The sequence below is a fragment of the Promicromonospora sukumoe 327MFSha3.1 genome, from assembly GCF_000385135.1.
GTDB classification, from domain to species: Bacteria; Actinomycetota; Actinomycetes; order Actinomycetales; family Cellulomonadaceae; genus Promicromonospora; species Promicromonospora sukumoe_B.
On sequence record NZ_ARQM01000017.1, the window covers coordinates 170,462 to 227,296 of the forward strand.

A 56,835-nucleotide genomic window follows, 5' to 3' on the forward strand; every position below is an offset into this window, starting at 1 on the left:
TCCAGGCCGCGCTGAACACCGCGGACCTCAACGCGCTGACCACCCAGGCCCGTGAGTCGGTCTCCGCGTCGACCATGATCTCCGTCGCTGCCGACGCCGAGCTGAAGGTCGAGAAGTCGGCGGTCACCGTGGTCTCCGCCAAGGAGAACGCCGAGTACCAGGCGAAGATCGAGGCGGAGCAGGCCGAGCAGGCCTCCATCCAGCGCGGCGCGTCCGTCGTCTCCATCGCGATGCGCTACCTCGGCGTCCCCTACGTGTGGGGCGGCACCACCCCCAGCGGGTTCGACTGCTCCGGGTTCACGTCCTACGTGTTCGCCCAGGTGGGCATCGACCTGCCGCGCACCTCGTCCCAGCAGCTCTACGCCGGCACGCCGGTGTCGGGGGCGGAGGCCCGGGCGGGCGACCTGATCTGGACCCCCGGCCACATCGCGATCTACGCGGGCAACGGCATGCAGATCGAGGCGCCGGTCCCCGGCAAGAGCGTGCGGTACACCAGCATCTGGCAGTCCAACCCCACCTTCCTGCGGGTCGGCTGACCACAGCCGGAAGATCGGGCGGTGTCGCGGAGAGTGCAGGATGCTGGCTCTCAGCGACACCGCCCGATCCGTCTTCCACGACCGGTGAGCGAGGCACCATGGTGAGACCACCCAGCCAGGACCGGATCCGCCGGCACTGGGACCGGCAGTCCGTGGGCTACGACCGCAAGATGGACAGCGCCGAGCGGATGTTCGGCGACACCCGCGACTGGGTGTGCCGGCAGGCGGTCGGCCAGGTGCTGGAGGTCGCCGTCGGCACCGGCCTCAACCTGGACCGGTACCCCGCGCACGCGACCCTGACCGCCATGGACCTGAGCCCGGCCATGCTCGACCACGCCCGCCGGCACGCCGCCGAGCTCGGCCGCGCGGTGGACCTGCGCGTCGGCGACGCCCAGCACCTGGAGTTCGACGACGCCTCGTTCGACACCGTGGTCTGCACGTTCGGGCTGTGCGCCGTGCCCGACGACGAGGGCGCCGTCGGCGAGATGGTCCGGGTGCTGCGGCCCGGCGGCCTGCTGCTGCTCGCCGACCACGTGGTCAGCACGTCGGCGCCGCTCCGGATGCTCCAGGCCGTCGCCGAGGTGTACAGCGTGCGGTTCCAGAGCGAGCACTTCCGCCGCCGTCCGCTGCTGCACGTCGAGGCGGCCGGGCTGACCGTCGAGCGGCACGACCGGTTCAACCGGGGCATCATCGAGCGGCTCGCGGCGCGCAAGCCCGTCACGCCGCCGTAAGACCCGCCAGCGCGCGGGCCATCGCGGCGTCGAACTCCTCCGGGGTCAGCGGGAGCCGGGCCTTGATGTCCCGGCTCCACTGGTCGGCCAGCACCTCGGCGGACCCGGCCTCGACGCCGTCGAGCGCGGCGTCGGCCAGGTCGGACGGCGAGATCTTGGCCACCTGCCAACCCGCGGACATGTCGGTGTCGGCCAGGCCGAGGTGGACGGCGGTCACGAGCGTGCCCTGGTCGGCCAGCTCCAGGCGCACGCCGTTGGTCATGGCCCACGCGGCGGCCTTGGACAGGTGGTAGGCGTTGCCGCCCTTGACCCCGAACCACGACATGGCGGACAGGACGTTCACGACCGCTCCCCCGCCGTGCGCGGCGAGGGCCGGCGCCAGCTCGCGGATCATCGTGAGACCGCCGAGCACGTTGGTCTCCAGCTCGCGCCGCACGACGTCGAGCGAGCCGGTCACGAGGTCGGTCCCGGTCGAGATGCCGGCGTTGTTGACGAGCAGCGAGACGTCGGACGCCGCCCGCGCCGCGGCCCGCACGGACGCCGGGTCGGTGACGTCGAGGGCGAGCACCTCGACGCCGGGCAGGTCCACGGTCTCGGGACGGCGGGCAGTGGCGTAGACCTTGCGCGCGCCCCGGTCGAGGAGCCGCTGGGCGAAGGCGCGGCCGAGCCCGCGGTTGGCTCCGGTGACGAGGGCGACTGAGTTGTTGATCTCCATGTCGGGTACGCTAAAACCTGACGTTGACGTCAGGGTCAAGTCCTGATTCGAACCGCAGCAGCGAGAGGGGGCGCCATGAGCGTCACGACGGCGGACGCCGAGCGGCTGGTCCGCATCGGCGAGGTGGCGCGCGACGCCGGGGTCTCGGTGCGCGCGGTGCGGTACTACGAGCAGCAGGGGCTGCTCACCGCGGAGCGCAGCCCGTCGGGCCAGCGGCTCTACCCGCGCGAGGCGGGGGCCCGCGTGCGGTTCTTCCAGCAGATGTACGCCGCCGGGCTGACCAGCCGGAACATCGCGGAGCTGCTGCCGTGCATCGAGTCCGGGCACACCGACGCCGAGCAGCGGGCCATGCTGCACACCGAGCGCGACCGGATCCGCGCCAAGATCGACGACCTGCAGGCGGCCCTGGACCGCCTGGACGAGGTCATCGAGGTGACGGCGAGCCACCCGTAGCCGGCGTCACGGCCCGCGGCGCGCCGCCCGCAGCACCTGCAGCCGTTCGCGGTACTCCTGGTCGTCGATCTGCCCGTGCGCGAACCGGTCCGCGAGCACCTGCTCGGCGTCCTCCGGGCCGGCCGACCCCTCGCGCCGGCCCGGCCCGCGCAGGACGGCGACCAGGCCCCAGACCACCGCGCCGATGACCACGAGCCAGACGACGGCCATGAACGCCATCATCAGCAGGCCCCAGCCCCAGCCGAACCCACCCCAGTCCCACATCATCGTCGCGTCCCCTTCCGGGCGACGGCGGCCCGCCGCCTCCACCTTCACGCTAGGCGCGTGCGCGGGGCGTGGTCCCGGGACCTTCGTCCCCGCGCGCAGGGTCTCCGGTCACGGGGCCCCGGGCCGCGATCCGGCCGGCCACCACGGGCAGCACCATCACGGAGAGCACCCCGGCGCCGACGAGCGCCGCGCCCGTCGCCGTCGACATGAGGTCGCGCTGGACCGCGATCCCGGTCAGCGCGACCAGCAGCGGGAGGGCGGTCGCGGAGTAGAGCGCGGCCTGGACCCGTTCCGCGGCGGGCAGCTCGCGGCGGAGCCACAGCAGCACGGGGCCGCCACGGACCACGACCATCAGAGCGAACATCAACAGGGGCAGGCCGGGCGCGGCGAGGATGGAGGCGACGTCCAGCGCCATCCCCGAGTTGACGAAGAACACGGGGATGAACACGCCGAACGCCACGGCGTCGAGCTTCTTCTCCAGGCTGCTGACGTCGCCGGGCGCCCACCGGCGCAGCACCATGCCGCCGACGAACGCGCCGAGCACCGCGTCGAAGCCGAAGGCCGACGCGACGGAGAGCAGCCCCACCAGCAGCAGCACCGTCAGCCGCAGGGTGCTCTGCCCGGTGCCGTGCTCCGCGCCCAGGACGAGGCGCCCGGCCCTCGGCGCGGGGAAGCTCGGCACCAGCGCCACCCCTACCGCCAGGACCGCGAACACCACCAGGAGCAGGGCGGCGGCGCCCGAGCCGCGGGTCCCGAGCAGCAGCGCCATCGCGACGATGGGACCGAGCTCGCCGTATGCGCCGACCACCATCACGGCCCGCCCGAACCGGGACTCGAGCCGGCCGCCGTCCCGCAGGATCGGGAGCAGGACGCCGAGGGTGGTGGTTGTCAGCGCGATCGCCCCGGCCGCGAGCACCTCCTCCTCGTCGGGCCGGATCAGCACCATGACGACGACGGCGGCGAGCAGCAGCGACGTGCACCACGCCGCGCCGGCGAGGCGACCGACCCGCTCGCGGAACAGGCTCGGCTCCAGCTCGTAGCCCGCCAGGAGGAAGAGGAAGCCCATCCCGAGGTCGGAGAGCAGCGTGACGTCGTCCGGCGCGGCGAGCCCGAGCGCCGACGGCCCGATGAGCACGCCGCCCAGCAGGAGCAGCACCACCTGCGGCAGCCGCGACCGCGTCGGCATCAGCGCCGTGAGCAGCGGCGCGAGCAGGGCCACCACGAACACGGGGACGAGCGGCGCGTAGACGTTCATGACTCGACCGTGGCGGGCCGCCGGGCGTTCAGCAGCCCCTTGAGCAGCGTGCCGACGAGCGCCCCGAGTATGGCCGGGACGGTGACGGCGGACCCCGCGCTCACGCAGAGCAGCAGGGCCAGGACGAGGGCGGTGACCGGCATCCCGGCGGCGGCCGCCACCCCGGCGGCGATGCCGCAGGCCACCAGGGGCGCGAGCGCCGTCCCGGGGACCAGGAGGGCGGCCGCGGCGCCGGCGGCCGCGCCGATGAACACCGACGGGAAGATCGTCCCGCCGTGGAACCCCGTGCCCAGGCTCACGGAGTAGGCCGCGGACTTCACGACGGCGACCACGACCAGCGTGCCCGCGGCCGTCGTCGTCGTCACCGTGGACAGCGACTGCTGCCCGGAGAACAGCACGGTGTTCACGTCGGCGCCCGTCGTCGCCCGGACCAGCACCGCGAGGAGACCGACCGTCAGGCCGCCGGCCAGGAGCGCCACGAACGGGCTGCGGGCCGCCGGCTTCCGGACGACGCCGCCGAGCCGCATGGCCCCGAGCACGAGGCCCCCGGCCACCACGGCCACCACGGCTCCGGCGAGGAGGTCGACCACGTGGAGGGCCGGGTACGAGCCGAGGTCGCCCATGGACAGCTCGGGGACGTGGACGCCCGGCCAGTCGGCGATTCCGATGCGCACCACGTAGCCGGCGCCGAGCGCCGCGAGGATCGGGACCACCTGGAGCACCGGCTGCTCGGGGCGCGGCCGCGCGGAGAGGAACATCGCCTCCAGCACGAGCAGCATGGTGACGACGGGGTTGCCCAGGACGACGCCGAGCGCCGCCGCGGCGGAGGCCATGACGAGCACCTTGGACGCGTCGGTGCCGAGGCGGTGGTGCACGGCGAAGCCGATGCTCGTGCCGATCGCGATCAGCGGCGCCTCTGGTCCGAGCACCGCGCCGAACACCAGGGACGACGCCGCCGCCAGCAGCGTCGAGGGCAGCTCGCGCCCCGTGATGTCGAAGGCGAACCCGTCCAGCGGGTGGTGGCCGCCGTGCCCCGGCAGCCGCGACGCCAGGTACACACCGACCCCGCCGAGCAGCAGGAGCAGCAGCACCCACCACCACGGAACGCCGTCGAGCCCCAGGGCGCCGGGGAGCCAGGTCCAGAACAGCCACTCGCCGCCGTGCACGAGCGAGGTGAAGAGCGTGGCGCAGAGCGCCGCCCCGACGCCGACCACGGCCGGAAGCCCGACGAGCGTGGCCAGCGGCCTCTTGCCGTGTGCGTCCATGGCGCACTCCCGGTCGGACCACCGCTGAACACCCCGATCGTCGCACCGCGTCGCGGGGTTCGCGCGCTAGACAGCGCTGGCGGCGAGCGGGATCAGCGGGACGTCCGGGTGGGCCCGCTCGAAGGCCCGCGCGTGCCAGATGTCGCGCAGCAGCACGAGCGGGGTGCCGTCGCCGCGGCGCACCATCTCGACGCCCGGGTAGGCGGCGATCGTGTCGATGTGCTCCGGCGCGGCCTCGCGGGCCAGCGACAGGCCGAGCTGCTCGGTCCGGATGGGCGCCGAGAACTCGTGCTCCATGCGGAACGTCGCGACCTCGAACTGCAGCGGGCCGACCGCCGCGAGGATCGGGTTGCCGTCGCCGCGCGCCTCGGACACCAGGACCTGGACCACGCCCTCCTGCTCGAGCTGCGAGATGCCCTTGCGGAACTGCTTGGAGCGGCCCGGGTCGACCGACCGGGCGGCCGCGAAGTGCTCGGGTGCGAACACCGGCATCGGCGGGAACCGCACCTTCGGGCCGGCGGCGTCGTACACGGTGTCGCCGACGGCGAGGGTGCTGGCGTTGACCAGGCCCACGACGTCGCCGGGGTACGCGTCCTCGACCGTCTGGCGTTCCCGGCCGAAGACCGACAGCGCGTACTTCGTGGCGAACGGCCGGCCGGTGCGCTCGTGCGTCACGACCATGCCGCGCTCGAAGCGGCCGGAGCACACGCGGATGAAGGCCACGTGGTCGCGGTGGTGCGGGTCCATGCCCGCCTGCATCTTGAACACGAACCCGCTGAAGGCCTGGTCCACGTCGCGCGGGGTGCCGTCGACGGCGGGCCGCGAGCCCGGCGCGGGGGCGAGCTCCACGACGGCGTCCAGGAGCTGCTTGACGCCGATGTTGGCCAGCGCCGCGCCGAACAGCAGCGGCGTCGTCGTACCGGCGAGGAACGACTCCCGGTCGAGCTCGTCGAGGAGCTGCACGCTCTCCACGGCCTCGGTGTGGTCGTCGCCCAGCGTGTCGGCCGCGGCCTGCGGCGTCAGGAGGTGCTCCTCGGCGATCGACGCGCCGCCCGGCGCGCGGCGGTAGGTGCGCACCTCGCCGCTCGCGCGGTCGAGCAGCCCGAGGAACCGGCCGGCCTCGCCGATGGGCCAGCTGAGCGGCGTCGGGCGCAGGTCGATGCGCTCCTGCAGCTCGTCGCACAGCTCCAGCGCCTCGCGGCCGGGGCGGTCCCACTTGTTGACGAACGTGATGACCGGCACCCCGCGGCGGCGGCACACCTCGAAGAGCTTGAGCGTCTGCGGCTCCAGGCCCTTCGCGGAGTCGAGCAGCATGACGGCGGCGTCGACCGCCGTCAGCACGCGGTAGGTGTCCTCGGAGAAGTCGGCGTGGCCCGGGGTGTCCAGCAGGTTGATCACCACGTCGCCGTAGGCGAACTGGAGGGCCGCGGACGTGATCGAGATGCCGCGCTTCTGCTCCATCTCGAGCCAGTCGGACACGACGCCGGCGCGGTTGCCCTTGCCGTGCACCGCCCCGGCCTCCTCGATCGCGTGGGCGTGCAGGGCCAGGGCCTCGGTCAGGGTCGACTTGCCGGCGTCGGGGTGCGAGATCACCGCGATGCTGCGGCGGCGCGCCGCCTCGGCCCCGACCGGACGGGCGTCGGAGGTCAGGACGGTCACCGGGCTCCACCATTCAGTTCGTGCTGCACCAACGCCATCCCATCTCCCGCGCCTACCGCTTCCGGACAGCCCGCAACTCTACCTTCTCGGGGCGGCGGAGCCGCGCGAACCGGGGTCTTCACCCGAGGTATACACCGTGTGTATAGTGCGGTGGCATGACCGTTGGACACGCACTGCTGGGGCTGCTCGAGGGCGGGCCCGCGCACGGGTACGACCTCAAGCGCTCCTACGACGAGCGCTTCGGGCAGGACCGTCCGCTGGCCTACGGCCAGGTCTACTCGACGCTCGCCCGGCTGCTGAAGAACGGGCTGGTCGAGGTCGAGGCCGAGCCGGGCGCCGGCCCCGAGCGCAAGAAGTACGCGATCACGCAGGCCGGCGTCTCCGACGTCGCCGCGTGGCTCGCCCAGCCCGAGAAGCCCGAGCCCTACCTGCAGAGCACCCTCTACACCAAGGTCGTGCTCGCCCTGCTCACGGGGCACGACGCCGACGATCTGCTCGACACCCAGCGCGCCGAGCACCTGCGCCTCATGCGCGACCTCACGCGCCGGCGGGACACCGGGGACCTGGCCGACCAGCTCATCTGCGACCACGCCCTGTTCCACCTGGAGGCCGACCTGCGCTGGCTGGAGGTCACGGCGGCGCGCGTCCAGCAGCTCGCCGCGCAGGTGCGCGGCTAGCCCCGCCCCACCCTTCCCGCCCGCTCCCCCACACCTGGAGGCACGATGGCCGACGAACCCCTGCTCATCGCCGAGAACCTGCAGCTCAGCTTCGGCTCCACCACGGCGCTGGAACACGCGACCGCCGAGGTGCACGCCGGAGAGGTGCTGGCCCTGATGGGCCCATCCGGCTCGGGCAAGTCCACCCTGCTGCACTGCATGGCCGGCATCCTCCTGCCCGACGCGGGCCGCGTGACCTACGCCGGACGCGACCTGACCGCCATGCACGACGACGAGCGCAGTGCGCTGCGGCGCACCGAGTTCGGGTTCGTCTTCCAGTTCGGGCAGCTCGTCCCGGAGCTCACCTGCCTGGAGAACGTGGCGCTGCCCCTGCGGCTGGGCGGGGCGAGCCGCCGCGCGGCCCTGCGCAGCGCGGAGGCCTGGCTGGAGCGGCTGGAGGTGTCCGACGTCGCCGGCAAGCGCCCGGGCCAGGCGTCCGGCGGGCAGGGCCAGCGCGTGGCCGTGGCCCGCGCGCTGGTGACCCGGCCCAAGGTGGTGTTCGCCGACGAGCCGACCGGGGCGCTGGACACCGTCAACGGCGACCGCGTGATGCAGCTCTTCGTCGCGGCCGCGCGCGACACCGGCGCCGCCGTCGTCCTGGTGACGCACGAGCCGCGCGTCGCGGCGCACTCCGACCGGGAGGCCGTGGTGCGCGACGGCCGCGTGCGGCAGCAGGAGCTCGTGCGATGAGGCGGTGGCTCACCGACCTCTCCCTCGGCGTTCGGCTGAGCGTGGGCGGCGGCCGGTCCGGCTGGGCGCGACTCGCCCTGATCGCCGACGGCGTGGGGCTGGGCGTGACCATGCTGCTGGTCGCGGCCAGCATCCCGCCCGTGCTCGACGCCCGCACCGACCGTGCGGCCGCCCGGTCGGTCGAGTCGGGCCAGACGCTGACGCCGGGCGCGCCCACGCTGCTGACGGCCGAGGTCCGGTCCGTGTTCCACGACGCGGCGATCAACGGCCGGCTGCTCCAGCCCGAGTCCGACGACGCCCCGCTGCCGCCGGGCGTGACCCGGCAGCTCGCCCCCGGCGACGTCGTCCTCTCCCCCGCCCTGGAGCGCCTGCTCGCCTCCGACGACGGCGCCGCGTTGCGGGGCCGCTGGGGCGACCGCGTGGTCGGCACCATCGGCGCCGAGGGGCTGGCCGGCGCCGGGGAGCTCACGTTCTACCTGGGCACCGACCGGCTCACGGACGAGACGGCCAACCGGATCCAGTCCTTCGGCGGAGCCACGACCCCCGAGGAGGGCCTCAGCCCGGTGCTGATGCTGCTCGCCCTGGTCGGCATCGTCGTGCTGCTGCTGCCCGTCGCGATCTTCGTCAGCACCGCCGTGCGGTTCGGCAGCGAGAGCCGCGACCGCCGGCTCGCCGCGGTGCGCCTGGTCGGGGCCGACGTCGGCGCGACGCGGCGGATCGCCGCCGGCGAGACCCTCGCGGCCGCGGTGCTGGGGCTGGCCGTCGGCGGCCTGCTCTACCTCGCGGTGCGGCAGACGGCCGGGTACCTGGTGCCGGGCAACCTGAGCTTCTACCCCGCCGACTTCCGGCCCGTGCCCGCGCTCGCCGCCCTGGTCGTGGTGCTGGTGCCGGTGACGACGGTGCTGGTCACCCTCTCGGCGCTGCGCCAGGTGCTGGTCGAGCCGCTGGGCGTGGTGCGGCGCGGCAGCGAGCGCCGCCGCCGGTTGTGGTGGCGCCTGGTGTTCCCGGTGCTGGGGCTGGTGCTGCTGCACCCGCTGGTCACGGGCCTGGACGACGCGCTGGGGACGCAGGTCATGATCGTGGCCGGGCTGGTGCTGCTGCTGACCGGGGTGGCCCTGGTCCTGCCGTGGCTCGTGGAGGCGACGGTGCGCCGGCTGGGTCCGGGCGGTGTCGCGTGGGATCTCGCGGTGCGCCGGCTGCAGCTCGACAGCGACACGGCGGTGCGCGCCGTGTCGGGCATCGCGGTCTCCGTCGCGGGACTGATCGCGCTGCAGGGGCTGGTCGGTGCGATCGGTGCGCTGACGGCCGGGTCGCAGGCCGACACGAGCACGTACCAGGCGTCCGTGCTGGACATCAGCGGCGGGGCCGGGGCCGACGAGGTCTGGGCGCGCGAGCTGGCGCAGGCGCGGGGCGTGACGGCGGTCGGGACGCTGACGTCGGTGTGGGCGGCGCCGGACGGGCCGTCCGGGGGCTCGGGCGGGGCCGACGACGAGGGCCTGCTCATCGACTCCGGCACGTGCGAGGTGCTGGCCCAGGAGGCGCAGCTCGACTCGTGCGCGGACGGCGACGTCTTCGTGGTGCTGCCCGACGGCGCCACGGCGCCCGCTCCCGGGAGCGAGTTCCTGCTGGGCGGTTCACGGCAGGGCGGTTCGGACGACGGCGGGGACGGCGCCGGTGCCGGCGCCCTGGCCCCGTGGACCCTCCCGGCGTCGGCCAAGGAGGTGGCGCCGCCGGAGGGCGGGGTGACCGCCCTGAACGGCGGCGGCCCGCCGCGCATCCTGGTGACGCCGGGCGCGCTGGACGGCGCGAGCCTGGAGCCGATGTCGGTGACCACGTACGTGGCGCTCGATCCCGCCGAACCGGACGCCCTGGACCACTTGCGGACGGCGGCGGCGCAGGTCGACCCGGTCGCCTACGCGTCGCCGATCGAGCAGCGCGGCATCTCCGCGGCCCTGGGCGGCATCCGGCAGGTGCTGCTGGTCGGCACGGTCGCGCTGCTGGTGATGATCGGCGCCAGCATGCTGGTCAACGTCGTCGAGCAGCTCCGGGAGCGGCGTCGGCTGCTGGCGGTGCTGGTCGCGTTCGGCACGCGGCAGCGCACCCTGAGCGGTTCGGTGCTGTTCCAGGTGGCCATCCCGGTGGTGCTCGGCCTGGCCCTGGCGGTGGTGACCGGCTCGGTGCTGGCGCTGGCGCTCCAGGTGGCCGTCCAGGCGCCGCTCCGGTTCGACTGGGTCGGCGTCGGTACGACGTCGGGCGCGGCCGCCCTGGTGGTGCTGCTCACGACGGCGGCCGGGCTGCCACTGCTGTGGCGGCTGACCCGGCCGGAGGGCCTGCGCAGCGAGTGAGCGGGCCGCGGCCCTGACCCGGGTACGCCGGGTCAGGGCCGTGGTGCGTGTTCCTACACCGCCGTCCATCCCTTGCAGCCGGGAGCCGGCTTGATCCTGGCGCCCCGCTCGGACACCGCCGTCCCCGGCAGCGCCCCGGGTCGCGTCGCGGTCACCTGGACGGACATCCGGTGCCCGACGTCGGCGGTGGTGAGCCGGTACGTGCGGCCCTCCGCGCCGGCCACGGGTGCGCCGTCCCGCAGCCACCGGTAGCCGAAGGTGACGTCGCGCCGGTCCCAGCGGCCGGGCGCGGCCGTGAGGGTGGACCCGGCCGCGGGCCGGCCGTCGACCGTCGGCGGCTTCAGGGCCCGCGGCCGCACGCCGTCGTAGGCGAGCGGGTCGACGCTCGTGAGCGTGGGCGTGACCGTCCGCATGAGGCCGTCGGCGCCGAAGGTCAGCCGGTCGATCGTGGTCTCGCGGTGGGTCCCGTCGCCGCCGGGGATCGCGAACCGGTGGTAGGCGATGTACCACTCGTCGGTGCCGGGGACCTGGACGATCGAGCTGTGCCCGGTCGCGAGGATGCCCTGGCTCGTGTCCTTGGACAGGATGACGCCGCGGTAGGTCCACGGTCCGTCGACGCTGGTGGCCGTGGCGTACCCGACGCGGTAGTCGGCGGAGCCGGTGTCGTCGATGGAGTAGGTCAGGTGGTAGAGCCCGTCGCGGTAGTTGAGGAAGGTGCCCTCGCGGAAGTTCGTGAGCCCGCCGATCCGCGCCAGGGTGTCCTGCTTGATCGAGAGCATGTCGTCGCTCAGCTCGGCGTACACCGGGCCGTTCGACGGGCCGCCGTTGCCCCAGAACAGGTAGTACCGGCCGGTCTCCGGGTCCTGGAACGCCGCGGGGTCGATCGCCTGCCCCGAGGCGATCGGCTCGTCGTTCAGGATCATCGCCGTGGGCTGCGCGGTGAACGGCCCCTCGGGGTGGTCGGCCACGGCCACGCCGAGCGTCTTGCGGTTGTACGCCGGGTTGTGGCCCGAGAAGTAGAAGTAGTACTTCCCGTCCCGCTCGATGATGGTGGGCGCCCAGGCGTTGCCGCTGGCCCACGGGACGTTGCCCGCAGCGCCGTCCAGGGTCAGGATCGGCTCGGCCGAACGCTCCCAGTCCACCAGGTCCTTCGACGTCCAGACGTAGAAGTCCTTGCCGCCCCAGCCCGCCACGCCGTCCGACGTCGCGTAGAGGTAGTAGGTGTCGCCGAAGTGCGCGATGTTCGGGTCCGCGTACAGGCCCGGCAGCACGGGCGAGCGCATCTCGACGGCGCGCACGGTCCAGTCGCGGCGGGCGCCGTCCTGGGCCGTGACCGTGAAGGTCCGCGGCGCCGACAGGTCGACCGGACCCGTGACCTGGGGCGAGACCGTGGAGGTGGAGACCACCTCGAAGGCCGGCTCCAGCGCCGTCACGTCGGTGCCGGGGGCCACCGGCAGTGTCACGGTCGACGTCGCGCCGTCGATGACGGCGGGCACCTTGAGGGCGTCCAGCTCGACGCCCGTGATGGCGGTCGGGTCCGCGCCGAGCTCCCGCACCTCGCCGGCCGTCAGGGCACGGTTGTAGAGGCGGAAGTCGCGCACCTTGCCCTTGAGATACCGGTCGGCGGTGTAGGTGGAGCGGCCGATGTAGTTGGCCGTGGTCCAGCCGTCGCCGATGTCGCCCGGCTCGATCGTGACGCCGGTCTTCTCGCCCACCCGGACGCCGTCCAGGTAGAGCGTGGCGGTGCCGTCCTGGAGCGTGTAGGTCAGCGTCTTCCAGGCGCCGCGGGGCAGCGCCGAGCCCGAGGCGACCGTCTGCTCGGTGGACCAGTTGCCGGTCGCGATCGAGGAGCGGTAGTTGTTCCCCGTGGTGAACAGGTAGCCGCTGCCGGCGCCGCCGCCGTCGGTGTTGCCCAGGCCCCAGATGAAGTAGGGCGTGGCCTGCGCCGGGTCCAGCCAGACCTTCGTCGACACCGTGATGGCGTCGAGTCCGGCCATCATGTCGTCGGGCAGCCGCACGTGGCCGTTCGTCCCGCCGAGGTTCAGCGCGCCGTCGGCCCAGGTGGCATCGCCGCTGACGACGCCGTCGTACCCGTGGCCGGTGCCGTCCGCCGCGACCGTGCCGCTGGTCTCGTCGAGCGCGTAGTGCGCGACCAGGCCGTTCTCGTCGGCGACGACCGGCGTCGGCGGGTCGGGGACGACGATGCCCTCGCGCAGCGCCGCGAGCTCGGCCGCCGTCACGGGGATCACGGTGCCGTGGCGCGGGCTGGCGGGCAGGTCGTAGTCCGCGGGGACCTGCCAGTCGGGGTTCTCGAGGTCGTCGGTGCCGAGCGGGATGTAGCCGCGGCCGCCGTACTCGTCCACGAACAGGTAGAACGGCGAGCCGGACGTGTCGCCCGGGTTCGCCTTGAAGACTGTCGGCCCCTCGACGGCGGACGTGCCGGCCTCCCGGCCGATGCAGCCCGCCATGAACTCCCAGGACGGGTCGCCGGGCAGGTCGACGGCCGTGAGCGACGCCGACTTCTCCTGGATGATGTCCGAGCAGCCGGTCCCGCCGCCGCCCTCGTCCTTGGTGAAGCGGTAGTAGACGTCGTTCTCGCGGATCACCGTCGAGTCGATCCGCGACTCGCCGCGGTCCTGCCAGACCTGCGCCTCGCTGAACGTCACGAAGTCGCGCGTGGTGGCGTACAGCATCCGGTTGTAGGCGCTGCCGGTGTGGTCCGGGTCGTCGTCCGCGTAGAGCTTCGACGCCCAGAACACGACGTACTGCCCCAGCGACTCGTCCCAGTACGCCTCGGGCGCCCAGGTGTTGCCCGCGTTGTCGGGCGAGACCTTGACGTGCCGCTGCTCGGACCAGGTGACGAGGTCCGTGGACTCCCAGACCTCCAGGTACTGGCTGCCGTGCCGCTGCGCCGCGTCCCAGTCACCGTTGCGCCCGATCGACAGGTCGGTGGCGATCAGGAAGAACCTGTCGCCCTCGGGCGAGCGGATCAGGAACGGGTCGCGCAGGCCGAGGGTGCCCTCGCCCGACTCCAGCACCGGCTGCCCGCTGTTGGTCTCGTCCCAGGTCAGGGCGTCGTTGCCGCGGCTGGCCGCGAAGTAGATCTTCTCGCCGGCGACCGAGTTGCCGGTGAAGTAGCTGAACGCGTAGCCCTCGTAGGCCGCGGCGGCCGGCTGCTCGCGGACCGTGAGCGGGATCTCGCGGGCCGACGTCGCGTCGCCGACCTCGGCGGTCGCCGTCAGGGTGACCTCCGTGTCGCCGGCGCCGTTGGCCGGGCGGTGGACGACGCCGTCGGCCGCGACGACGTCGGGGTCGGAGGACGCCCAGGTGACCGTGGCGCCGTCCGGGCCCGACGTCGGCAGGGTGAGGTGGCCGCGCACGTCGTCGGCGTGCACGACGCCGAGGGCGGCGGCCGCGGCGTCGGCCTGGTCCTGGGCGGCGGTCCGGGTCGGGGCGGTCGCGACCGCCGTGGCGCTTGCGGGGATCAGGGGCAGCAGGCTGCCGAGCAGTGCGACGACGGCGCCCGTGGCGACGGTGCGCAGGGGCAGGCGGGAAGGACGAGTGCTTCTTTGCACGTTGACCTCGCGAGAATGTGAGCGTTAACAGTCGCGTCATCCGACCATCGACGAATGACCGTGTCAAGGGACCGGGGCGAAAAAGCATGGCGGCCCGCGGAGGCCGGCCCGTAGGGTCGGCCGCGATATGAACGCAATGATCAGGCAGCGTTCCGCCCGCTAGCGGCGCGGAACGCACACCACCCCAAGCGCGTGCTCCGCGCCGCCGGCTCCCGCCGGGCGGCGCGTTCGTGCTGCCCGGATTCTTTGTCAGCCGACGAATCCTGGAGCACACCCATGTCGCGCAACCGCACTTCCCGTCCCGCGGACCTCCGCCTCCCGCCGGGCAACGATCCCGGCGGCGCCCACGAGCTGGGCCAGAACCTGCTGGTCGACACGCAGGTGATCGACCGGACGGTCGCCCTGGTCCCCCGCGCCGACCGGCCGCTGGTCGAGTGGGCCGCCGGACGCGGCGCGCTGACCCTGCCCCTGGCCAGGCTCGGCCGGCCGGTCGAGGCCGTCGAGATCGACCCGCGCTCGGTCGCGCGGCTGGGGCGGATCGCCCCGGGCAACGTCACGGTCACGCGGGGCGACATCCTGCGCCACGCGCCGCCGGCCGAGGCCTACGACCTCGTGTGCAACGTGCCGTTCCACCTGACCACCCCGGTGCTGCGGCGCCTGTTCACGCTGACCGGCTGGCAGCGCGCCGTGCTGATCACGCAGTGGGAGGTCGCGCGCAAGCGCGCCGCCGTCGGCGGCACCACACTGCTGACGGCCCAGTGGTGGCCGTGGTTCACCTTCGGCCTGGACCGTCGGGTGCCCGCCTCGGCCTTCCGGCCGCGGCCGAGCGTCGACGCCGGCCTGCTCGTGATCGACCGGCGTCCGGAGCCGCTGGTGCCGGTGGCCGACCTGGACCGCTACCAGCGGTTCGCCGCCGCCGTCTTCAACGGTCCCGGCCGGGGCGTCCACGAGGTGCTGGTCCGCACCGGCGTGGGGCGGGGCGACGTCCGGCGGTGGGCGCGTGCGAACGGCGTCGGGCCGGCCGCCCTGCCCCGCGACCTGGACGCCCGGGCCTGGGTCGACGCGTACGCGACGAGCGTGCGACGGCGGCCGAGATGAGACCCATCACGTGATGCCCCGCGGTTCGCCATGAGTCCGGCATGACGATGCTGTCGAATAGGGCACATGTCGTCGAACGCCGCCGCGCCGCCGAGCGCTCCCCGCCGTCCCCGCCGTCGCTGGATCGTCGTCCTGGTCTCGGTGGTCGCCGTGCTGGTGGCGCTCGGCGTGGCGGCCGAGGTGCTGCTGCGCGGTGTGATCGACGACCGGATCGCGGCCGCGGAGGCGGACCTGCCGGCGGGCGTCACGGTGGAGCGTGACGACACGCCCGCTCTCGTGCAGCTGGCGACCGGGCGGGCCACCGTGCGGGCGGAGGTCTCCCCGGAGGCCCTCACCGACATGGCCCGCACGGCCACCGAGCTGCCGGAGCTGCAGGTCGCGCCGCAGTCCGGCGGCCTGGTGGCACAGGTGCCGCTGTCCATCGCGGGCAGCGAGCAGAACGTGGACGTCTCGCTCTCCGTCACCGCCGAGAACGGCCGGGCGGTGCTGCGCGCGGAGTCCGTCGAGTTCGCGGGCATCTCGCTCCCCCTGGCCGCCGTGGCCGACCAGCTCGGCAACGACCAGCTCAACCAGCTCGTCGAGGGCGTGGCGTTCCCGGAGGACGAGACCGAGGTGACCATCTCGTCGGCCCGGGCCACGCAGAACGGCCTGGAGCTGGGCGCGGAGGTCGCGATCTGGTGAACGTGCCCGGTAGGTACCCGGTGCTCTTGGGGAAGAGCAGCCCGTGCGGCGGTCCCGGCCGATAGCGTCCCGCGGGACACCGACCGTCGCACGAAGGGGATCCGATGAAGGCCGACCACTACGACGAGTTCGCGGCGAGCTACGACACCGAGAACTCCGGGAGCCTGCTCAACGCCTGGTACGAACGACCGGCCATGATCCGCCTCGCGGGCGACGTGCGCGGCCGCAAGATCCTGGACGCGGGCTGCGGCTCCGGACCGCTGTCGGCCGAGCTGCGCGACCGCGGCGCCGAGATGAGCGGGTTCGACGGCAGCCCGGAGATGATCGAGATCGCGCGCCGCCGGCTCGGCGACGACGTCCCGCTGACCGTCGCGGACCTCGCCCAGCCGCTCCCCTACGCGGACGACGCATTCGACGACGTCGTCTCCTCCCTCGTGCTGCACTACCTCGAGGACTGGGAGCCGCCGCTGGCCGAGCTGCACCGGGTCCTCAAGCCGGGCGGCCGGCTCATCCTCTCCGTGAACCACCCGCTCACCCGCCCCTTCCTCTTCCCGGACGAGGGCTACTTCGGCACCCGGCAGCACACGGACGAGTTCGAGTTCGCGGGCCAGCCCGGGACGCTGACGTTCTGGCACCGCCCGCTGCACGCGATGTCCGACGCCTTCGCCGCCGCCGGGTTCAGCATCACGTCCATGGCCGAGCCCGCGCCGTCCCCGGACACGCCGCCCGAGCTCCTCCCGCCCCGCATCGCCAGCGGCGAGCGGTCGGCGTTCGTGTGCTTCCTCTTCTTCGTCCTGGAGGCCCGCTGAGGACACCGTCCCTCCTGTGAACGGGCGCGGGCACCAGCCGCCTGGCCGGCCGGAAAGACGTCGCCACGCGCCCGTTCTGCGTCCCATCCTCCGGGACATGTCCACGACGATCGCCTACCCACCCAGCCGGACGGCGTACGCCGAGCAGGTCCGAGGCACTTCGTGAACCGGCTCTCAGGCCACACCTGGCGCACCACGGTCTCGACCACAACCCTCGACGGACGGCCCTACCGAGTGGTGCGCCCAGCGCGACCGGTCGCGAACGCCTCCCTGCGCGAGGGCTATTGCGGTCCGCAGCTGAGCGTCCACCAGGACGTAGCGTGCGACCTCGTCGCCGCGTGGTGGCTGGCGGCACGTTCACCGCGCTCCGTCATCCACCTCCCGCTGCGCGGCTCAGGCCATGTCGACGGGGGGGGGACGACGCGCGTCCGCTCGACCTCGTCCTGGTGCACCACAGCCTGAGGCTTCGTCCGGCCGACTGGAAGACGATCCGCACGCGCGCCGGGACCGGCGGATCCACGCACACCGTCGAGCTGCCGGAGCGCCTGTTCCCGACCTTCACGCGGGACGACTACTGGGCGACGCACCACCGAGAGCACCTCGACGACCTGCACTGGACGATCCTCGCGGACACCGTGTTCCTGACCGGGAGCCGGACCGCCTTCGAGCTGCAGGGGCCCGAGCTGCGAGACCTCGTCGAGGAGAGCCCAGCGATCCTCGCGTCCCGGCCCGACGGACATTGCTGCGCCGAGCTCACTCTCGGCACGCAGCGCTCCCAACCGCGCAGCCGAAGCCCCTACGCCTACCTGCACGTGCAGCTCTGCGAGTCGCACCGCTGACGGTCGGGCTCAGCCCGCCCAGCATGCCCGTCGCCTTGCCAGGCGGGTCACCGCCACGACGTCTGCGCCTTCCACCACGTGTCGTCAACGGGCGTCTTCTGGAGCACCTCCATCCTCGCCTGGACATGCTCGACGACGGCCGCCGGCAGCCGCACGGAGTGCTCTTCCACGTAGTGCGCCAGCCCTTCGGGCCACACGTACACCCCGTCGGTGTACTCGAGGGAACCGACCCGCTCACCGCACAACCGGCACTCCGACAGTCCCATGAAGGCCACTCGCACGGTCCCCGTGGACAGGTAGAAGTGGACCTCGTCGCGCTCGTCCTCGTCCCAGTCAGGATCGACGAAATCGCGAGGTTCCGGCCATCCGGAGCTCGTGTGCGGACCGTTCCAGTAGCCGAGCCTGATCAACGCCGGTCGTTCTGCCCCGCTGCTCACGACCGGGATCGTTCCACACCTCCGCTCTGGGCAACCTGCCCCGCAGGGTCTGTTGCTCTGAGTCGACAATGTCTACCGCGAGCAACACACCGCGTGCAGACGTGTTCTCCCCCGGGCCGGGGCCCCACCATCAGACGGGTGCGGGCACCGCACCAGTAGCCTGGCCGGCATGGCTTCCGACGACGTCGCGCACGAGTTCTGCCAGGTCATGACCACCTGCTCCGCGCGGGCCGACGCCGAGACACTGGGCCGCTCGGTGGTCGAGGCCCGGCTGGCGCCGTGCGCGCAGGTGGAGGGTCCGATCACGAGCACCTTCTGGTGGGACGGCGCGGTGCAGGTCGAGGAGGAGTGGCGGGTCGTGTTCAAGACCCCGACCGACCGGTACGCGGCCCTGGCCCAGCACATCCTGGACCACCACGCCTACGACGTGCCGGAGATCATCAGCCTGCCGATCCTGGCCGGCACCCCGGACTACCTCGGCTGGATGCGCACAGAGACGCGCGCGGGCTGAGAAACGCGCCTGCAGAGACGCGTCAGCTCAGCACGAGACTCGCTACCTTGCCGCCACGCAGGTCGAACTTGAACGGCCCGGTCCCGTTGAACCTGTTGCTCGTCACCTTGATGGTCACGGTGTAGGCGTCCGGCCCGTCGGCCGGCTCCACGGACACCAGGTCGAAGTGGCTCTTCATCCCGATGTTGTCGGTCTCGTTCCAGCTCCGGACGCCGTCCGGTCCGTGGAACTCGCGCCCCCAGTCGTTCAGGTACGCGTCGTCGGTGAACGTGGCGACGAAGCGCTCGGTGTCACCGGCGTTGGTCGCGTCGATGAACTCCTGGATCGCGGCGGGCAGGTCGGTAGCGGTCATGGGATGCCTCCTGGTCGTTCGGCTGCCCCGACCATAGGCAGGTCGCGCCGCCCCGCGCAGGGCCGCAGGGCCGCAGAGGGAAGGACATGCGCAGGATCGCACCATCGATGAGTGCGGCAAGCGGTCGCAAAGTATCGACATGATCGATACCTGAGACAGATCTTGTCTCACAGTGCGCGCCCGCGTAGCCTGCACGAGTCGAGCCAACCACTCGGCACGGAACACGCAGCCGTGCGGCCCTTCGGCCGCCACACGCAGGGAGGACGTCTTGAGCACCGTGCGCTCCGCACTCCCCACCCGTCTTTTCCCGGTCGCCGCGCCCTCGATGTGCGTGACCGGCTGCTGCCACCGAGGCTGTCTGTAGAGCGTCCGCACGCACCTGACCGCGCCGGCACCGCCCGCGTGGCCGGGTCACCAGCGGGACGCTCCGGCCCCGACACCTGCCCCAGACGCTCGACGCCGGCTCCTCGGCGCGCACCCGCACGACCGGGGCGCCGACGTCGGGCAACGCACGAACCAAGCCAGACCCCGCCACCCAGCGAAGGAAGAACAATGGCCCGCATCTACGACGACGCGACCAAGCTCATCGGAAACACCCCGCTCGTCAAGCTCAATCGGCTGACCGAAGGACTCGAGGCGACGGTTCTCGGCAAGCTCGAGTTCTACAACCCCGCCAACTCCGTGAAGGACCGCATCGGCGTGTCCATCATCAATGCCGCCGAGGAGTCGGGCGAGCTCAAGGAGGGCGGCACGATCGTCGAGGGCACCTCGGGCAACACGGGCATCGCCCTGGCCTGGGTGGGCGCGGCCCGTGGTTACAAGGTGGTCCTGGCGATGCCGGAGACCATGTCCAAGGAGCGGCGTGCGCTGCTGCGCGCGTACGGCGCCGAGCTGGTGCTCACGCCGGGTGCCGAGGGCATGAAGGGCGCCGTCGCGGCGGCCGAGAGGATCGCGCAGGAGCGTCCGGGCGCCGTGCTGGCCCGCCAGTTCGCCAATGCCGCCAACCCGGCGATCCACCGCGCGACGACCGCCGAGGAGATCTGGGCGGACACCGACGGCGGCGTCGACATCCTGGTGTCGGGCATCGGCACGGGCGGCACCATCACCGGCGTCGGCCAGGTGCTCAAGGAGCGCAAGCCCGAGGTGCAGGTCATCGCGGTGGAGCCCGAGGAGTCGCCGATCCTGAACGGCGGCCAGCCCGGCCCGCACAAGATCCAGGGCCTCGGCGCCAACTTCGTGCCGGACATCCTGGACCGTGAGGTCTACGACGAGGTCATCGACATCAACCTCGCCACCGCGATCGACGCCGCGCGTCGCTCGGCCAAGGAGGAGGGCCTGCTCGTCGGCACCTCGTCCGGCGCCGCCATCGCCGCGGCCCTGCAGGTCGCCAAGCGCCCGGAGAACGCCGGCAAGACGATCGTCGTGGTCATCCCCGACTTCGGCGAGCGGTACCTGTCCACGCCGCTGTTCGAGGGCCTGGTCGACTGATGACCCGGGGGCGCGGGCTGCTCGGGGTTCTTTCCGACGACCTCGACGCCGCGCGCGCCCACGACCCGGCCGCGCGGTCCCGCCTGGAGGTCGCGCTCGCCTACCCGGGCGTGCACGCCCTCTGGGCATACCGCGCGGCGCACCGCCTGTGGCGGTTCCCGGCGATGCGCCTGCCCGCGCGGCTGCTCTCGCAGATCGCGCGGGCGGCGACCGGGATCGAGATCCACCCGGGCGCCCGGCTGGGGCAGCGGATGTTCATCGACCACGGCATGGGCGTGGTGATCGGCGAGACCGCCGTGGTGGGCGACGACGTGATGCTCTACCACGGCGTCACCCTCGGCGGCCGGTCGCTCAGCCGCGGCAAGCGCCACCCCACGCTCGGCGACCGCGTGACCGTGGGCGCCGGCGCCAAGGTGCTGGGCCCCGTCTGGATCGGTGACGACGCGCAGATCGGCGCCAACGCCGTCGTCGTCAAGGACGTGCCCGCGGGCGCCGTCGCGGTGGGCATCCCCGCGCGGGTCCGGGTGCCGAAGGCGCCGGTCGCGGAGCGGTCCCGCAACGAGGACCCGTCGGAGCTCATCGAGTACTCGATCTGAGCCCGCGCGCTGCCGCGGCGCAGAGCGGGTGGTCGGCAGAATGTCAGGTGGTCGGCAGCTCGGGTTGCCGACCACCTGACATTCTGCCGACCACCCAGCGGGGTGCCGCACCAGGCCGCGCCGGCCCGCGCGCTCAGCGCAGCCGGTCCGCGTGCTCCTGCGCCAGCTTCGGGGGCGCGGCGGCGAGCCACGCGTCGACCAGGGCCGCCTGGAGCCCGGCGTCGGTGATAACGCCCAGCTGGATCAGCATCCCGGCGAAGCCGTCGAAGTGCGCGATGGTGAAGAACCCCGGCCGGCCCTCGGCCAGGATCGCCTCCTTCTCCTCCAGGTCCTCGACCCGGACGCCGAGGATCGGGCCCTCCGGCACCGGGTCGTCGCCGAAGCGCTTGAGGTCGGCCTTCGTGAAGGGGCGCTCCCAGGCGAACGCCTTGGTGCCCACGGACCAGGCACGGTGGCGGTAGCTCAGGCCCTCGGAGGTCTCGGGGAGCGCGAGGGCGAGCCGGGCGACGTCGTCGTAGGTGGCCACGGGACCACCGTAACCACAACGGCCGCCGCGGGACCGGTAGGGTGTGGGCAGTACCTGGGACGCGCCGTCCCAGGTAAGCCGTTCCCACGATGAGGTGAACCCCATGCGCATCGGATTCCAGACCGGTTACTGGTCCCGCAGGCCCCCGAAGGGCATCCAGCAGTTCATCGTGGCCGCCGACAAGCTCGGCCTCGACTCGGTGTGGACCGCCGAGGCCTACGGTTCCGACGCCTTCTCGCCCCTGGCCTGGTGGGGCTCCCGCACCCGGAACGTGCGGCTGGGCACGGGCATCGCCCAGATCTCCGCCCGAACGCCGACGGCGACCGCCATGCAGGCCCTGACGATGGACCATCTGTCCAGGGGCCGGTTCGTGCTCGGGCTCGGCGCCTCCGGCCCGCAGGTGGTCGAGGGCTGGTACGGGCAGCCCTACAAGCGCCCGCTGGCCCGGACCCGCGAGTACGTGGACATCGTGCGGCAGGTCATGCGCCGCGAGGCGCCCGTGACCCACGACGGCTCGTTCTACCAGCTCCCGCTGTCCGCCGACGCCGAGGGTGCGACCGGGCTGGGCAAGGCCCTCAAGCCGACCGTGCACCCGTTCCGCCCCGAGATCCCGATCGTGCTGGCCGCGCAGGGGCCCAAGAACGTGGCGCTGGCCGCCGAGATCGCGGACGGCTGGATGGCCGGTTTCTACGCGCCCCGCATGGACGACGAGTTCCGCGCGCTGCTGGCCGAGGGCTTCGACGTCCGCTCCGAGAAACGTTCGGCGGCCGACCGGTTCGAGGTGTGCGCCACGGTCCCCGTCGTGGTGCGGGACGACGTCGAGGCCGCCGCCGACGTCATCCGGCCGCACATCGCGCTCTACGCGGGCGGGATGGGCGCCAAGGAGGCGAACTTCCACAAGCAGTCGCTCGACCGGCTCGGCTACAAGGAGCCGCTCGACAAGGTGCAGGAGCTGTACCTCGCCGGGCGCAAGGAGGAGGCGGCCGCGGCCGTGCCGACGCAGCTCGTCGAGGAGATCGCGCTCGTCGGGCCGGCCGACAAGATCCGCCGCGAGCTGCCCACCTGGGAGAAGACCGCGATCACGACGCTGCTCGTCCAGGGCGACCCAGCCTCGATGCTCGCGCTGCTGGCCGCGACGCAGGACAGCTCGCTGGCCGGGCGCGCCCGGTCGACGGCGGGGTCGCTCCTCGCGAAGGTCGCTCCGTCCAAGGTCTGACCGGACGCCTGGTTACCGGAGGGCCGTCGGCTCGGCGTCCTCCGGGAACCAGACAGCGCGCCGGAGGTTCACGCGGCGGCCGTCCTTGGACAGCGGGCAGCCCTCGGCGCGCAGCGCGTCCAGGGCCTCGGTCAGGTGCTGCTGCGGCGGGGAGCCCGCGGCGTTCACCACGCGCCACCAGGGCACGCGGTCGCCGTCGTCCCCGCCCGGCCCGCCGTCGTCGTCCGGGACGAGGTGTGCGTAGCGACTGCCTGAACCCGCCAGGACGCTCCCGACCTGGCGCGGGCCGCCGCGGCCGAGCTCCTCGCCGACGATCTCCGCGATGAGCCCGTAGGTCATGGCGCGGCCGGACGGGATGCTGCGGACGACGTCGAGCACGGCGGCGGCGTACTCCTCGACGTCGGTGAGCGGGGGTCCGGACGGCGGCTGGTTCACGGATGCGATCGTAGACGCGACCACCGACATCGCCCGGCGCGGGCCCACGTGCGCCCGACGGTTTTCCGCTTGCCCGCGGGTGCGACGATCGGCTCATGGCACTTCCCCAGATCGCCCTGCCGGCGGGGTACCGCTGGCGCACGCTGACCCCCGACGACCAGCGCCTCGTGACCGAGCTGGACACCTGGGCCTTCCCCACGGGCCACTCGCACGACGACCTCGACGCCGCCCCGTCCCCGCTCACCTGGGAACGCGCGGTGGGCATCGAGGCGGACGGCTCCGACGGCCTCGTGGCGATGCACGCCTCCTACCCGTTCGCGCAGTTCCCGGTGCCCGGTGCCGAGCTGCCGACGGCGGGCCTGACCTGGGTGGGCGTGCACCCGCAGCACCGCCGGCGCGGCCTGCTGACCTCGATGATCGACCTGCACCTGGCGCGCTCCGTCGAGCGCGGCGAGCCGCTGAGCGCCCTGTTCGCCGCCGAGGCCGCGATCTACGGCCGGTTCGGCTACGGCCATGCCGCCGACGACCTGCGTCTCGACGTCCCGCGCGGTGCGGCCCTGCGCGACGTGCCCGGCGCCGAGCGGCACACGGTCCGGGTCGAGGTCGCCTCCCGCGAGCGCCACGGCGCGCTGGTGGACCGGCTGCACCGCGCCGCGGGCGCCGCCCCGGCCGGCGTCCCCGGTCTGAACCGGCCCGGCTGGGTCACGCGCGAGACCGAGGAGCTGCAGGCCGTCCTGTGGGACGACGCCCCGGTCCATCGCGGCGGGCGCGAGTCGCGGCGCATCATCGTCGTCGAGCTCGACGGCGAGCCGCGCGGCTACGTGACGTTCCGCCGGAACCTCAGCTGGGAGCCGACCGGCCCGCGCGGGCAGGTCAGCGCCGGGGAGGTCGTGGCGCTCGACGCCGCGGCGGCCCGCGCGCTGTGGGGCGCGCTGCTCGACCTCGACCTGACGAACGAGGTGAGCCCGTTCATCCTGCCGGTGGACGACGTGGTGACGCAGCTCCTGGTGAACCTGCGCGCTGCCGCGCCGCGCACGCCGGACAACCTGTGGGTGCGGGTGGTCGACGTGCCCGCGGCCCTCGCGGGTCGGCAGTACGCCGCCGACGTCGACGTCACGCTCGCCGTGACCGACACGCGGCTGCCCGCGAACGCCGGGGTGTACCGGCTGCGCGCCGAGGCGTTCGGGCCGGCGACGGTGGAGCGGGTGGACCCGGAGGTTCAGGCGCCCGAGCTGTCGCTCGACGTCCGCGAGCTGGGCGCGGCCTACCTGGGCGGGAAGTCGCTCGCGACGCTCGCCGCGGTCGGGCTGGTCACCGTGCACCCCGGGCGGGGGCAGGGGGCGCTGGCGCGGGCGAGCGCCGCGTTCGGCTGGCCGGTCGCGCCGGGGGCGTCCTGGGTGTTCTGACCCCCCTCAGGTCTGGCAGGTGCCGCACCAGAACAGGTTGCGGCCCGCCAGCTCCTTGACCAGCACCGGCGACCCGCACACGCGGCACGGCAGCCCGTCCCGGTGGTACACGTAGAAGGCCTGGTCGGAGGGCACGGCACCGGGGGCGCCGTCGGTGTTCTGCCGGGTCCGGGCGGGGGTGGCGTGCGCCCCCTCGGCGTCCGCCCGCCCCGCGTCCCGGTCCTCCGGCCGCGTGGTGACGATCGCGCCGTGGTCCGCGCCGTCGCGCATGAGCACGACCAGGTCGTCCCAGATCGCCCGAACGGACGACGCCGGCACGTCGCGCCCGGGCCGCAGCGGGTCCACGCCGGCGCGGAAGAGCGCCTCGGCGCGGTAGATGTTGCCCACGCCCGCGACGACGGCCTGGTCCATGAGCTGCTGCCCGATCGTCACCCGGGACCGGCCGACCCGGGCCACGAAGGCCTCCGGGTCGCCGTCGTCCCGGATGGGGTCGGGGCCCAGGCGCGCCTCGACGGCCTGCTTCTCGTCGGCCGTGATCACCTCGCACGCCGTCGGACCGGTGAGGTCGGCGACGGCGTGCTCGCCGAGCAGGCGCACCCGCACCTGCCCGCGCGGCTCCGGCACGTCCCACGTGTCAGAGGTAACGGACGAGGACGGGGCCGACGGCGGCACCGAGTCCCGCTCCCCGATCCGCCGCCGTGGCGCGCCGATCGCGTGCGCGACCTCGGGTGCGTCCGGGGCGCCCGCGAACGTCCACGCGCCGTACAGGCCGAGGTGGGTACGCAGCCACACCGTGTCGGACGCCGTCGGCCGGGGATCCGGCACACCAGCAGGAACGAACCCGAGGAAGAGCTGCTTGCCCCACGCCTCGCTCGCCACGAGACGACGGCCGTCCAGCACGCCGGCGCCGTCGGCGAACCGCCCCTGCGGGCTGCTCACCCGGAGCACCTGCCCGGCGTACAGCGTGTCGAACGTCCGCGCGAGGCGGTGGACGGTGTGTCCCTCAGGCACGCTTGCTCTCGTACTCGGCGAGCTGGTCGATGCGGCGCTGGTGCCGCTCGTCGCCGCTGAACGGCTCGGCCACGAAGGCCTCGACGAACGACGTCGCCTCCTCCACGCTGTGCATGCGCCCGCCGACGGCGATCACGTTCGCGTCGTTGTGCTGACGGCCGAGCTTCGCCGTCTCCAGCGACCAGGCGAGCACGGCGCGGACGCCGGTCACCTTGTTCGCGGCGATCTGCTCGCCGTTGCCCGAACCACCGATCACGATGCCGAGCGAGCCCGGCTCGGCGACGACGGCCTCACCGGCGGAGAGGCAGAAGGACGGGTAGTCGTCCAGGGGGTCGAGCTCGTGGGCACCGTGGTCGGTGACGTCGTGCCCGGCGGCGGTGAGGTGCTGCACCAGGTGCTGCTTGAGGTCGTACCCGGCGTGGTCGGCGGCGATGTGGAGACGCATGGCCCCATCTTCCCTCATCGACGATCAGTCGACCGCCGCACGCCACGAACCGGTACGCGGGCGGGAGATCAGGAAGCGGCGAGCGTGAACGTGCTGCTCACGTCCGCGCCGTCGGGGTGCACCGTGAGCGACCCGCTCTCGGCGTCGACGGCGAGGACCCCCGCCTCGTTGCTGATGGAGACCTGCTCGGGGCGGTCGAGCGTCGTCACGCCGAACACCTGGCTCGCGTCAGCGGGGTCGCACGTGGCGAGCGCGGGGTCGCCGCCGTCCGACAGCGTGAGGCACGACGGCTCGCCGTCGGTGAGCGCGACGGTGGTGAGCTGGAAGTCGTCCCCGCCGGCCTCCACGGGACCGATGATCCACTGCGCGGGCACCTCGTTGGCCGCGGGGTCCTCGACCAGGGCCAGCCCGCCCTCGACGGTGGGTGCGAGGAAGGTGCCGGCGTACGACTCGATCTCCAGCTCCTGGCTGCCGTCGGTCAGCGAGCCGTCCGCGGCGCCCTCGGTGGGCTCGGGAGCCGAGTCCTCCGGCGTCGGCTCCGACGTGGGCGTCGTTGCCTCCGACGTCGGCGAGGACGACGACGCGGGGTCGTCGCCGGCCGCGTCCGCCGAACAGCCCGCGAGAGCCAGGGCCACGCCGCAGAGAGAGATGGTCAGGAGGGCTCGGGGAGTTGAACGCATCGGGTGAGTACATCACAGCGCCCGCGACCGTTCGGGCAGGTCACCGGTGTGCGCCCGGCGCGTTGCGTACGCTGGCGCAATGACGAGCGATGCCACAGGAACCACGTCGGGAATCGACCTCGACGCACTCGACCCCGCCACCCGCCCGCAGGACGACCTGTACCGACACGTCAACGGGCGGTGGATCGACACCCACGAGATCCCCGCCGACCGTGCGATGGACGGCGCCTTCCGCGACCTCTACGACCAGGCCGAGGTGCACGTCCGCGAGATCATCCAGGACGCGCCCACCGGGTCCCAGATCGGTGACCTGTACGCGAGCTTCATGGACACCGAGCGCATCGCCGCGCTCGGGACCACGCCCCTGGACGAGGACTTCGCGCTCATCCGTGAGGCCGCCGACGCCGCGGCCCTGACCCGCGCGCTCGGCACGCTGCAGCGCACGGGCGGCACGGCCGGCGTCCGCTTCTGGGTGGACAACGACGCGACCGACCCCGAGAAGTACGTCGTCTACCTGCGGCAGTCCGGGCTGGGCCTGCCCGACGAGGCGTACTACCGCGAGGAGCAGTACGCGGCGCTGCGCAAGAAGTACGTGCCGCACGTGGCCCGGATGCTGCGCTTCACGCCGGTCCACGAGACCTGGGGCATCACGGCCGACGACGCCGCCCAGCGCGTGTACGAGGTCGAGAAGAAGCTGGCCGGCCACCACTGGGACGTGGTGCGCGACCGCGACGCGACCCTGACCTACAACCCGATGACGCTGTCCGCCCTGGTCGAGTCCGCGCCGGGCTTCGACTGGGTGGCCTGGGCCGAGGCGCTGGGCGTGCCGGCCGGCGCGTTCGACGACATCGTGGTCCGCGAGCCCGACTTCGCGACCGGCTTCGCCGCCCTGTGGAGCGAGCTGTCGCTGCTCGACTGGCAGCTCTGGATGACGTACCACGTGGTCAGCGCCCGGGCGCCGTACCTCACCGACGAGATCGTCGAGGCCAACTTCGACTTCTACGGCCGCACCCTGACCGGCGCCCAGGAGGTGCGCGAGCGCTGGAAGCGCGGCGTGGCCCTCGTGGAGGGCGCCCTCGGCGAGGTCGTGGGCTCGGAGTACGTCGCGCGACACTTCCCGCCGGCGAACAAGGCGAAGATGGACCGCCTCGTCGCCGCGCTGGTCGACGCGTACCGCGAGTCGATCCAGGGCCTCGACTGGATGACCGACGAGACCAAGGCGAAGGCGCTGACCAAGCTGGAGAAGTTCACGCCCAAGGTCGGCTACCCGGTGCGCTGGCGTGACTACTCCGGCCTGGAGGTCGACGCCGCCGACGTGGTCGGCAACGTGCGCCGGTCCAACGCGTTCGACCAGGACTTCGAGCTCGCCAAGATCGGCAAGCCGCTGGACCGCGACGAATGGTTCATGACGCCGCAGACCGTCAACGCCTACTACAACCCAGGCATGAACGAGATCGTGTTCCCCGCGGCGATCCTGCAGCCCCCGTTCTTCGACCCCGAGGCCGACGACGCCGTGAACTTCGGCGGCATCGGCGGCGTCATCGGGCACGAGATCGGGCACGGGTTCGACGACCAGGGCTCCAAGTACGACGGCGACGGCCGCCTCGAGGACTGGTGGACCGACACCGACCGCGCCGAGTTCGAGAAGCGCACGAGCGCGCTGATCGCGCAGTACGACGCGTTCCGGCCTGCGCAGCTCGCGGGGTCGGCCGTCGAGGTGTCCGAGGCGTCCGAGGCGTCCGAGGGCTCCGAGGAGGGCGAGGGCGGCGGCGAGAGCGCCGCCGAGGCGCACGTGAACGGCAGCCTGACGATCGGCGAGAACATCGGCGACCTAGGCGGGCTCTCGATCGCGATCAAGGCCTACCGGATCGCGCTCGGCAAGCCGCTGGACGAGGCGCCGGTCGTGGACGGGCTGACGGCCCTGGAGCGGATCTTCCTCGGCTGGGCCCAGGTGTGGCAGTCCAAGGGCCGCGACGAGGAGGTGCTGCGCCGTCTGGCGACCGACCCGCACTCCCCCAACGAGTTCCGCTGCAACGGCGTGGTGAGCAACGTGGACGAGTTCTACGCGACCTACGACGTCCAGCCGGGCGACGCGCTGTACCTCGAGCCGGAGGCCCGGGTCCGCATCTGGTAGTCGCCCCTCACCTTTGAGGCCTAAGTTTCTTCGCTTTGGAGCAGTCCAAAGCGAAGAAACTTAGGCCTCAAAGGTGAGCAGGCGAGGCGGCCCGGCCAGTGAGGCCTGGCCGGGCCGCCCCGGGCGTCAGGCGTCCTTGGCCTGGGCCTTCAGGGCGCGGTCCGTGCCCGCCAGCGCCTCGACGACCAGCCGGCGCAGCGCCGGGGCGGCGTCCGCGTTCGCCTCCAGCCAGGCCTTCGTCGCGTCGCGCAGCTCCGCCGACGCCAGCGGGGCCGGGTAGAAGCCCTCGATGATCTCCTCGGCGATGTGGTAGCTGCGCTCGTCCCACACCTTGAGCACGGCGTCCAGGTACGGCTGCACGACGTCGGCCAGCGGGGCCGGGTCGTTGACGTGCAGGAACCCGAGCCCGGTGTTCCGGATGATCGCGTTCGGCACGTCGGCGGCGTCGACCACCGAGGACAGGGCGGCGAGCTTGCCCTCGACCGTCGGCTTGGCGGCCCGGGCCCGGGCCGCGGACTGCCGGCCCGTCGCGGTGTCGTCGGCGGCCAGCGTGGTGTCGATCTCCGCGTCGCCGGCGGCGCCGTTGAGCACGAGGCCCTCCAGCAGCTCCCACCGCAGGTCGGTGTCGATCTCCAGGCCGTCGAGCGCGACGGACCCGTCCAGCAGGCCGGAGAGCGTCGCGACGTGCGCGGGCGTCGAGGCCACGTGCGCGAAGAACTTCACGAGCTGGAACTGCGTGTCCGACCCGGCGGCCGCGTCGCCCACGAGCGACCACAGCGTGTCGCCCACCTGGGCGAGCGTCGCCGCGCGGGCCGACGGCGCCACGAACTGCTTGGCGGCCAGCACCATCTGGTTCAGCGTGGTGCGCAGCGTCGTGGACTCGGTCTCGCCGGCGATGCCGCCCAGCACGAGCTGCACGTACTCCGACGCCGGCACCTCGCCGTCGCGCACCGCGTCCCAGACCGAGCCCCAGACAAGGGACCGCGCCAGCGGGTCGGTGATGTCAGCCAGGTGCTCCAGCGCGACGCGGAGCGAGTCGGCGTCGAGGCGGATCTTCGCGTAGGCGAGGTCCTGGTCGTTGAGCAGCACGAGCGCCGGGCGGTCGAGCTCCACGAGCTCCTTGACGTCGGTCCGCGGCCCGTCGACGTCGACCTCGACGAAGCGCGTGCGCGCCAGCTCTCCGCCGTCGGACAGGCTGTAGAAGCCGATGCCGAGGCGGTGCGGGCGGATGGTGGGCCACTCGGCGGGCGCCGTCTGCTCCACGACGAACGACATGATGCGGCCGTGGCTGTCCGTCTCGATGACCGGGCGCAGCGTGTTGACGCCGGCCGTCTCGAGCCACAGCTTGGACCATGCCTTGAGGTCGCGGCCGCTGGTGGCCTCGAGCTCGGTGAGCAGGTCGGGCAGCTCGGTGTTGCCCCACGCGTGCTTGCCGAAGTAGGCGGACACGCCCGCGATGAACGCGTCCCGGCCCACCCAGGCCACGAGCTGCTTGAGCACCGAGGCGCCCTTGGCGTACGTGATGCCGTCGAAGTTGACCTGGACGTCCTCCAGGTCCTTGATCTCGGCGACGATCGGGTGCGTGGACGGGAGCTGGTCCTGCTTGTACGCCCACGACTTCTCCATCGCGGAGAACGTGGTCCAGGCCGCCTCGAACTCGGTGGCCTCGGCCGTGGCGAGCGTGGAGGCGTACTCGGCGAACGACTCGTTCAGCCAGAGGTCGTTCCACCACTTCATGGTGACCAGGTCGCCGAACCACATGTGCGCCAGCTCGTGCAGGATCGTCACGACGCGGCGCTCACGCACGGCCTCGGTCACCTTGGAGCGGAAGACGTACGACTCCGTGAAGGTGACGCAGCCCGCGTTCTCCATGGCGCCCATGTTGTACTCGGGCACGAACAGCTGGTCGTACTTGGTGAACGGGTACGGCACGCCGAACGTGGACTCGTAGAACTCGAAGCCCTGGCGGGTCTTCTCGAAGATGTAGTCGGCGTCGAAGTGCGCGGAGAGCGACTTGCGGCAGAACGCGCCGAGCGGGATCTCACGGCCGTCCGACGACGTCAGGGACGAGCGGACCACCGCGTACGGGCCCGCGACGAGCGCCGTGATGTAGGTCGAGATGCGACCGGTGGGCTCGAACGTCCAGGTCGCGGCCTCGACGTCGTCCCCGCCGGTCGAGCCGCCCCCGCTGGTCGAGCCTGTCGGGACCGCGACCGGCTCCGGCGTCGGCTCGTTGCTCACGACCTCCCACGCGGCGGGCGCGGTCACGGTGAACTGGAACGTGGCCTTGAGGTCGGGCTGCTCGAAGCAGGCGAACACGCGGCGCGCGTCCGGCACCTCGAACTGGGTATAGAGGTACACCTCGCCGTCGACGGGGTCGACGAAGCGGTGCAGGCCCTCGCCGGTGTTCGTGTAGCCGCAGTCGGCGACGACCACGAGCTCGTTGTCCGCGGCCAGCCCGTCCAGGGCGATCCGCGAGTCGGCGAACACGACGGCGGGGTCCAGCTCGCGGCCGTTCAGCGTCACGGACCGCACGGCCGGTGCGACCAGGTCGACGAAGGTCGAGGCTCCCTCGGTCGCGGTGAAGCGCAGCGTCGTGGCGGACGCGAAAGTGTCCGGACCGGTGGTCAGGTCCAGCGCGATCTCGTACGACTCGACCGCTACGACGCCGGCGCGTTCGACCGCCTCGGCGCGGGTCAGGTTCTCTCCGGGCACGGGCCCTCCACGTCTGTCTGCTCATGGGCGCCGAACGGCGCCCCGCGCGTCGGAAAAACGCGCTTTATCGGTTGGCTTCTCGTCCGGTGTGTGAACTACCTGCGACGACTCGTCGATCATGCCACGCAGGAGTAACAGCGAGTAACGCCTTTGTGTACGATCAACCGCGGTCGCCCAGACCGACCGATTTGAGCTGAGGAGTTGCCCGATGTCCGGCACTGTGCCGCCCCCGCCACCGCCACCGGGCGGCAGCCCTGATGAGGAGCCCACGGCTCCCCTCCAGGAGCAGCACCCCGCCACCATGCCCACGCCTGTCCAGCAGGCGCCGGTGCAGCGTGTCTCGGCGGCGACGCGCAAGCCGCCCGCCATCTCGCCGACCAACCAGTTCGCCCAGGCCGTCACCCCCGCCCCGGCCGCACCGGGCGCGCCCCGGGTGCAGTCCGTGCAGCGCGGCGGCGACCCGACGATGCAGCAGCAGTACTACCCCGAGCAGTACCAGCAGCAGGGGTACGCGCAGCAGGGCGGCTACCAGCAGCAGCAGCAGCCCGGCCAGTACCAGCCGCAGGGGCAGTACCAGCAGCAGGGCCAGTACCAGCAGCAGCCCGCGCAGTACCAGCCGCAGGGCTACGACCAGTACGGCCAGCCGGTCTACGCCGGCCAGCCCGGCGGCTACCAGCAGGAGCCCGAGCGCAAGAAGCTCAGCCCCGGCTGGATCGCGTTCATCGCCCTGGACGTGTTGCTCGTGGTCGCCGCGATCGTGTTCGCCGTGAACCTGCTCGGCTCCCCCGACACCTCCGCCTCGGGCGGAGGCGAGTCCTCGGCCGCCGAGCAGTCGACCGAGCCGGAGGCCGAGGAGGGCCTGGAGACCGACGGCGGCGCCGGGGTCGAGACCTTCGCCGCGCCGTCGCTCAACATCACCTGCACGATCTCCGCCGACGCCGCGACCTGCGGCATCGCGGAGCTCAACCAGAAGCCCGCCCCCGACGCCTCCTGCGGCGGTGCCTCCGGCTACGTCGCGAAGGTCGACCCGACCGGCAACGTGACCCAGCCGTGCGTGGCCAAGAACGACCAGCCCAAGGCCGCCGGCGGCGACGTCCCGATCCTGAAGTACGACGCCACGAAGAAGGCCCACGGCTTCACGTGCACCAGCGCCAAGACCGGCGTGACCTGCGTGGCGGACGAGACCGGCAGCGGCTTCTCGATCGCCCGCGCGGGCATCGGGCAGGCCTGACCCTTACCCAGCGCTGGTCGAGCTTGTCGAGACCCGGGTCTCGACAAGCTCGACCAGCACTGTCGTCACGGCGGGTTATGCCGGCGGCTCCTCGTTCATCACCGTGACGAGGGAGCGCAGGCGGGCGTTGCTGAACAGGTCCTCCAGCATCACCACCGTGCCCGCCGAGTCCGCCAGCGGCACCCGCCAGTTCGGGTACTCGGAGTCGGTGCCGGGCTGGTTCTGCGCCCGGCGCTCGCCCACGGCGTCGGCCAGCGACACCCCCACCAGCGCCGCCGGCGTGTCCTTGAGGTAGCGGTGCAGGCCCTCGACCAGCTCGCGCTCCGACGGGTCGAACGTCGTCAGGCCGCGCCGCGAGAGCGCCTCCACCAGCGACTCGCGCTCCTGCCGGGCGCGCCCGCGCAGGACCTGCGCGTCCTCCGTGAGCAGCCCGAGGCGTTCGCGCAGGTCCACGTGCTCGCCCGCGAGGTAGCCCGCGGTGGGCGGCAGGTCGTGCGTCGTGACGGTGGCCAGGGCCTGGGCGCGGTACGCCTCCGGCTCGACCGGCACCCCGTCGGCGTCCCGCTCGAAGAGCAGCACGGACGTGCCGAGGATGCCGCGCTCGGCGAGGTAGTCGCGGATCCACGGCTCGAACGTGCCGAGGTCCTCGCCGACGACGGCGACCCCGGCGCGGTGCGCCTCCAGGCACAGGATGCCGATGAGCGCCTCGTGGTCGTAGGTGACGTACGCGCCGGCCGACGCGCGCGCCCCGCCCGGGATCCACCAGAGCCGGAAGAGCCCGAGGATGTGGTCCACGCGCAGGCCGCCGCAGTGCCGCAGCACGGTGCGCAGCATCTCGCGGTAGGGCGCGTAGCCCACCTTCGCCAGCGCGCGCGGGTGCCACGGCGGCTGGGACCAGTTCTGGCCCTGCTGGTTGTACATGTCCGGCGGGGCGCCCACGGACACGCCGCGGGCGAGGACGGCGGCGTCCGCCCAGGCGTCGGCGCCCTCCGGGTTCGAGCCGACGGCGAGGTCCTTGAACACACCCATCCGCATGCCCGCGTCGAGGCCGGCGCGGTGCGCGGCGCGCAGCTGCTCGTCGGCCACCCACTGCAGCCAGCAGTAGAACTGCACGCGGTCGGACAGCGCGTTGCGCAGCGTCTGGACGCCGGACGAGCCCGGGTCGGCGAGCTCGACGGGCCAGTCACGGCCGTCGAGGTGCTCCTTGATGGCGCACCAGGTGGCGAAGTCCACCAGGCCCCGGCCCTGGGCCAGCACGAACTCGTCGAAGGCGGTCTGGCGGGCCGCCGAGCGGGGCGCGGTGTACACGACCTCCAGCGCGGCCTTCTTGGCCTCCCAGATCGCGTCGCGGTCGATCGGGCCGGAGTCCTCGGACAGCTCCCTGACGGGCTCGGCGGCCCACTCGACGAGCGAGCGGTCCGCGGCCGAGAGGTACGCCGTCTCACGGATGTCCTCGACCCGGATGTACAGGGGCGACATGAACCGGCGGGAGGTGGGCAGGTACGGGCTCGGGGTCACCGGCAGCACCGGCTCGGTGGCGTGCAGCGGGTTGACCGCAACGAAGTCGGCCCCGCCGTTGTGCGCCGTCTGCCATGCCAGGTCGGCCAGGTCGGCGAGGTCGCCCATGCCCCAGGAGTCGCGGGAGCGCACCGAGTAGAGCTGGACCATGAAGCCCCAGGCCTGCTTGCGCGCGATCTTCTTGCGCAGCTCCAGCTTCGCTGGGGTCACGACGAGCGTGGCCTGCGCCGTCTGCCCGCCCGACTCGGCACGCAGCGTGTGCCAGCCGAGCGGCAGGGTGTCCGGGAGCGTGAACGTCGCCCGGCCCACCTTGCGGCTGTCCACGGTGCGCGGCTCGGTGTAGACGTCGGCCTGGCGTAGCTGCACGCGCGTGCCCCGCACCGTGGCGAACGAGCCCGTCGCGGTCGTGGCGCCGGGTGCCGCCACCCGCCAGGGCGTGGCGCTGACCGGCACGGCGGGCGTCTCGGTCTGCTCCAGCTCGACCCACGCGGTCACGTCCGCGCCGTCGGCCACGTGCACCGCGACCTGTACCTCGGTGCCCTCCCGCGTGACGACCGTGGGCGGGAGCATCGTGCGCCACTCGTCGTCGCGGGCCCGCTCCAGGCTGGCCGTGACGGCCCCCGGGGTCGACGCCTGGACGCCGAGCGCCTCCAGCACCGCGACGAGCGTCGAGGAGCTGACCTGCTGCTCGACGCCGTCGTGGTCGGTGTACTCGCACTGCACGCCGTGGGCGGTCGCCAGCTCGGTCAGCTCCGCGGGCACGGCGGATCCGTCTCCGGTGGCCCCGGGCATCGGTTCGTCGGTCACAAGGAAAGATCCTGCCATCTACCGACGCGTACCGGGCGCAACCAGGCCCGAAAACCTCACCCGGCCCTGCGCCGTCAGCTGACGCCGGGGGTGTCTCCCGCGACCGCCTCGTCGAACGGGGTGGGCGCCGAGCGCGCGACGATCCCGGCGTCGAGCAGCGCCGCGTGGGCCGCGACGCGCAGCGAGCGGGCGACGGCCCACTGCTGGGCGGGGCGCACCTGGGCGTGCAGCGTGAAGGTCAGGCCGCCCTGGTCGACGTCGTCCACGCCGCGCACCGACGGCGTCTCCAGGAGGCTGTCGGCCAGCTCGGGGTCGTTCTTGACCCGGTCGACGGCGCGGCCGAGGGCGGCGCGCACCGCGTCGATGTCGGCGCCGAGCGGCACCTGCACGGGGGCGACCGCGCGGCTCCACTCCTGGGTGCGGTTGCCCGCGCGCAGGATCTCGCCGTTGCGGACGTACCAGAGGGTGCCGTCGAAGGCCCGCACCTGGGTGAGCCGCAGGCCCATGGTCTCGACCGTGCCGACCACGCCGGCGCCGAGGTCCACGTTGTCGCCCACGCCGAACTGGTCCTCGATGAGCAGGAACACGCCGGAGATGAAGTCCTTGACCAGGCTCTGCGCGCCGAAACCGAGCGCGACGCCCACGACGCCGGCGGAGGCCAGGAGCGGGGCGACGGGCCAGCCGACCGTCTGCATGATCGAGAGCACCATGACGGTGCCGATCACGATGTTCACGGCGGAGTTCAGCACCGAGCCGACGGTCCGCGCCCGCTGGGCGCGCCGCTCGGCCGCGCGCGGGTTGACCGCGCCGAAGACGTCGGCCAGCGCCTGGGGCGTCATCAGCGCGTTCTTGCGCTTGCGCTTGGTGGTGGCTCCCGAGACGGCGCCGGGCGTGGTCACCGGGATGGTGCCCGTGGTGGTGCCCACCGGCGGCGCGGCGGTCTCGACGACCGCGCGGGGCTTCTGGCCGATGGCGATGCGCTCGGTGAGGGCCGTGACCACACGGCGCAGGACGGCGATGGCGACGGTACCGCCGACCAGGATCAGGATGACGGTCAGGGGCTTGTCGCCGAACCAGACCCAGAAGTCCTCGGCGCTGTCGAACACGGAGGCAGCAAGAGACTCGAACACGACACGAACGCTACTCGGGTCGGCGCCCGCGATCAGGCATCTCGGCCCGGGTCCGAGGGACCACTGCGCGATTTTCACAGCCCGTTCGCGTCGCGGTTGCACGCCGTCGGGCCGTCGTGAAGCAGATCACGGGCCCGGGACGAGTCCCGGGCCCGTGCACGTCACACTCTCTGGCTCACGCCCTCGTGATCACACCCTGAGCGTGTCGAGCTCGGCCGCGAGGTTGTCCGCCTCGGGACCGACGATCACCTGAACCACCCTGCCTGACCGCACCACGCCGAACGCGCCCGACGACTTGAGTCCGGGCTCGTCCACCAGGGACGGATCGCTCACCTCGACACGGAGCCGGGTGATGCACGGTTCCAGCTCGACGACGTTCGAGGTTCCCCCGAGTGCCGCAAGGATCTGGTCAGCCTTGGTCATGTCTCAACTCCCACCGTGCGTCGCTGCAGGTATTGGTACCACCCTATCTGTGCTGGCAAGCCCTTCGCCCGGGCAATTGTCGACTCGCTCACACGAGACCGAGTTTCACCGGACCGTCATACACGGGTGGCAGGATGACAGGCGTGACCCAGGAACCCTCCTTCTTCGACGCCGTCGGCGGCCACGACACGTTCGTGCGCCTCGTCGACGCGTTCTACGACGGCGTCGCCGACGACCCCGTGCTGCGCCCCATGTACCCCGAGGAGGACCTCGGGCCGGCGAAGGAGCGGCTCACGCTGTTCCTCGAGCAGTACTGGGGCGGGCCCGGCACCTACTCCGCGCAGCGCGGCCACCCGCGGCTGCGGATGCGGCACGCGCCGTTCAAGGTGAACCCGGACGCCCGCGACCGCTGGCTCGCGCACATGCGGACCGCCGTCGACTCCCTGGGGCTGGCGCCGATCCACGAGTCGCAGCTGTGGGACTACCTGGAGCGCGCCGCCTTCAGCATGATCAACACGTTCGAAGACTGACCCGGCACCGACCGACCGAAGCACTGAAGGAGACGCCCCGCGTGGACGCCACCACCCCTGACCCGACCGCCGGCGGACCGGTGGAACGTACGCCCGACGCCCTCGACCGCCTCCTGGAGGTGCTCGACCTGCGGCACCTCGAGGGCTGGGGGCCGCGGGGCGAGGAGGACGTGCTGCGCGGCACCAGCATGCCCGGCCCGGCCAACCGGGCCTACGGGGGTCAGGTGCTCGCGCAGGCCATCCTGGCCGCGGACCGCACGGTGCCCGACGGCCGGCAGATCCACTCGCTGCACGGCTACTTCCTGCGGGAGGGCCGCGTGGAGGAGCCCATCGACTTCGCGGTGGAGCGGCTGCGCGACGGGCGCTCGTTCAGCGCGCGGCGCACGCACGCGATCCAGTTCGGCAAGCCGATCCTGTCGATGATCGCCTCCTTCCAGGAGGACCAGCCCGGTTACGAGCACGCCATGCCGATGCCGCGGGACGTGCCCCCGCCGGACGAGGTCGGCTCCGCCTTCGACGAGCTCGCCGTGCTGCCCCCGGGTGCCGCCGTCCGAGCCCAGTTCTGGACGGACTCGGCGTTCGAGCTGCGCCACGTGGGCGGCTCCCTGTACCTGCACCCGGACGCCGCGGTGGCCGACGGCGGCCGCCCGCCCGCCACCCAGATGGTCTGGATGCGCACCCGCCGGCCGCTGGGCATCAAGGACCAGGCCCTGCACCGCGCCCTGCTCGCGTTCGCCTGCGACCAGCTCATGCTGGAGCCCGCCCTGCGCGCCGCGGGCAAGTCCTGGCAGGAGGTGGGCGCTTCCGTGCCCATGGCCAGCCTCGACCACGGCATGTGGTGGCACCGCGACGTCTGGGTCGACGAGTGGATGCTGTTCGTCCAGACCTCGCCGACGGCGCAGGGCGGCCGCGCCCTGGGCACCGCGGCGGTCTACACGCAGGACGGCGCCCTGGTCGCCACGGCGGGCCAGGAGGGCATGATCCGCCTGCCGGGCTGACCGGTCTAGGCCCCGAGCTCCGCCAGCCGGTCGCGGGCCGCCCGCTCCGCCAGGCGGACGGTCGCGACCTCCGCCGGCGTCGCGGCGACGTCGACGCGCTGCTCCAGGGCGCGCACGAACAGGGCCAGCGCCTCCCCGAGGTAGGGGCGGGCCTGGTCGGCGTGCACCTCCAGCGCCTGGTCGTAGCGGCACCGGCCCCAGTCCTGCAGGGCGCGGAACTCCAGCTTGCGCGCGTGCTCGATGCTCGCGGCGTGCTCGCCGTAGTAGTGCGCGGCCTCCAGGGCCAGGCCGAACAGCAGGTCGGCCTCCGAGAACCGGTGCCGCCACTGCAGCACGTGGGCCAGCCGCAGCAGCGGCGCGACGGCGCCCAGGGGCACGTCGGCGGCGTGCGAGTGCGCGGCCGCGGCGTCGTCCGCTGGGCCGCCCGCCAGGCCGACGGCGAGCCAGCCGAGGCGCTCGGCCTCGGCCAGCTCGGCCTCGGGCTCGTCCGCCTCGGCGGCGAGCGCCCTGGTCAGGGGCACGCGGACGGCGAGCGCGGCCGGCTCGTCGCGGGCAGGGTCCCGCGCCAGCTCGGCGAGGTACGCCTGAGCCGCCGGGACGTCGTCGAACACCTCGTGCAGGGTGACCGGGTCAAGGTAGTGCGTGGGCAGATCCACTGTTCCTCCGTGGCCGAAACCAAGGGGGATGAATTTACCAATTCGGACACGCTGAGGGCCAGTCAGCCGCGGTGGCGGAACGTGATCGGCTCCTCCTCGAACGCCTTCCAGGCCAGGCGCTCCCCCTCGGTGAGGCGGCGGGGCCGGTCGGTGGCGGCGTCGACGAACACGAGCGTGGTCGTCGCCCGCGCGTAGGGCTTGCCGCCCGACGTCGGGCCGGTCTTCGGCATGCTCGCCGCGCCGTCGTGCACCTCGTAGCAGACCTCGGCGCTGGCGCCGCCGATCCGGCCGAGCCACATCTCCACGCGCACCGGCGTGCGGGTGAACAGCAGGGGGCGCAGGTACTCGATGCGCTGCCCGGCCACGAGGGTGTGCGAGTCGGCGTCGGGTCCGGTCGGCACGACCGCCGTCGGCCAGGCCTCGCCCTCCGGCGCCTCGGGGTGCAGCCAGAAGGCCGTGATCCGGGCGTCCTCCAGGAGGCGGAACATCGCCACGTTGTTGACGTGGGCGTAGGCGTCCAGGTCGGACCAGCGCAGCGTGACGGGAACGTGCAGGCGTGTCATGGTGCCTATCCTCTCCCGGCTGCCCCTCCCGGCCGCCCCGCGCGCCCCAGCCCGCGGGCCTCAGCTCGCGGCGACCGTCGCCGCCGTCCGGCAGCTCGCGAGCCGGGCCAGCTCCTCCCCCACGGGTTCCCGCACGAGCCGGTCGGCGACCTTGCCCACGGACTGCCGCAGCCGGCGGCGCGCGGCCATCGCCCGGCGGCGGGCACCCAGGGCGCCGAAGACCCGGCACACCAGGGCGAGCAGCAGACCGAGCAGCACCCCGCCGAGCACCAGGAGCGTGGGCCAGGGGATCGTGAAGAGGTCGACGCGGACCCCCACGTCGGAGCCCGGTTCGGGTGCTCCCGGGAAGACGACTCCGCCGTCCCCCGACCAGGTCGGCAGGGTCAGCACGGGCGTCGGCAGCGGCGGGAGCTGCAGGTACGCGAAGCCGAACAGCACGAAGAGCCACACCAGGCCCGTGACCAGCGCGGCGACCAGGAGCCACTGCACCACGTTCACGAGCGACCACCACACCGGGCGGCGCGACACCTCCACGCGGGTCGTGGCCACGGCCTGGTCCAGGGCGTCAGGCAGCGCGTCGATGCCCGCCTGGCCGCGCGAGCGCGCCGCCAGCACCCACGGGTCGGCGACGCCGCGTGTCACGTCCTCGACGTACCGCCGCACGGCGGAGGCCGCGGTGGACCGCACCGCCGGCCGTGCCGTGGGCAGCGACGTGCGCACCAGGTCCTCGCGGCCCGACGGCGCCCGCTGCTCCCGGTCCGCCGAGCGCAGGCCGAGCCGCCGCAGCGGGTCCTTGCGCAGGCGCCCGATCCAGCGGGTGAGCGGCCAGCCGGTCGCCGCACGGGCGTCCCGGCGCGCGGACACGCGCACGGCGTCGACCACCGTGGGCACCCCCGCGGCGTCCTCCAGGGCCGCCACCAGGTCGCCCCTGGCCTGGCTCCCGGCGCGCGACGGCGGCGGCGTGCCGCACTCGTCGACGATCCGCTGCGCCACGACCCGCTCGTCCGCCGCGAGCCGGGCGGTCGCGGCCTCGCGCCTGGCCGCGGCCTTCGCCAGCAGCCCGCGCAGGTCGTCCATCCCCTGGCCGGTCTTCGCCGAGACGGCGAGCACGCGCGCGCCGTCCAGGCCGTCCTCGGCCACGAGCCGCTTCAGGTCGGCCAGCATCGCCGAGGTCTCCTCCGGCGTCAGGCGGTCGGCCTGGTTGAGGGCCACGACCACCACCTCGGCGCGGCCCGCGAGCGGGCGCAGGAAGCCCTCGTGCAGCGCGGCATCGGCGTACTTCTGCGGGTCCACGACCCAGACCAGGAGGTCGGCGCGCTGCACCAGGCGCTCGGCGCGCATGCGGTGCTCGGTCACGACCGAGTCGTGGTCGGGGAGGTCGAGCAGGACGAGGCCGGTGGTGTCGCCGGCGGGGGTGCGCCGGCGGAAGGGGCCGCGGGCGGGGGCGGAGACCCCGCTGGTTGGCCCGTCGCTGGTCGAGCTTGTCGAGACCTGGCTACCGGCTTCAGAGGTCTCGACAAGCTCGACCGGCGGTGTGGGGGTCTCGACGCCGGCGGACGGGCCATCGCTGCCCGTCCCCACATGGTGCCGGCGGCCGACCTCCAGCCAGTCCAGCAGCGGGTCCGCGCCGTCGCCCCACACGGCGGCCATGGGGTGCGACGTCGTCGGACGCCGCACGCCCGGCTGGGCGATCGCGAACCCGGCCACCGCGTTCAGCACCGACGACTTGCCCGACCCCGTGGCCCCGGCCAGCGCCACCACGGTGTGCTCGGCGGAGAGCCCGCCGCGCTCGCGTGCCCGGGTCACGACGGCGCGCGCCTCGGCCAGGAGCGCGGGCTCGATGCGGCCCTCGGCGGCCTGGACCGCGGTGTCGAGCGCCGAGGTGCGGGCGGCCAGGTCGAGCCGGCTCATCGGTCGCCGTCCCCGAAGAGGCGCTTCCAGAAGCCCTTCCGGGCCGGCTGCCCCGTCAGATCTCCCCGGCCGTCGGCCGGGCCCGTGCCCGCGGCCTTCGCGCGGACGCCGCGCAGCCCGCGGCCCTCGACCAGGTCCTCGCCGGACGCCGCCGAGCCCCGTGCCGCCGCGCCGGACGCCGCCTCCGCCTCGCCGGCCCGCGACCGCCGTTCCGCCGAGGCGGCGGAAGCAACGGCCGCGGCCGCCGCGCGCAGGCCGGGACCGCCCGCCTCCGCGGAGCCGAGCGCGTCGAGCTGGGCGGTGTACCGGGCGGCCTGCCCGTCCATGACCGCCTGGATGCGGGCGCGCAGCCGGTCGCGGGCCTGCACGGCGAGCCGCCGCACGGCGTCCTCCCCGAACACGGCCTCCAGCAGGCGCTGGGCCAGCACGGCCGAACCGCCCGCGATGCCGACCTCGATGCCGGTGAGCCCGCCCGTGGAGGCGAACACGAAGATCATGAGCGCCACGCCCAGGCCGTTGACCCCGAACGACAGCGCACGGGCCCGGCCGCGCTTGGACTCGCCCTGCTCGCGCACCAAGCCCAGGACGTCGCCCTGCCAGCCGCGGATCTGCTCGCCCACCTCGGCGCGCAGCGCCGCGGGCGTGCGCGACAGCTCCAGGCCCTCCAGCAGGGCTGAGCCCGCGGCGTCGCCGCGCCAGCCCTGGTAGGAGCGCTCGGCGGCCTCCTCGGCGGCGTCGAGCACCACGGACTCCAGGCCGTGCGCGATCGCCTTCTCGACCTGGGGCGCCTCCTTGGGCTTGCCCCGGAAGAACGTGCCCACCGCGTCCCGGAACCGGCCGATGCCCTCCTCCACGGCCCGGAAGAACTCGCCCGTGCCCACGAAGTCCTGCCAGCGGGCCAGGACCTCGCCGCGCAGCAGCGCGCCGTCCGACGTCGCAGCGGCCACGTGCGCCACGGCGTCCGCGTAGGCGCGGTCCACGACGTGCCGCAGCCGCACGTCGGCGGCCTCCTGCTCGTCGGCCGCGTCGGCGAGCTCGCCCGCCCGGACCACCAGGGAGTCGACCACGCCGTCGCGGGTCGCGGCGATCACGCGACGGCGCGCGTCGGCATCGCCGCCCAGCCCGGTGAGCCAGCGGGAGACGTCCCCGACGCCGTCCTCGGGCAGCATCCCCTCGGCCAGCTCGCCCTCGGCGATGACGAACAGCGGGCTGTCGGGCAGGCCGTGCTCGACCATCATGTCGCGCAGGTCGTCGGCCGTGGCCTCCGCGCCCGGGTCCACCCGGTCCAGCACCATCGCGACCTGCGCCTTGCGGGCGGCGGCCTGGTTCAGCAGGTCCCAGGGGACGGCGTCGGCGTAGCGGGCGGACGTCGTGACGAACAGCCAGAGATCGGCCGCGCCGAGGAGCTGGGCGGCGAGCTCCCGGTTGGCGGTGTCGACCGAGTCGATGTCCGGCGCGTCCAGCAGGGCCAGGCCCCGGGGCAGGGCGTCGCTCGGCACGAGGCGCAGGGTGCGGGAGGGCTCGGACGGCGCGGAGCCGTTCGACGCCGCGGTACCCGACGCCGCGCCGCCCGAGGCCGCGGCACCCGACGCCGTCACGCGTGCCAGGCCGGGCAGCACGCGGTCCGTCGAGAACCAGCGGGCGTCGAGCGGATGGTGCACGAGCACCGGCGCCTTGGTGGTGGGCCGCAGCACGCCCGGCTGCGTCACCTTCTCACCGAGCACGGAGTTCACCAGGGTCGACTTGCCCGCCCCCGTGGACCCGCCGACCACCACGAGCAGCGGCGCCTTCTGGGCGCGCAGCCGCGGCAGCAGGTAGTCGTCGAGCTGGTCGGTGGACCGGCGCAGCTCGGTGCGTGCCGCGTCCACGCCCGTGGTCTCCAGCGGCAGGCGCAGCGCGCCGAGCCGGGCCCGGAGCACCTCGAGCGCCCCGGTCAGCCCGGACTCGTCGTCGGGCAGGGCGGGCGTGGTGGGCGGGGCGGACGACGTGGGCGCGGCCGGGGCCGGGGACTCCGGGGTCGTTGGACCGGCGCCCTCCCCGGGCCCGTCAGCGGGCTCAGCGGCCTCAGCAGGTTCTCCCGAGCCAGGCCCAGCGGCCGGACTCGCGCCGGGTGCGGCCGGCCGCCCGGCGGTCTGCCACGGGCTCGCGTCCCCTCGCGGTGTGCCGGGCACCGCGCCGTCGTCGCCCTTGTCGGTCATGGCGCTCAGTCTGCCGCAGCGGCGCAGGTCAGGCGCGCCCGTGATGTGGCAACGAGGTGAAAGCTCAGCCGCCGAGGCGGGACCGCAGCCAGTCCAGCGCCGCGTGTGCCACCTCGCGCTGGACGGCGCGGCCGTGCGGGGCGCCGGGCTCCGGCGGCCGCATCGACTCGAGCACGAGCGCCCCGGCGACGACGGTCACGGCGCAGGTCAGCGCCTCGGGGTCGACGTCGGGCAGGGGGTGCCGGTCGAGCACCACCCCGGGCGGCGGGGCGCCGTCGACCCGCAGGTGCGGCAGCAGGAGGACGACGTCGAGGAACGAGGCGCCGTGCGACGGCATGAACCAGTCGACGGCGTGGGCGCTGGTCGCGTCCCAGCCGTGGTCGGTGATCAGGATCGACTCCCGGCGGAGCGCGCCGTGCACCAGGCTCTTGCCCGACATCGCCTCGCCGGCATAACGGGCGATGTCGGCGAGGTGCTCGACCTTGTCGGACAGCCACGGCGTGAACGCCGTCAGCCCGGCCGGCCGCATCGCGGCGATCGTGGCCCAGGCGTCGACGTCGATCTGGTCGAGCGCGTCGGGCAGGCCCGGGGGCGCCTCGGTCGAGCCGATCTGGATCGCGAGCTCGACGGCGGCGGCGAGGTCGGCGTCGTCCCAGGGATCGCGCGGCGGGCGGATGGGCTCGTTCCGGTAGCCGAGGACCACCCAGCGGCCCGCGCCGGGGAGCTCCTCGTCGACGTACCACTCGCGCTCCAGGCTGGGCACGTCGTCGGGCAGCGTGGCGAGCGAGGCGGCCTCGGCGGCCATGCGGTCCTGGGTCACCGGGGCCTCCGGCCCCACCGCCCGCACGATCGACCGGCCCGCCGCCGTCTGCAGCACCTCGAGCGGGGCCAGGTCCGTTCCGCTCATGGGGGCCGAACCGATCACGCGGCCCCCCATCGACTCGCTGACACGAGAACGGACAGACGGGGGTAGATCGGACCAAGCCGGTCGCCGCACAGCGCTCATGGCCGGAGTGTGCCGAACTGCGCTTTCACCCGCAAACCACAGTTCGTGTTGCGAGAATCGTGCGGGTCAGAAACCGAGCCTGGTCTGCAGCCACGCCACGGCCGCACGGGCCAGGCGGTGCTGGTAGGCCCGCAGCTCCGGCATGTCCGTGGGCGGCGAGTCCATCGAGGACTTCACGTAGTGGCCGGCGAGCACCGCGATCCAGCACGTCACCGCGTCCCGTTCGGTGCCGGGCGGCAGGCCGTACCGGCGCAGGGTGGCCTCGGGCGGCGGCCCGTCGTTGGTGCGCACGTGCAGCAGCATGGAGACCAGGTCGAGGTACGGCGCGCCGACGCTGCCGCGGATCCAGTCCGTCACCAGCGGCTTCTCGCCGAGCCGCGCGGGCAGCAGCACGTTCTGCACCCGCAGCGTGCCGTGCTGCAGGCTCTTGCCGGCGATCGCCTGGGGAGCGTGCGCCGCGATCTCCGCGAGCCCCTCCAGCCGGTTGGCGAGCCACGGCGAGTGGTTGGCGAGGCCGGCGGGCCGCTTGTCGGCGAGGTACTCCCACGAGTCGGTGGGGAAGACCCGCTCCTCGGGCAGGAACATCGGGTCGTCCGGCGCATCGACCTCCCCGATCCCGCGCACGACCTTGACCATGGTCGCGACGTCCTCCTCGGGAAAGGACGGGTCGATCGGCCGCACGTTGGACTTCATCGCGTAGCCGACGGCCACCCAGGTGCCGAGGTTCGGCAGCACGTCGTCGAGCGACCAGAGGAGCTCCGGGTGCGGGGCCGCGGCGGGCAGCAGCGGCGAGAGCGCGATCTCCTGGCGCAGGAAGTTCAGCGGCCCGGGCTGCTCCGTGCCGATCGCCTTGACGAAGACGTGGCCCTTGGTGGTCTGCACCTCGAAGCGCGCTCCGGGCAGGATCCCGGAGTCGTCAGGGTGCCGCGCGGCGATCACGCGGGCGCCGAGCAGATCGGTGATGCGGTCGCGCAGCACGGGCGGAAGCTCACGCCATCCGGGACGCAGGGCAGGGCTCACTGCGGCATCTTGTCGAAGATGTCCCCTTGCAGCAAGGAACCCATGCGAATTTCGCCCGCTATGCCGGGTTGGGGGTTCGCCTTCGAGGCCTAAGTTTCTTCGCTTTGGGCCGGCCCAGAGCGAAGAAACTTAGGCCTCGAAAGGAGAGTCAGTCGCGGGTACTGGTCGCGCGACTTCCTCGGGACCGGCGGCCGCGTCGTCAGTCGCAGTGTTTGTCTCGCGACTTCCTCGGGACACGGGTGTTGAGGGGGCCTCGTTCCTCGGCCCCCTCCACACCCGTGCCGCGTCGTCAGTCGCGGGTCAGCTTGCGGTACGTGACCCGGTGCGGGCGCGCCGCGTCGGCGCCGAGGCGCTCGACCTTGTTGGCCTCGTACGACTCGAAGTTGCCCTCGAACCAGTACCAGTTCGCCGGGTTCTCCTCGGTGCCCTCGTAGGCCAGGATGTGCGTCGCGACTCGGTCGAGGAACCACCGGTCGTGGGAGACCACGACGGCGCAGCCCGGGAACTCCAGCAGGGCGTTCTCCAGCGAGCCGAGGGTCTCGACGTCGAGGTCGTTGGTGGGCTCGTCGAGCAGCAGCAGGTTGCCGCCCTGCTTGAGCGTCAGCGCCAGGTTGAGGCGGTTGCGCTCACCACCGGACAGCACGCCAGCGGGCTTCTGCTGGTCCGGGCCCTTGAACCCGAACGACGCCACGTAGGCGCGCGACGGGATCTCGACGTTGCCGACCTTGATGAAGTCGAGCCCGTCGGACACGACCTCCCACAGCGTCTTCTTGGGGTCGATGCCGCCACGCGACTGGTCGACGTAGGAGATCGAGACGGTCTCGCCGACCTTCAGCTCGCCGCCGTCGAGCGGCTCCATGCCGACGATCGTCTTGAAGAGCGTGGTCTTGCCGACGCCGTTCGGGCCGATGACGCCCACGATGCCGTTGCGCGGCAGCGTGAACGACAGGCCGTCGATGAGCACGCGGTCGTCGAAGCCCTTCTTCAGGTTCGAGGCCTCCAGCACCAGCGAGCCCATGCGCGGGCCCGCGGGGATCTGGATCTCCTCGAAGTCGAGCTTCTTGGTGCGCTCCGCCTCGGCAGCCATCTCCTCGTAGCGGGCCAGGCGGGCCTTCGACTTGGTCTGGCGGCCCTTGGCGTTGGACCGCACCCACTCCAGCTCCTCCTTGAGGCGCTTGGAGAGCTTGGCGTCCTTCTTGCCCTGGACCTCCAGGCGCGCCTGCTTCTTCTCGAGGTACGTCGAGTAGTTGCCCTCGTACGGGTAGAGGCGCCCGCGGTCGACCTCGCAGATCCACTCCGCGACGTGGTCGAGGAAGTACCGGTCGTGGGTCACGGCGAGCACGGCGCCCGCGTAGGACGCGAGGTGCTGCTCGAGCCACAGCACGGACTCGGCGTCGAGGTGGTTGGTCGGCTCGTCCAGGAGCAGCAGGTCGGGCTTCTCCAGGAGCAGCTTGCACAGCGCGACGCGGCGGCGCTCACCACCGGAGAGCACCGAGACGTCGGCGTCCGGCGGCGGGCAGCGCAGGGCGTCCATCGCCTGCTCGAGCTGGGAGTCGAGGTCCCACGCGTCGGCCGCGTCGATGTCCTCCTGGAGGGTGCCCATCTCGGCCAGCAGCGCGTCGAAGTCCGCGTCGGGCTGCGCCATGAGCTCGGAGATCTCGTCGAACCGCGCCTTCTTGGCCAGGATCTCGCCGACGGCCTCCTGGACGTTGCCGAGGACCGTCTTCTCCTCGTTCAGCGGCGGCTCCTGCTGCAGGATGCCCACGGTGTAGCCGGGCGACAGGCGGGCGTCGCCGTTGCTCGGCGTGTCCAGCCCGGCCATGATCTTGAGGATCGTGGACTTACCGGCGCCGTTCGGCCCGACGACACCGATCTTGGCGCCGGGCAGGAAGTTCAGCGACACGTCATCGAGGATGACCTTGTCGCCGTGCGCCTTGCGCGCCTTGTACATGGAGTAGATGTATTCAGCCACTGCCTGTGTTCCACCGTTCACAGAAGGTACGTCGGATGGGGTGTGCTCTCGCGGAGCGGGTGCCAGGGTTCGTCCGCGCAGGAGAACCCTGGCACCCGCGGACCGCTGAGCACGACTGGCACCAGCCTACGCGGTCACCAGCTCCCGCTGCCCGACGCCCGCCTCGTCGTCCTCGACGCCCGGGGCGCCGACGCCGAACGGGTCGGCCGGCAGGCCGTCCGCGTCCCGAGGGGCAGGCGTGAGCGACTCGTGGTGCACGACCCGCGAGTACTCGACCTTGCCCCTGGTCGCGTCGACGCCGACCCCGGTCGCCTGAATCACCAGGTTCGAGCGCTGGGCCCCCTCGGCGGTCTCCCACTGCTCGACCTCCAGCCGGCCCGTGACGACCAACGGGTCGCCCTTGCGCACCGACCTGGCGAGGTTCACCGCCGCCGTCCGCCAGGTCTTCACCGAGAACCACAGCGTGGGGCCGTCGGTCCAGTCGCCGTCCTCGTTCACGAAGCGCCGCGTGCTGGCCACGCGGACCATGGCGTACTCCTTGTCCTTGCCGGTGTGCAGCGCGGGGGTGTTGCCGGCGCGGCCGGAGACGGTCACCGTCACGTCGTTCATGGAGCCCTCCTGGGTGTCCCGGACCGGCCCTCGCGGCCGGCCCGTACCCAGCATCAGGCGCGGACGGAGCGCAGGTCCGGCAGCCGGGCACCACCTGTGGACGAAACCCGGATCTGGCTGCCTGTGGTCGTGTTCTCTTCCACGCGGAGCGGTACGGAGGGTCCGTCGTCGCGCGCACTCTGTGCGAGCTCGCGCACCGCGCGGTGCTCGTCGAGCAGCTTCTGGGTGGGCACACCGAGCGTCTGCTGCAGCACTCTCTCCAGGGCGGCGCGGCCCGAGGCGATGACGCCCTGCGCCCGGCGGGCGGCCAGCGCGCGGCGCATCTGCATCGCCACGAGGAACACCACGAGCGCCGCGACGGCTGCCACGACCGCGAGGACGCCGAGCACGGTGGTCCAGGTGTCCCCGACGGGCAGGATCCCCATGGAGGCCAGTACCGTCGCGATCCCGAGCAGCACCGCCAGCAGCACGGCGCCGAGCGCGAGCCGCCGGGTGAGCGGCTGCGTCGTCGGGCCGCGGGTGTCCAGGGTGATGCTCTGCAGCGCCGCCGACACCGCGCCGGCGACGTCCCGGGCGCTGGCCACGCTCTCGGCGAGCGACCGCTGCCAGCCCGGCTTGAGCGACTCCCCCGAGCCCGTGAGCCAGCGCGACCTGGACAGCGCGATCGAGTCGGGGTCCGGGTTGCGGAACTCGGGCGAGCCGTAGCCGTTGCGGACCGCCGCGCCGACCTGGGCGGCGACGGACTCCAGCCCGGCGGCGCGCGCCAGGGCGTCGACCTCGCGCTCCAGCACGGTGTCGATGTGCCACGGCACCTCGGACGGCGTCTGGCTCAGCAGCAGCGTCGCGGCGGCGTCCAGCTCGCCCGCGGCGCGGCCGGCCGAGACCGACCGGCGGGCCACGGTCTGCTCGAGCAGCCCGCGCAGGTCCTCGATGCCGATGTCCGTCTTGCTCGACGCCGCGATGACCGGCACGTCGTCCAGGCCGTCGTCGCGCAGCAGGCGCTTCACGTCGTTGACCAGGTTGTCGCGCTGCCCCACGGGCACCGTGTCGATCTGGTTGAGCACCACCACGGTCGAGGCCCGCATGCCCGACGAGTCGCGCAGGTAGCCGGTGTGCAGGGCGTCGTCGGCGTACTTCTGGGGGTCCACCACCCAGACCAGGAGGTCCACGAGCGGCAGCACCTTGTCCACGACCTCGCGGTGGCCGGGGGCCACCGAGTCGTGGTCGGGCAGGTCGAGCAGCACGAGCCCGCTCAGGGCCGCCTCGTCGGCGGAGTCCAGCTCGCCCGCCCGGGTGATGCGACGCTCGCGCTCCACACCGAGCCAGTCGAGCAGCGTCGCGGCGTCGTCGCTCCACGAGCACGCGGTGACCTTGGCCGTGGTGGGGCGCTTGACGCCGACGTCGGCGAAGGTCAGCCGGGAGATCTTGTTGAAGGTGCTCGACTTGCCCGAACCGGTGCCGCCCGCGAGCGCCACGACGGTGTGGTCGACGCCGAGCGCGAGCCGTTCGCGCACGCCGGCGACCGAGCTGGCGACCTTGCCGAACACGGTGTCGTCGAGGCGGGATCCGGCGATCTGGAGGGCGCGGCCCAGGTCCTCGGTGCGAGCGCCGAGGGTCGCGTCGTGGCTCGTCATGTCAGCCTCCTGAGCTCGGCCAGCCGCACGCGGAGCGGAGCGGCCGCGTCGTCGGCTAGCGCGGGGACGTCAAGGGCACTCTGGACAGAACGGGCCTCTTCCGCAACCGCTAGCGCGACCTGGTCGGCAAGTTCGCCCTGCAGCTCCTCGATCGCGTCGCCCGCGGTCTCGCCGAGGACGCGGTCCAGGAGCGTCGTGGAGTCCTCGTTGCCGAGCGCGACCGCCTGCAGGAGCGTGGCCAGGCCCTGGTCGCCGAAGGCCTTGCGGGCGCCGGCGGCCCGGAGGGCGGCCTCGGAGCCCGCGCTGTCGGGGTCGGAGTCGGCCATGCGCCCGACGACGTCGTCGGCCCGCCGGGACCAGTCGGCGGCCGTCCGCTGTCCCCAGGCCAGGCGGTCCTTGGCGCGGCCTGAGCCGGACGGCAGGATCGTCTCGCCGGCGGCCGGGGCGCCGGGCCCGGCGAGGGCGCCGCGCAGGCTCTCCTCGGTGCGGACGCCGGCGGCGACGAAGGCGCGGGTGGCGGTGGCCTCGATCTCCTCGCGCAGCCGGAGCAGCGCGGTCTCGCGGGCCTTGCCCGCGCGCTTGGTGGTGCGGGCGATGCCGTCGCGGACCGTGACGCGGGAGATGTGGTCGGTGCTGGCGATCTCGGCGAACCGTGCGGCCACGGTGCCCTCGCCCGCGGTGCCGGACAGGACGGCGGTGCGCGCGGCGAGCTGCTCGTCCGGGACCACGGACTGGACGGCGTTGCGCAGGTCGAAGGCGGCGGTGCCCTGCTGCTCCACCGCGGTGACGAGCCCCGTGACCCAGTCGGGCAGGGCGCCGAGCGCGCCCTTGAGGGTGCGCAGGATCACGGTGCGCGAGCGCTCGGGCCCGGCCATCAGGTTGAGCCAGCGCTGGATGGGCGCCACGAGCTGGGGGGCGAGCAGGCCCTCGTGCGGGCCGACGTCGGGCACGATGAACAGCGGGACGTCCTTCATGCCGCGCTCCCGCAGGCGGGAGTTGAGGTCGGCACGGATCGTCGTCAGGTTCTCCTTGGGCACCCGGTTGAGCACCATCGCAACGCTCGCGCCGCGCTCCTTGGCGCGGTCCAGCGCCTGCCAGGGCAGGGCGTCGCCGTAGCGGGCGGCCGTGGTGACGAAGAGCCACAGGTCGGCCGCCTCGAGGAGCTGGTGGGCCGTGGACCGGTTCTCCTTGAGGAAGGAGTCGAGGTCCGGGGCGTCCATCAGCGCCGTACCGCGCGGGACGCCCTCGTGCTTGACCAGGCGGGCCAGCTCCGTGACAGGGCCCGCCGTGAGCGTGTCCACGTCGCGCGGGTGCACGCCCACCACGGGTTCGCGGGTGGTGGGCCGCAGCACCCCGGCCTCGGACACCTCCTCCTGCAGGAGGCTGTTGAAGAGCGTGGACTTGCCGGCGCCCGTGGAGCCGGCCAGCACCACGACGGCGGGACTCGACAGCTCGGCGAGGCGCGGGAGCAGGTGCTCGTCGAGCTGGGCCAGCAGGCGTTCGCGGGACGCCTCGGCCTCCTCGGCGCCGTCGACCGGCAGGGGCAGGGTCGCCGAGGCGACGTCGCGGCGCAGGTCCTGCACGACGTCGTGCACGGTGAACCCGAGCTGTTCCGCAACGTTCGGGTCCACACCACCCCGACGGCCGAGCACTGCGGAGCGTGTTCCTGAAGTCACGGCTTCATCCTGATAGGTCAAGATCGTTCTGCCAAGCCGTAGCACCTGGTAGGTATACGGAAACCGACGTTTCGTGCGAGCCGTCAGGGTGAGCCGACAACGCTCGACGACAGCAGACCAGTGCCCCCGGCAGGATTCGAACCCGCGACCTAGTCATTAGAAGTGACCCGCTCTATCCAGCTGAGCTACGGAGGCAAGCGAGCCGAGTTTAGCCTAGGTCTAGCCGGTCTTGACCATGACAAATGCGGGTCTCGATCCGCGGGACGGCGGGCCTGACGGGGCCTGCTCAGGCCCCCGGAGCCCCGCAGGCCACATCGCGTTCGGGCAGGTCACCGGTCCGCAGGAACGCCGTCGCGAGGTCGTCGGCGCAGTCGTTGCCCAGCCGCAGGTAGGAGAGGTGTCCGCCCTGGTCGGCGGTCACCATGCGCGCCCGGTCGCCGAACGCCGCGCGCAGGTCCCGGGCTCCGGACAGCGGCGTCGCGGGGTCGCGGAGGTTCTGCAGGATCAGCACGTTGGCCGGTCCGTCGTCGGTGATCTTCACCCGCGGCTCGGCCGGCTCGGACGGCCAGAAGGCGCAGGGGGTGATGTTCGCCGCGGCGGCCCCGAACATCGGGTGGCGGACCCGGTCGAGCGCGACGTTCACCTGGTAGCGCCACACCTGCTCCGGCCAGTCGGAGTCGTTGCAGATCACGTGGAGCTGGCTGGCGATGTAGTTGTCGGCCGGGATCTCGGCGTCCGCCGCCTGGGTTGCCGCGCCGGGACCGGACGACGGCGCGGCGGGCTCCGCCGTCGGACCCGCGGGCGCGCCGGACACCGGGACGGGCTCGCCCCGGTCGAGCGCGCGCCAGGTCTCGGCGAGCCCCGGCAGGCTCGTGTCGTAGTAGAGGGCGGCGAACGTGGCGAACCGGAACGCCGCGCCGGTGTACCCGTCGGGGCTGGGCTCCCGGTCCAGGCGGGCCGCGAGCTCGAAGTACGTGGCCCGCACCTGGCGGGGCGTGTCGCCCAGGCCGTACTCGGGATGGTCCGCGGCGAACCGGGCGAAGTCCGGGAACCGGTCCTCGACGCCCTCGCCGAACAGGCGGGCGAACGAGGCGTCCCAGCCGCCGGGCCCGGTGGCGCTGTCGAGCAGGAACCGGTCGCTGCGCTCGGGGAACATCGAGGTGTAGACCGAGCCCAGGTAGGTGCCGTACGAGATGCCGAAGTAGGACACCTTCTCCTCGCCGAGCGCCGCGCGGACCTGGTCCATGTCGCGGGCCGTGTTGGCCGTGGTGACGTGCGGCAGCAGCCACGCCGTGGACGACGACCCGCACTTCTCGGCGACGTCGGCCACCCGCTCCGCCTCGCTGCGCACGTCGGCCGGGCCACGCGCGTACATCGGGATGTTGGTCGGGTGCTCCAGCGGAGTGAGGTCGCAGGTCACGGGGGTGCTGTGGCCGACGCCGCGCGGGTCCATGCCGATGATGTCGTACTGGTCCAGCAGGTCCTGCGGCAGCTTCAGCACGTCGCGCAGGCCCGCCGGGTAGGCCAGGCCCTCGCCTCCCGGGCCGCCGGTGTTGGTGAGCAGCACCCCGCGCCGCTCCTGCGGGTTCGTGCTGGCCAGGCGCGAGACGGCCACCTCGATGGTGCGCCCGTCCGGCTCGGCGTAGTCCAGCGGGACGTCGATGGTGCCGCACTCCAGCCCGGGCGCGGCCACCGCCTCGGGGCAGTCGCCCCAGGTGATCGCGGGGGCCGTGGCCGCCGCCCGGCTCGGGAACGGAGCCGGCGCGGACGACGCCGTCGACGGCGCCACGGCGGCCGCCAGGAAGGCCACGGCGATCGTCAGCACGGACACACGCATCACCCGGCCCGGTGGGGTCGGCTCCGGACGGTCAACGTCACGCGCTGGTGTCGAGGTCATGCCTAGATCTCACCGGGCCCGGGCCGCGCCTGCCAGTGCAACGGCGTCATGTTTCACCCATGACATCCCGCTGGCCCCGCAGGTGACACGGCGTCACTGGTGCGCGGCCCCGGACGGTGCGGGCCCGGTGAGTGTCACAGGCTCGTCGTAGCCTTCCCGCATGCTCTCCGGACCGACCGACCTCTCCCCCGACGCCGCGCGCCGGCTGCGCCTGCGCACGCAGGGCCTGGTGCTGCCCGACGGGCCCAGCACGGCGGCGCCGGCCGACGTCGTGCGCCGGATGGTCGCCCTCCAGGGGCAGGACCTGCCCGCCGTGCTGCGGGCGGTCGCCGTCCGCTGCCAGCCCGGCACCACGGTGGACGACGTCCGCGCCGCGTTCGACGACGGCACCCTGGTGCGCGGGTGGACGCAGCGCGGCACCCTCTTCGCGACCACGCCCGCCGACCTGGCCGCGCTCGTCTCGCTCACGGGCGAGCGCGTGACGCACCTGGGCCGGCGGGTCCGCGAGGTGGAGGGCCTGGACGACGCGATCGTGGACCGGGCGGAGGCCGTCACCCGGGCGGCCCTCACGGCCTCGGACGGCGGGGTCACGCGCGCCGAGATGATCGACCGGTGGCAGCAGGCCGGCATCCCCATCGAGGGGCAGCGCGGGTACCACCTGATCGTCACCCTGGCGCTGCGCGGGGTACTGCACTGGGGGCCGTTCGCGGGCGCGCAGCAGCGCATGGTCGCGACGCCTGCCCCTGCGGGCGGCGTCCTGGCCGAGGAGCCCGCGGCGGCCCTCGCCCGCATCGCCCGCGCCTACTTCACGAGCCGCGGGCCGGCCACCGTCGACGACCTGGCCTGGTGGATCGGCCTGCCCAAGACGCCCGTGCGTGCCACCGTGACCGCGCTGCGCGCTGCCGAACCGGACGCCCTGGCCGACGTCACGGTCGACGGACGGGCGATGCTGGTCGGGCGCGGGGTGGACCCGGACGGGCTGGCGGAGCCCGGCGGCGTCGTGCTGGTGCCGGGGTTCGACGAGATGGTGCTGGGCTACCAGGACCGCGACCTGGTCGCGGACGCCGAGGCGATGCGCACCGTCGTCCCGTTCAGCAACGGCATCTTCCGGCCCGCGGTGCTGCTGGACGGGCGGCTGGTCGGCACCTGGCGGCGCGCGCCCAAGGCCGGCGAGGAGGCGTACGAGCTGGTGCCGGGGGCCGCGGGGTCGACCCGCACGGCCGTGGAGGAGGCGGTGGCGGCCTGGCCGCACGGTTGACGGGCCCTGGCTGCGGGCGGTCGCCTACGGAGAGGCTTCGTCCGTGAAGTAGGCGGCGGTCTCGTCGTCGGCCGGGTAGTAGGACTCGATCGCCACCTCGTCGAGCGTGATGTCCATCGGGGTGCCGAACGTCGTGATCGTGGAGAAGAGCCGCAGCTCCCGCCCGGCGAAGCGGATGATCATCGGGATCACCACGTCCGACTCGGCCTCGATCGACCTCCGGTCGGCGGACGCGTCCGACGTGCCGGGGGCCAGGAGCTCCTCGTAGAGGGCGGTCAGCTCGGCGTCGGGCACGGTGGCGAGCTGGCGCCGCACCCGGGACCCGAACACGGAGCGCACGTCGGCCAGGTTGACGACGAGCGGGGCGAGCCCACGCGGGTCCAGACCCAGCCGCACCAGGTTGACCGGCGGGCGCAGCAGGTCGGGCGCGACGCCGGCGAAGAACCGGTCCACGGCCCGGTTGGTCAGCAGGATGTTCCAGCGGCGGTCGAAGACGAGCGCCGGGTACGGCTCGTGCGCGCGCAGCACGCGCGCGACCGCGTCCCGCGCCGTGGCCAGGGCGTCGCCTCCGAGCGGGCGCTCGGCGTACCGCGGTGCGAACCCCGCGGCGAGCAGCAGCCGGTTGCGGTCGCGCAGCGGCACGTCGAGCTGCTCCGCGAGCCGGAGCACCATCTCGGCGCTCGGCCGGGACTTCCCGGTCTCCACGAGGCTGACGTGCCGTGCCGAGACGTCGGCGGCGATCGCGAGGTCGAGCTGGCTCAGCCGACGCCGCTGCCGCCACTGCCGCAACAGCTCCCCCACGGTTCCCATGGCGTCGAGTGTCGTGCACCGCCGACCGGGGCGCCATGAACTCCCAGTTCATCGACAGCGCCCGCCGCCCCGCCGAAGACTGCGGGCATGACGACACAGGACATGACGCCGCAGAGCAGCACGACCGACAACACGAGCATCATCAGCGCAGCCTTCACGGCCCTCACCGAGACCGGTGACGTCGACGCCGTCGCCCGGGTGCTGACCGAGGACTTCGCGCACCACCGGCCCGACGGGACATCGCGGACCAAGGCCGAGTGGCTGGCCGCCGTCCGCGGGTCGCTGGAGCACATCGACGGGATGGAGGTGACGGTCCTGCACCTGCTGGCCGACGGCGACCAGGTGATGCTGCACTCGCGGCGGCGGCTGCCCACCGGGCCGGAGATCACGGTGGTCGACATCATGCGGTTCGAGGACGGGCTGATCGCTGAGGCCTGGGAGCTCATCGAGCCGACGAAGGAGGCCGACGCGCACCTGACCTGGTGGGCGTGACGCCTCCGCCGGGGGCGCGTGCGGGGACGGCGGGTCAAGATGGAGCATGCTGCTCGCCGAGGTCGCCGCCACGTCCGACGCCGTCGCCGCCACGCGCTCGCGCCTGGCCAAGCGCGCGGCCATCGCGGATCTGCTCCGCCGGACGGCGGACGGGGCAGGTGGCGCAGCGCCGTCGGACGCCGGTCCAGCCGGCGTTGCGGAGGCGGTCTCCGACGACCTGGAGATCGTCGTCGCCTACCTCGCCGGCGCGCTGCGGCAGCGCCGCACGGGCCTGGGCTACGCCGCGCTGCGCGACCTGCCGCCGCCGTCGTCGGACGCCACGCTCACGGTGCGCGACGTCGACGCGGCGTTCGCCGCGATGGCGTCGCTTGAAGGATCCGGCTCGGCCCAGGCCCGGTCGACGGCGGCCGGGGAGCTCTTCGGCGCCGCGACCGAGCGCGAGCAGGCGTTCCTGCGCGGGCTGGTCGCTGGCGAGCTGCGGCAGGGCGCGCTCGACTCGGTCGTGGTCGACGCGATCGCGGAGGCCGCCGACGTCCCGGCCGACGCCGTCCGCCGCGCCGTCATGCTGCGCGGGGCCACCGGGCCGGTCGCGAGCGCCGCCCTGCTCGCGGACGATCCGCTCACCGCCCTGGCGGGTTTCACGCTGGAGGTCGGGCGGCCGGTGCGGCCGATGCTCGCGCAGTCGGCCCCGGACATCGCGGCGGCGTTCGAGAAGCTCGGGGGCGGTGAGCCGACCGAGCTGTGCGTGGACGTGAAGCTGGACGGCATCCGCATCCAGGTGCACCGGCTCGGCGACGACGTGCGCGTGGTCACGCGCTCGCTGGACGACATCACCGAGCGAGTGCCGGAGATCGTCGACGTGGTGCGCGCCCTCCCGTCGGACCGCCTGGTGCTCGACGGCGAGGCGCTC

51 protein-coding genes and 1 tRNA gene (2 of these 52 only partly in view) are annotated in these 56,835 nt (G+C 73.3%); 22 read left to right on the forward strand and 30 right to left on the reverse strand.

Going from position 1 to position 56,835, the window contains the following annotated elements; genetic code table 11:
- Both H291_RS0126835 and H291_RS0126840 read left to right on the forward strand, forming a co-directional pair.
- Positions 1-536 carry the 3' portion of a C40 family peptidase gene (locus tag H291_RS0126835; protein WP_020018122.1) on the forward strand. 229 nt of this gene lie to the left of the window's left edge, so only the last 536 of its 765 coding nucleotides appear in the window; its start codon lies off the left edge, out of view; the stop codon is at positions 534-536.
- Positions 537-634: 98 nt separating this feature from the next.
- Positions 635-1,267, forward strand: a complete 633-nt coding sequence (locus H291_RS0126840) for a class I SAM-dependent methyltransferase (protein ID WP_020018123.1) — start codon at positions 635-637, stop codon at positions 1,265-1,267.
- Here the strand turns inward: H291_RS0126840 and H291_RS0126845 are convergent.
- Positions 1,254-1,982, reverse strand: a complete 729-nt coding sequence (locus H291_RS0126845) for an SDR family oxidoreductase (protein WP_020018124.1) — start codon at positions 1,980-1,982, stop codon at positions 1,254-1,256. The two genes, H291_RS0126840 and H291_RS0126845, sit on opposite strands and share 14 nt — an antisense overlap.
- 75 nt (positions 1,983-2,057) lie before the next feature.
- Here H291_RS0126845 and H291_RS0126850 point away from each other — a divergent pair, with 75 nt between their 5' ends.
- Complete coding sequence (locus H291_RS0126850; protein WP_020018125.1) at positions 2,058-2,435, forward strand: MerR family transcriptional regulator; 378 nt, start codon at positions 2,058-2,060, stop codon at positions 2,433-2,435.
- 6 nt (positions 2,436-2,441) lie between these two features.
- On the opposite strand, the gene H291_RS0126855 is transcribed toward H291_RS0126850, so the two are convergent.
- The 4 genes from H291_RS0126855 to H291_RS0126870 all read right to left on the reverse strand — a co-directional run bounded on the left by H291_RS0126855 (position 2,442) and on the right by H291_RS0126870 (position 6,881).
- Positions 2,442-2,702, reverse strand: a complete 261-nt coding sequence (locus H291_RS0126855) for an SHOCT domain-containing protein (RefSeq protein ID WP_033328198.1) — start codon at positions 2,700-2,702, stop codon at positions 2,442-2,444.
- Positions 2,703-2,751: 49 nt separating this feature from the next.
- Positions 2,752-3,957: a cation:proton antiporter gene (locus H291_RS0126860; RefSeq protein ID WP_020018127.1), complete on the reverse strand. Its 1,206-nt coding sequence runs from the start codon at positions 3,955-3,957 to the stop codon at positions 2,752-2,754.
- Positions 3,954-5,222, reverse strand: coding sequence for a chloride channel protein (locus H291_RS0126865; RefSeq protein WP_020018128.1), 1,269 nt, complete (start codon positions 5,220-5,222; stop codon positions 3,954-3,956). Before H291_RS0126865 ends, H291_RS0126860 begins: the two co-directional genes overlap by 4 nt.
- Before the next feature lie 66 nt (positions 5,223-5,288).
- A complete protein-coding gene (locus H291_RS0126870) occupies positions 5,289-6,881 on the reverse strand; it encodes a peptide chain release factor 3 (protein WP_020018129.1) in 1,593 nt (530 codons plus the stop codon).
- A gap of 155 nt (positions 6,882-7,036) precedes the next feature.
- Between H291_RS0126870 and H291_RS0126875 the strand changes: the two genes are divergently transcribed.
- The 3 genes from H291_RS0126875 to H291_RS0126885 are packed head-to-tail and all read left to right on the forward strand — an operon-like array spanning position 7,037 to position 10,632.
- Positions 7,037-7,558, forward strand: coding sequence for a PadR family transcriptional regulator (locus H291_RS0126875; protein ID WP_020018130.1), 522 nt, complete (start codon positions 7,037-7,039; stop codon positions 7,556-7,558).
- Between the two features lie 45 nt (positions 7,559-7,603).
- On the forward strand, positions 7,604-8,287 hold the full coding sequence (locus tag H291_RS0126880) for an ABC transporter ATP-binding protein (RefSeq protein WP_020018131.1): 684 nt from the start codon (positions 7,604-7,606) through the stop codon (positions 8,285-8,287).
- Positions 8,284-10,632: an ABC transporter permease gene (locus H291_RS0126885; protein ID WP_020018132.1), complete on the forward strand. Its 2,349-nt coding sequence runs from the start codon at positions 8,284-8,286 to the stop codon at positions 10,630-10,632. The genes H291_RS0126880 and H291_RS0126885 overlap by 4 nt, the downstream gene beginning before the upstream one ends.
- Positions 10,633-10,685: 53 nt before the next feature.
- Here H291_RS0126885 and H291_RS0126890 read toward each other — a convergent pair whose 3' ends face one another.
- Positions 10,686-14,207 carry a family 43 glycosylhydrolase gene (locus H291_RS0126890; protein WP_020018133.1) on the reverse strand — a complete coding sequence of 1,174 codons (3,522 nt, stop codon included), beginning with the start codon at positions 14,205-14,207 and terminating at the stop codon, positions 10,686-10,688.
- Between the two features lie 276 nt (positions 14,208-14,483).
- On the opposite strand from H291_RS0126890, the gene erm reads away from it, so the two are divergent.
- The 4 genes from erm (at position 14,484) to H291_RS33055 (ending at position 17,634) form a co-directional block, all read left to right on the forward strand.
- Positions 14,484-15,305, forward strand: coding sequence for a 23S ribosomal RNA methyltransferase Erm (gene erm / locus H291_RS0126895; RefSeq protein ID WP_020018134.1), 822 nt, complete (start codon positions 14,484-14,486; stop codon positions 15,303-15,305).
- Positions 15,306-15,371: 66 nt separating this feature from the next.
- The gene (locus H291_RS0126900; protein ID WP_020018135.1) at positions 15,372-15,986 is read left to right on the forward strand and encodes a hypothetical protein; all 615 of its coding nucleotides are present in this window, start codon (positions 15,372-15,374) and stop codon (positions 15,984-15,986) included.
- Between the two features lie 104 nt (positions 15,987-16,090).
- Positions 16,091-16,795, forward strand: coding sequence for a class I SAM-dependent methyltransferase (locus H291_RS0126905; protein ID WP_020018136.1), 705 nt, complete (start codon positions 16,091-16,093; stop codon positions 16,793-16,795).
- Positions 16,796-17,241: 446 nt separating this feature from the next.
- Entirely contained in the window at positions 17,242-17,634 is a 393-nt protein-coding gene (locus H291_RS33055; protein WP_020018137.1) for a hypothetical protein, read from the forward strand.
- 47 nt (positions 17,635-17,681) lie between these two features.
- Here H291_RS33055 and H291_RS0126915 read toward each other — a convergent pair whose 3' ends face one another.
- Complete coding sequence (locus tag H291_RS0126915; protein WP_232216185.1) at positions 17,682-18,071, reverse strand: hypothetical protein; 390 nt, start codon at positions 18,069-18,071, stop codon at positions 17,682-17,684.
- A 169-nt stretch (positions 18,072-18,240) separates the two neighbouring features.
- Between H291_RS0126915 and cutA the strand changes: the two genes are divergently transcribed.
- Positions 18,241-18,582 (forward strand): divalent-cation tolerance protein CutA, encoded by a 342-nt coding sequence (gene cutA, locus H291_RS0126920; protein ID WP_020018139.1) that lies wholly within the window; start codon positions 18,241-18,243, stop codon positions 18,580-18,582.
- 22 nt (positions 18,583-18,604) lie between these two features.
- Here cutA and H291_RS0126925 read toward each other — a convergent pair whose 3' ends face one another.
- Positions 18,605-18,934: a nuclear transport factor 2 family protein gene (locus tag H291_RS0126925; RefSeq protein WP_020018140.1), complete on the reverse strand. Its 330-nt coding sequence runs from the start codon at positions 18,932-18,934 to the stop codon at positions 18,605-18,607.
- Positions 18,935-19,486: 552 nt separating this feature from the next.
- Here H291_RS0126925 and cysK point away from each other — a divergent pair.
- Together cysK and epsC are read left to right on the forward strand one after the other, a co-directional pair.
- A complete protein-coding gene (gene cysK / locus H291_RS0126930; RefSeq protein WP_020018141.1) occupies positions 19,487-20,422 on the forward strand; it encodes a cysteine synthase A in 936 nt (311 codons plus the stop codon).
- On the forward strand, positions 20,422-21,018 hold the full coding sequence (gene epsC, locus H291_RS0126935; RefSeq protein WP_020018142.1) for a serine O-acetyltransferase EpsC: 597 nt from the start codon (positions 20,422-20,424) through the stop codon (positions 21,016-21,018). The genes cysK and epsC overlap by 1 nt, the downstream gene beginning before the upstream one ends.
- 133 nt (positions 21,019-21,151) lie before the next feature.
- On the opposite strand, the gene H291_RS0126940 is transcribed toward epsC, so the two are convergent.
- Positions 21,152-21,544: an MmcQ/YjbR family DNA-binding protein gene (locus H291_RS0126940; RefSeq protein ID WP_020018143.1), complete on the reverse strand. Its 393-nt coding sequence runs from the start codon at positions 21,542-21,544 to the stop codon at positions 21,152-21,154.
- Positions 21,545-21,647: 103 nt separating this feature from the next.
- Between H291_RS0126940 and H291_RS0126945 the strand changes: the two genes are divergently transcribed.
- On the forward strand, positions 21,648-22,760 hold the full coding sequence (locus tag H291_RS0126945; protein ID WP_020018144.1) for an LLM class F420-dependent oxidoreductase: 1,113 nt from the start codon (positions 21,648-21,650) through the stop codon (positions 22,758-22,760).
- Between the two features lie 12 nt (positions 22,761-22,772).
- Here H291_RS0126945 and H291_RS0126950 read toward each other — a convergent pair whose 3' ends face one another.
- Entirely contained in the window at positions 22,773-23,195 is a 423-nt protein-coding gene (locus tag H291_RS0126950; RefSeq protein ID WP_026366178.1) for an MGMT family protein, read from the reverse strand.
- A 95-nt stretch (positions 23,196-23,290) separates the two neighbouring features.
- On the opposite strand from H291_RS0126950, the gene H291_RS0126955 reads away from it, so the two are divergent.
- Positions 23,291-24,601 (forward strand): GNAT family N-acetyltransferase, encoded by a 1,311-nt coding sequence (locus tag H291_RS0126955; protein WP_020018146.1) that lies wholly within the window; start codon positions 23,291-23,293, stop codon positions 24,599-24,601.
- A 6-nt stretch (positions 24,602-24,607) separates the two neighbouring features.
- Here H291_RS0126955 and H291_RS0126960 read toward each other — a convergent pair whose 3' ends face one another.
- The 3 genes from H291_RS0126960 to H291_RS0126970 form a co-directional block, all read right to left on the reverse strand.
- Positions 24,608-25,612: an Fpg/Nei family DNA glycosylase gene (locus H291_RS0126960; protein WP_020018147.1), complete on the reverse strand. Its 1,005-nt coding sequence runs from the start codon at positions 25,610-25,612 to the stop codon at positions 24,608-24,610.
- Complete coding sequence (locus H291_RS0126965) at positions 25,605-26,057, reverse strand: ribose-5-phosphate isomerase (RefSeq protein WP_020018148.1); 453 nt, start codon at positions 26,055-26,057, stop codon at positions 25,605-25,607. Before H291_RS0126965 ends, H291_RS0126960 begins: the two co-directional genes overlap by 8 nt.
- Positions 26,058-26,125: 68 nt before the next feature.
- Positions 26,126-26,737, reverse strand: a complete 612-nt coding sequence (locus H291_RS0126970) for a hypothetical protein (protein ID WP_051109644.1) — start codon at positions 26,735-26,737, stop codon at positions 26,126-26,128.
- A gap of 79 nt (positions 26,738-26,816) precedes the next feature.
- On the opposite strand from H291_RS0126970, the gene H291_RS0126975 reads away from it, so the two are divergent.
- Positions 26,817-28,871, forward strand: coding sequence for a M13 family metallopeptidase (locus H291_RS0126975; protein ID WP_020018150.1), 2,055 nt, complete (start codon positions 26,817-26,819; stop codon positions 28,869-28,871).
- A gap of 126 nt (positions 28,872-28,997) precedes the next feature.
- On the opposite strand, the gene pepN is transcribed toward H291_RS0126975, so the two are convergent.
- A complete protein-coding gene (pepN, locus tag H291_RS0126980) occupies positions 28,998-31,586 on the reverse strand; it encodes an aminopeptidase N (RefSeq protein ID WP_020018151.1) in 2,589 nt (862 codons plus the stop codon).
- Positions 31,587-31,794: 208 nt separating this feature from the next.
- Between pepN and H291_RS33060 the strand changes: the two genes are divergently transcribed.
- The gene (locus H291_RS33060) at positions 31,795-32,817 is read left to right on the forward strand and encodes a hypothetical protein (protein ID WP_157237381.1); all 1,023 of its coding nucleotides are present in this window, start codon (positions 31,795-31,797) and stop codon (positions 32,815-32,817) included.
- A gap of 75 nt (positions 32,818-32,892) precedes the next feature.
- On the opposite strand, the gene malQ is transcribed toward H291_RS33060, so the two are convergent.
- From malQ to H291_RS0127005, 3 genes are all read right to left on the reverse strand, one after another.
- Complete coding sequence (malQ, locus tag H291_RS0126995; protein WP_051109649.1) at positions 32,893-35,127, reverse strand: 4-alpha-glucanotransferase; 2,235 nt, start codon at positions 35,125-35,127, stop codon at positions 32,893-32,895.
- An 89-nt stretch (positions 35,128-35,216) separates the two neighbouring features.
- Complete coding sequence (locus H291_RS0127000) at positions 35,217-36,272, reverse strand: mechanosensitive ion channel family protein (RefSeq protein WP_142033403.1); 1,056 nt, start codon at positions 36,270-36,272, stop codon at positions 35,217-35,219.
- 189 nt (positions 36,273-36,461) lie between these two features.
- Positions 36,462-36,695: a glucose PTS transporter subunit EIIB gene (locus H291_RS0127005; RefSeq protein WP_020018155.1), complete on the reverse strand. Its 234-nt coding sequence runs from the start codon at positions 36,693-36,695 to the stop codon at positions 36,462-36,464.
- Between the two features lie 134 nt (positions 36,696-36,829).
- Between H291_RS0127005 and H291_RS0127010 the strand changes: the two genes are divergently transcribed.
- Both H291_RS0127010 and H291_RS0127015 read left to right on the forward strand, forming a co-directional pair.
- On the forward strand, positions 36,830-37,225 hold the full coding sequence (locus H291_RS0127010; RefSeq protein WP_026366179.1) for a globin: 396 nt from the start codon (positions 36,830-36,832) through the stop codon (positions 37,223-37,225).
- A gap of 41 nt (positions 37,226-37,266) precedes the next feature.
- Positions 37,267-38,223, forward strand: coding sequence for an acyl-CoA thioesterase (locus H291_RS0127015; protein ID WP_020018157.1), 957 nt, complete (start codon positions 37,267-37,269; stop codon positions 38,221-38,223).
- A gap of 5 nt (positions 38,224-38,228) precedes the next feature.
- Here H291_RS0127015 and H291_RS0127020 read toward each other — a convergent pair whose 3' ends face one another.
- The 12 genes from H291_RS0127020 to H291_RS0127075 all read right to left on the reverse strand — a co-directional run bounded on the left by H291_RS0127020 (position 38,229) and on the right by H291_RS0127075 (position 53,293).
- Positions 38,229-38,879 carry a hypothetical protein gene (locus tag H291_RS0127020; protein ID WP_020018158.1) on the reverse strand — a complete coding sequence of 217 codons (651 nt, stop codon included), beginning with the start codon at positions 38,877-38,879 and terminating at the stop codon, positions 38,229-38,231.
- 62 nt (positions 38,880-38,941) lie between these two features.
- The gene (locus H291_RS0127025; RefSeq protein WP_020018159.1) at positions 38,942-39,442 is read right to left on the reverse strand and encodes an acyl-CoA thioesterase; all 501 of its coding nucleotides are present in this window, start codon (positions 39,440-39,442) and stop codon (positions 38,942-38,944) included.
- Between the two features lie 60 nt (positions 39,443-39,502).
- Positions 39,503-41,353 carry a dynamin family protein gene (locus tag H291_RS0127030; RefSeq protein WP_020018160.1) on the reverse strand — a complete coding sequence of 617 codons (1,851 nt, stop codon included), beginning with the start codon at positions 41,351-41,353 and terminating at the stop codon, positions 39,503-39,505.
- Positions 41,350-43,551 (reverse strand): dynamin family protein, encoded by a 2,202-nt coding sequence (locus tag H291_RS0127035; protein ID WP_020018161.1) that lies wholly within the window; start codon positions 43,549-43,551, stop codon positions 41,350-41,352. Before H291_RS0127035 ends, H291_RS0127030 begins: the two co-directional genes overlap by 4 nt.
- A gap of 64 nt (positions 43,552-43,615) precedes the next feature.
- Complete coding sequence (locus H291_RS0127040) at positions 43,616-44,458, reverse strand: hypothetical protein (RefSeq protein WP_157237383.1); 843 nt, start codon at positions 44,456-44,458, stop codon at positions 43,616-43,618.
- A gap of 165 nt (positions 44,459-44,623) precedes the next feature.
- On the reverse strand, positions 44,624-45,535 hold the full coding sequence (locus H291_RS0127045; protein WP_020018163.1) for a phosphotransferase: 912 nt from the start codon (positions 45,533-45,535) through the stop codon (positions 44,624-44,626).
- Between the two features lie 331 nt (positions 45,536-45,866).
- Positions 45,867-47,549, reverse strand: a complete 1,683-nt coding sequence (ettA, locus tag H291_RS0127050; protein ID WP_026366180.1) for an energy-dependent translational throttle protein EttA — start codon at positions 47,547-47,549, stop codon at positions 45,867-45,869.
- A 126-nt stretch (positions 47,550-47,675) separates the two neighbouring features.
- Entirely contained in the window at positions 47,676-48,158 is a 483-nt protein-coding gene (locus H291_RS31845; RefSeq protein ID WP_020018165.1) for a single-stranded DNA-binding protein, read from the reverse strand.
- A gap of 53 nt (positions 48,159-48,211) precedes the next feature.
- Complete coding sequence (locus H291_RS0127060) at positions 48,212-49,792, reverse strand: GTP-binding protein (protein ID WP_020018166.1); 1,581 nt, start codon at positions 49,790-49,792, stop codon at positions 48,212-48,214.
- Positions 49,789-51,468, reverse strand: coding sequence for a GTPase (locus H291_RS0127065; protein WP_157237384.1), 1,680 nt, complete (start codon positions 51,466-51,468; stop codon positions 49,789-49,791). Before H291_RS0127065 ends, H291_RS0127060 begins: the two co-directional genes overlap by 4 nt.
- Before the next feature lie 121 nt (positions 51,469-51,589).
- Positions 51,590-51,663: transfer RNA gene (locus tag H291_RS0127070), tRNA-Arg, on the reverse strand.
- Positions 51,664-51,754: 91 nt separating this feature from the next.
- Positions 51,755-53,293 (reverse strand): alpha/beta hydrolase, encoded by a 1,539-nt coding sequence (locus tag H291_RS0127075; protein WP_232216186.1) that lies wholly within the window; start codon positions 53,291-53,293, stop codon positions 51,755-51,757.
- Positions 53,294-53,525: 232 nt separating this feature from the next.
- Between H291_RS0127075 and H291_RS31850 the strand changes: the two genes are divergently transcribed.
- Complete coding sequence (locus H291_RS31850; protein ID WP_020018169.1) at positions 53,526-54,623, forward strand: winged helix DNA-binding domain-containing protein; 1,098 nt, start codon at positions 53,526-53,528, stop codon at positions 54,621-54,623.
- Between the two features lie 24 nt (positions 54,624-54,647).
- Here the strand turns inward: H291_RS31850 and H291_RS0127085 are convergent, their stop codons facing one another.
- Positions 54,648-55,433 carry a helix-turn-helix transcriptional regulator gene (locus H291_RS0127085; protein WP_020018170.1) on the reverse strand — a complete coding sequence of 262 codons (786 nt, stop codon included), beginning with the start codon at positions 55,431-55,433 and terminating at the stop codon, positions 54,648-54,650.
- Positions 55,434-55,520: 87 nt separating this feature from the next.
- On the opposite strand from H291_RS0127085, the gene H291_RS0127090 reads away from it, so the two are divergent.
- Positions 55,521-55,925, forward strand: a complete 405-nt coding sequence (locus tag H291_RS0127090) for a nuclear transport factor 2 family protein (RefSeq protein WP_198012597.1) — start codon at positions 55,521-55,523, stop codon at positions 55,923-55,925.
- 46 nt (positions 55,926-55,971) lie between these two features.
- Positions 55,972-56,835 carry the 5' portion of an ATP-dependent DNA ligase gene (locus tag H291_RS0127095; RefSeq protein WP_020018172.1) on the forward strand. It continues 774 nt past the right edge of the window, so the window shows 864 of its 1,638 coding nt (coding positions 1-864); it begins with the start codon at positions 55,972-55,974; its stop codon lies beyond the right edge, outside the window.

Coding starts and splice junctions, on each gene's coding strand:
- H291_RS0126840 (WP_020018123.1), top strand. CDS start 635: ATGGTGAGACCACCCAGCCAGGACCGGATCCGCCGGCACTGGGACCGG.
- H291_RS0126845 (WP_020018124.1), bottom strand. CDS start 1,982: ATGGAGATCAACAACTCAGTCGCCCTCGTCACCGGAGCCAACCGCGGG.
- H291_RS0126850 (WP_020018125.1), top strand. CDS start 2,058: ATGAGCGTCACGACGGCGGACGCCGAGCGGCTGGTCCGCATCGGCGAG.
- H291_RS0126855 (WP_033328198.1), bottom strand. CDS start 2,702: ATGATGTGGGACTGGGGTGGGTTCGGCTGGGGCTGGGGCCTGCTGATG.
- H291_RS0126860 (WP_020018127.1), bottom strand. CDS start 3,957: ATGAACGTCTACGCGCCGCTCGTCCCCGTGTTCGTGGTGGCCCTGCTC.
- H291_RS0126865 (WP_020018128.1), bottom strand. CDS start 5,222: ATGGACGCACACGGCAAGAGGCCGCTGGCCACGCTCGTCGGGCTTCCG.
- H291_RS0126875 (WP_020018130.1), top strand. CDS start 7,037: ATGACCGTTGGACACGCACTGCTGGGGCTGCTCGAGGGCGGGCCCGCG.
- H291_RS0126880 (WP_020018131.1), top strand. CDS start 7,604: ATGGCCGACGAACCCCTGCTCATCGCCGAGAACCTGCAGCTCAGCTTC.
- H291_RS0126885 (WP_020018132.1), top strand. CDS start 8,284: ATGAGGCGGTGGCTCACCGACCTCTCCCTCGGCGTTCGGCTGAGCGTG.
- erm (WP_020018134.1), top strand. CDS start 14,484: ATGTCGCGCAACCGCACTTCCCGTCCCGCGGACCTCCGCCTCCCGCCG.
- H291_RS0126900 (WP_020018135.1), top strand. CDS start 15,372: ATGTCGTCGAACGCCGCCGCGCCGCCGAGCGCTCCCCGCCGTCCCCGC.
- H291_RS0126905 (WP_020018136.1), top strand. CDS start 16,091: ATGAAGGCCGACCACTACGACGAGTTCGCGGCGAGCTACGACACCGAG.
- cutA (WP_020018139.1), top strand. CDS start 18,241: ATGGCTTCCGACGACGTCGCGCACGAGTTCTGCCAGGTCATGACCACC.
- H291_RS0126925 (WP_020018140.1), bottom strand. CDS start 18,934: ATGACCGCTACCGACCTGCCCGCCGCGATCCAGGAGTTCATCGACGCG.
- cysK (WP_020018141.1), top strand. CDS start 19,487: ATGGCCCGCATCTACGACGACGCGACCAAGCTCATCGGAAACACCCCG.
- epsC (WP_020018142.1), top strand. CDS start 20,422: ATGACCCGGGGGCGCGGGCTGCTCGGGGTTCTTTCCGACGACCTCGAC.
- H291_RS0126945 (WP_020018144.1), top strand. CDS start 21,648: ATGCGCATCGGATTCCAGACCGGTTACTGGTCCCGCAGGCCCCCGAAG.
- H291_RS0126955 (WP_020018146.1), top strand. CDS start 23,291: ATGGCACTTCCCCAGATCGCCCTGCCGGCGGGGTACCGCTGGCGCACG.
- H291_RS0126965 (WP_020018148.1), bottom strand. CDS start 26,057: ATGCGTCTCCACATCGCCGCCGACCACGCCGGGTACGACCTCAAGCAG.
- H291_RS0126970 (WP_051109644.1), bottom strand. CDS start 26,737: ATGCGTTCAACTCCCCGAGCCCTCCTGACCATCTCTCTCTGCGGCGTG.
- H291_RS0126975 (WP_020018150.1), top strand. CDS start 26,817: ATGACGAGCGATGCCACAGGAACCACGTCGGGAATCGACCTCGACGCA.
- H291_RS33060 (WP_157237381.1), top strand. CDS start 31,795: ATGTCCGGCACTGTGCCGCCCCCGCCACCGCCACCGGGCGGCAGCCCT.
- malQ (WP_051109649.1), bottom strand. CDS start 35,127: ATGCCCGGGGCCACCGGAGACGGATCCGCCGTGCCCGCGGAGCTGACC.
- H291_RS0127005 (WP_020018155.1), bottom strand. CDS start 36,695: ATGACCAAGGCTGACCAGATCCTTGCGGCACTCGGGGGAACCTCGAAC.
- H291_RS0127010 (WP_026366179.1), top strand. CDS start 36,830: ATGACAGGCGTGACCCAGGAACCCTCCTTCTTCGACGCCGTCGGCGGC.
- H291_RS0127025 (WP_020018159.1), bottom strand. CDS start 39,442: ATGACACGCCTGCACGTTCCCGTCACGCTGCGCTGGTCCGACCTGGAC.
- H291_RS0127030 (WP_020018160.1), bottom strand. CDS start 41,353: ATGAGCCGGCTCGACCTGGCCGCCCGCACCTCGGCGCTCGACACCGCG.
- H291_RS0127035 (WP_020018161.1), bottom strand. CDS start 43,551: ATGACCGACAAGGGCGACGACGGCGCGGTGCCCGGCACACCGCGAGGG.
- H291_RS0127040 (WP_157237383.1), bottom strand. CDS start 44,458: ATGAGCGGAACGGACCTGGCCCCGCTCGAGGTGCTGCAGACGGCGGCG.
- H291_RS31845 (WP_020018165.1), bottom strand. CDS start 48,158: ATGAACGACGTGACGGTGACCGTCTCCGGCCGCGCCGGCAACACCCCC.
- H291_RS0127060 (WP_020018166.1), bottom strand. CDS start 49,792: ATGACGAGCCACGACGCGACCCTCGGCGCTCGCACCGAGGACCTGGGC.
- H291_RS31850 (WP_020018169.1), top strand. CDS start 53,526: ATGCTCTCCGGACCGACCGACCTCTCCCCCGACGCCGCGCGCCGGCTG.
- H291_RS0127085 (WP_020018170.1), bottom strand. CDS start 55,433: ATGGGAACCGTGGGGGAGCTGTTGCGGCAGTGGCGGCAGCGGCGTCGG.
- H291_RS0127090 (WP_198012597.1), top strand. CDS start 55,521: ATGACGACACAGGACATGACGCCGCAGAGCAGCACGACCGACAACACG.